The organism is Patulibacter minatonensis DSM 18081 (assembly GCF_000519325.1).
In the GTDB taxonomy this organism is placed as follows: Bacteria; Actinomycetota; Thermoleophilia; order Solirubrobacterales; family Solirubrobacteraceae; genus Patulibacter; species Patulibacter minatonensis.
Window position 1 is genome coordinate 3,796,178 of record NZ_KI912613.1, and the last position, 56,944, is coordinate 3,853,121.

The 56,944-nt window shown below is 73.1% G+C and carries 52 protein-coding genes and 2 riboswitches (2 of these 54 cut by a window edge); of the genes, 38 read left to right on the plus strand and 14 right to left on the minus strand.

Annotated elements, in window-relative coordinates:
• The 8 genes from PATMI_RS0117670 to PATMI_RS0117710 all read left to right on the plus strand — a co-directional run.
• Positions 1-1,406: the 3' portion of a GspE/PulE family protein gene (locus tag PATMI_RS0117670; protein ID WP_157260830.1), read on the plus strand. It extends 388 nt beyond the left edge of the window; only the last 1,406 of its 1,794 coding nucleotides appear in the window; the start codon falls outside the window, past its left edge; the stop codon is at positions 1,404-1,406.
• A 167-nt stretch (positions 1,407-1,573) separates the two neighbouring features.
• Entirely contained in the window at positions 1,574-2,710 is a 1,137-nt protein-coding gene (locus tag PATMI_RS31260; protein WP_084270042.1) for a type IV pilus twitching motility protein PilT, read from the plus strand.
• Between the two features lie 21 nt (positions 2,711-2,731).
• Complete coding sequence (locus PATMI_RS0117680; protein ID WP_026911833.1) at positions 2,732-3,940, plus strand: type II secretion system F family protein; 1,209 nt, start codon at positions 2,732-2,734, stop codon at positions 3,938-3,940.
• A 195-nt stretch (positions 3,941-4,135) separates the two neighbouring features.
• Positions 4,136-5,191, plus strand: coding sequence for an Atu2307/SP_0267 family LLM class monooxygenase (locus PATMI_RS0117685; RefSeq protein WP_026911834.1), 1,056 nt, complete (start codon positions 4,136-4,138; stop codon positions 5,189-5,191).
• Between the two features lie 409 nt (positions 5,192-5,600).
• Positions 5,601-6,503 carry an ABC transporter substrate-binding protein gene (locus PATMI_RS0117695; RefSeq protein WP_026911835.1) on the plus strand — a complete coding sequence of 301 codons (903 nt, stop codon included), beginning with the start codon at positions 5,601-5,603 and terminating at the stop codon, positions 6,501-6,503.
• A 5-nt stretch (positions 6,504-6,508) separates the two neighbouring features.
• Positions 6,509-7,450 carry an amino acid ABC transporter permease gene (locus PATMI_RS31265; RefSeq protein WP_036726067.1) on the plus strand — a complete coding sequence of 314 codons (942 nt, stop codon included), beginning with the start codon at positions 6,509-6,511 and terminating at the stop codon, positions 7,448-7,450.
• Positions 7,447-8,223: an ATP-binding cassette domain-containing protein gene (locus tag PATMI_RS0117705; RefSeq protein ID WP_026911836.1), complete on the plus strand. Its 777-nt coding sequence runs from the start codon at positions 7,447-7,449 to the stop codon at positions 8,221-8,223. The genes PATMI_RS31265 and PATMI_RS0117705 overlap by 4 nt, the downstream gene beginning before the upstream one ends.
• A gap of 177 nt (positions 8,224-8,400) precedes the next feature.
• Positions 8,401-9,606: a hypothetical protein gene (locus PATMI_RS0117710; protein ID WP_026911837.1), complete on the plus strand. Its 1,206-nt coding sequence runs from the start codon at positions 8,401-8,403 to the stop codon at positions 9,604-9,606.
• 24 nt (positions 9,607-9,630) lie between these two features.
• Here the strand turns inward: PATMI_RS0117710 and PATMI_RS0117715 are convergent, their stop codons facing one another.
• From PATMI_RS0117715 to gluQRS, 3 genes are all read right to left on the minus strand, one after another.
• Positions 9,631-10,800: a ribonuclease D gene (locus tag PATMI_RS0117715; protein ID WP_036726070.1), complete on the minus strand. Its 1,170-nt coding sequence runs from the start codon at positions 10,798-10,800 to the stop codon at positions 9,631-9,633.
• 55 nt (positions 10,801-10,855) lie between these two features.
• Complete coding sequence (locus PATMI_RS0117720) at positions 10,856-11,371, minus strand: hypothetical protein (protein WP_026911839.1); 516 nt, start codon at positions 11,369-11,371, stop codon at positions 10,856-10,858.
• Positions 11,372-11,456: 85 nt separating this feature from the next.
• Entirely contained in the window at positions 11,457-12,386 is a 930-nt protein-coding gene (gluQRS, locus tag PATMI_RS0117725; RefSeq protein ID WP_026911840.1) for a tRNA glutamyl-Q(34) synthetase GluQRS, read from the minus strand.
• Positions 12,387-12,519: 133 nt separating this feature from the next.
• Here gluQRS and PATMI_RS34950 point away from each other — a divergent pair, with 133 nt between their 5' ends.
• The gene (locus tag PATMI_RS34950) at positions 12,520-13,008 is read left to right on the plus strand and encodes a hypothetical protein (protein ID WP_051471969.1); all 489 of its coding nucleotides are present in this window, start codon (positions 12,520-12,522) and stop codon (positions 13,006-13,008) included.
• A 45-nt stretch (positions 13,009-13,053) separates the two neighbouring features.
• Here the strand turns inward: PATMI_RS34950 and PATMI_RS0117740 are convergent, their stop codons facing one another.
• Genes PATMI_RS0117740 through PATMI_RS36070 form a run of 4 tightly spaced genes read right to left on the minus strand, consistent with a single transcriptional unit; the run spans position 13,054 to position 17,453 of the window.
• Positions 13,054-13,548 (minus strand): hypothetical protein, encoded by a 495-nt coding sequence (locus tag PATMI_RS0117740; protein ID WP_026911842.1) that lies wholly within the window; start codon positions 13,546-13,548, stop codon positions 13,054-13,056.
• 55 nt (positions 13,549-13,603) lie between these two features.
• Positions 13,604-15,775, minus strand: a complete 2,172-nt coding sequence (locus PATMI_RS0117745) for a hypothetical protein (RefSeq protein WP_026911843.1) — start codon at positions 15,773-15,775, stop codon at positions 13,604-13,606.
• Positions 15,776-15,789: 14 nt separating this feature from the next.
• Entirely contained in the window at positions 15,790-16,458 is a 669-nt protein-coding gene (locus tag PATMI_RS37630; RefSeq protein WP_026911844.1) for a PulJ/GspJ family protein, read from the minus strand.
• The gene (locus tag PATMI_RS36070) at positions 16,455-17,453 is read right to left on the minus strand and encodes a type IV pilus modification PilV family protein (protein WP_026911845.1); all 999 of its coding nucleotides are present in this window, start codon (positions 17,451-17,453) and stop codon (positions 16,455-16,457) included. The genes PATMI_RS37630 and PATMI_RS36070 overlap by 4 nt, the downstream gene beginning before the upstream one ends.
• A 269-nt stretch (positions 17,454-17,722) precedes the next feature.
• A riboswitch (cyclic di-GMP riboswitch) is annotated at positions 17,723-17,802 on the plus strand.
• 86 nt (positions 17,803-17,888) lie between these two features.
• Here PATMI_RS36070 and PATMI_RS38570 point away from each other — a divergent pair.
• Together PATMI_RS38570 and PATMI_RS38575 are read left to right on the plus strand one after the other, a co-directional pair.
• Positions 17,889-18,365, plus strand: a complete 477-nt coding sequence (locus PATMI_RS38570) for a type IV pilin protein (protein WP_084270044.1) — start codon at positions 17,889-17,891, stop codon at positions 18,363-18,365.
• Positions 18,366-18,604: 239 nt separating this feature from the next.
• A riboswitch (cyclic di-GMP riboswitch) is annotated at positions 18,605-18,684 on the plus strand.
• A gap of 86 nt (positions 18,685-18,770) precedes the next feature.
• Positions 18,771-19,235 carry a type IV pilin protein gene (locus PATMI_RS38575; protein WP_084270045.1) on the plus strand — a complete coding sequence of 155 codons (465 nt, stop codon included), beginning with the start codon at positions 18,771-18,773 and terminating at the stop codon, positions 19,233-19,235.
• Positions 19,236-19,451: 216 nt separating this feature from the next.
• On the opposite strand, the gene PATMI_RS34960 is transcribed toward PATMI_RS38575, so the two are convergent.
• Entirely contained in the window at positions 19,452-19,952 is a 501-nt protein-coding gene (locus tag PATMI_RS34960) for a NucA/NucB deoxyribonuclease domain-containing protein (protein ID WP_051471973.1), read from the minus strand.
• Positions 19,953-20,093: 141 nt separating this feature from the next.
• Between PATMI_RS34960 and PATMI_RS0117775 the strand changes: the two genes are divergently transcribed.
• The 3 genes from PATMI_RS0117775 (at position 20,094) to PATMI_RS0117785 (ending at position 21,806) form a co-directional block, all read left to right on the plus strand.
• Positions 20,094-20,549: a hypothetical protein gene (locus PATMI_RS0117775; protein WP_026911846.1), complete on the plus strand. Its 456-nt coding sequence runs from the start codon at positions 20,094-20,096 to the stop codon at positions 20,547-20,549.
• A gap of 169 nt (positions 20,550-20,718) precedes the next feature.
• Positions 20,719-21,174 carry a Cif family virulence factor gene (locus PATMI_RS0117780; RefSeq protein WP_026911847.1) on the plus strand — a complete coding sequence of 152 codons (456 nt, stop codon included), beginning with the start codon at positions 20,719-20,721 and terminating at the stop codon, positions 21,172-21,174.
• A 92-nt stretch (positions 21,175-21,266) separates the two neighbouring features.
• Complete coding sequence (locus tag PATMI_RS0117785; protein ID WP_026911848.1) at positions 21,267-21,806, plus strand: hypothetical protein; 540 nt, start codon at positions 21,267-21,269, stop codon at positions 21,804-21,806.
• Positions 21,807-21,858: 52 nt separating this feature from the next.
• Here the strand turns inward: PATMI_RS0117785 and PATMI_RS0117790 are convergent, their stop codons facing one another.
• Complete coding sequence (locus tag PATMI_RS0117790) at positions 21,859-23,310, minus strand: hypothetical protein (protein ID WP_026911849.1); 1,452 nt, start codon at positions 23,308-23,310, stop codon at positions 21,859-21,861.
• An 83-nt stretch (positions 23,311-23,393) separates the two neighbouring features.
• Positions 23,394-25,094 carry a sensor domain-containing diguanylate cyclase gene (locus PATMI_RS34965; RefSeq protein ID WP_051471974.1) on the minus strand — a complete coding sequence of 567 codons (1,701 nt, stop codon included), beginning with the start codon at positions 25,092-25,094 and terminating at the stop codon, positions 23,394-23,396.
• Positions 25,095-25,325: 231 nt separating this feature from the next.
• Between PATMI_RS34965 and PATMI_RS31295 the strand changes: the two genes are divergently transcribed.
• The 9 genes from PATMI_RS31295 (at position 25,326) to PATMI_RS0117840 (ending at position 37,447) form a co-directional block, all read left to right on the plus strand.
• Entirely contained in the window at positions 25,326-27,962 is a 2,637-nt protein-coding gene (locus PATMI_RS31295; RefSeq protein WP_051471976.1) for a penicillin acylase family protein, read from the plus strand.
• A 157-nt stretch (positions 27,963-28,119) separates the two neighbouring features.
• Complete coding sequence (locus tag PATMI_RS0117805) at positions 28,120-28,875, plus strand: prepilin peptidase (protein WP_051471978.1); 756 nt, start codon at positions 28,120-28,122, stop codon at positions 28,873-28,875.
• Positions 28,876-29,008: 133 nt separating this feature from the next.
• Positions 29,009-30,052, plus strand: coding sequence for a pilus assembly protein PilM (gene pilM / locus PATMI_RS0117810; RefSeq protein ID WP_026911851.1), 1,044 nt, complete (start codon positions 29,009-29,011; stop codon positions 30,050-30,052).
• Positions 30,052-30,846, plus strand: coding sequence for a hypothetical protein (locus PATMI_RS0117815; RefSeq protein WP_026911852.1), 795 nt, complete (start codon positions 30,052-30,054; stop codon positions 30,844-30,846). Before pilM ends, PATMI_RS0117815 begins: the two co-directional genes overlap by 1 nt.
• Positions 30,843-31,634: a type II secretion system protein GspM gene (locus tag PATMI_RS0117820; RefSeq protein WP_026911853.1), complete on the plus strand. Its 792-nt coding sequence runs from the start codon at positions 30,843-30,845 to the stop codon at positions 31,632-31,634. Before PATMI_RS0117815 ends, PATMI_RS0117820 begins: the two co-directional genes overlap by 4 nt.
• Complete coding sequence (locus PATMI_RS0117825) at positions 31,631-32,572, plus strand: hypothetical protein (RefSeq protein WP_026911854.1); 942 nt, start codon at positions 31,631-31,633, stop codon at positions 32,570-32,572. Before PATMI_RS0117820 ends, PATMI_RS0117825 begins: the two co-directional genes overlap by 4 nt.
• Before the next feature lie 126 nt (positions 32,573-32,698).
• Positions 32,699-33,889, plus strand: a complete 1,191-nt coding sequence (gene aroC / locus PATMI_RS0117830) for a chorismate synthase (protein WP_026911855.1) — start codon at positions 32,699-32,701, stop codon at positions 33,887-33,889.
• Between the two features lie 5 nt (positions 33,890-33,894).
• The gene (locus PATMI_RS0117835; protein WP_245604189.1) at positions 33,895-35,433 is read left to right on the plus strand and encodes a bifunctional shikimate kinase/3-dehydroquinate synthase; all 1,539 of its coding nucleotides are present in this window, start codon (positions 33,895-33,897) and stop codon (positions 35,431-35,433) included.
• A gap of 199 nt (positions 35,434-35,632) precedes the next feature.
• A complete protein-coding gene (locus tag PATMI_RS0117840) occupies positions 35,633-37,447 on the plus strand; it encodes an outer membrane protein assembly factor BamB family protein (protein ID WP_169738390.1) in 1,815 nt (604 codons plus the stop codon).
• A 214-nt stretch (positions 37,448-37,661) separates the two neighbouring features.
• Here PATMI_RS0117840 and PATMI_RS31300 read toward each other — a convergent pair whose 3' ends face one another.
• On the minus strand, positions 37,662-39,638 hold the full coding sequence (locus tag PATMI_RS31300; RefSeq protein WP_157260832.1) for a CocE/NonD family hydrolase: 1,977 nt from the start codon (positions 39,636-39,638) through the stop codon (positions 37,662-37,664).
• A gap of 167 nt (positions 39,639-39,805) precedes the next feature.
• Here PATMI_RS31300 and PATMI_RS36080 point away from each other — a divergent pair, with 167 nt between their 5' ends.
• Positions 39,806-40,456, plus strand: a complete 651-nt coding sequence (locus tag PATMI_RS36080; RefSeq protein WP_084270378.1) for a type II 3-dehydroquinate dehydratase — start codon at positions 39,806-39,808, stop codon at positions 40,454-40,456.
• Entirely contained in the window at positions 40,453-41,556 is a 1,104-nt protein-coding gene (locus tag PATMI_RS0117860; protein ID WP_026911858.1) for a M24 family metallopeptidase, read from the plus strand. Before PATMI_RS36080 ends, PATMI_RS0117860 begins: the two co-directional genes overlap by 4 nt.
• Positions 41,557-41,665: 109 nt before the next feature.
• Here the strand turns inward: PATMI_RS0117860 and PATMI_RS31310 are convergent, their stop codons facing one another.
• The gene (locus PATMI_RS31310; protein ID WP_084270379.1) at positions 41,666-42,940 is read right to left on the minus strand and encodes an MFS transporter; all 1,275 of its coding nucleotides are present in this window, start codon (positions 42,938-42,940) and stop codon (positions 41,666-41,668) included.
• Positions 42,941-43,001: 61 nt separating this feature from the next.
• On the opposite strand from PATMI_RS31310, the gene PATMI_RS38340 reads away from it, so the two are divergent.
• The 9 genes from PATMI_RS38340 to PATMI_RS0117910 all read left to right on the plus strand — a co-directional run bounded on the left by PATMI_RS38340 (position 43,002) and on the right by PATMI_RS0117910 (position 50,955).
• Positions 43,002-43,442 carry an ArsR/SmtB family transcription factor gene (locus PATMI_RS38340; protein ID WP_245604190.1) on the plus strand — a complete coding sequence of 147 codons (441 nt, stop codon included), beginning with the start codon at positions 43,002-43,004 and terminating at the stop codon, positions 43,440-43,442.
• Between the two features lie 97 nt (positions 43,443-43,539).
• Positions 43,540-44,100, plus strand: a complete 561-nt coding sequence (efp, locus tag PATMI_RS0117875; RefSeq protein ID WP_026911860.1) for an elongation factor P — start codon at positions 43,540-43,542, stop codon at positions 44,098-44,100.
• A gap of 516 nt (positions 44,101-44,616) precedes the next feature.
• Positions 44,617-45,762, plus strand: a complete 1,146-nt coding sequence (locus tag PATMI_RS0117880; protein WP_157260833.1) for a type IV toxin-antitoxin system AbiEi family antitoxin domain-containing protein — start codon at positions 44,617-44,619, stop codon at positions 45,760-45,762.
• Between the two features lie 237 nt (positions 45,763-45,999).
• Positions 46,000-46,527, plus strand: coding sequence for a YceI family protein (locus PATMI_RS0117885; RefSeq protein WP_026911862.1), 528 nt, complete (start codon positions 46,000-46,002; stop codon positions 46,525-46,527).
• 228 nt (positions 46,528-46,755) lie between these two features.
• On the plus strand, positions 46,756-47,160 hold the full coding sequence (gene nusB, locus PATMI_RS0117890; RefSeq protein ID WP_026911863.1) for a transcription antitermination protein NusB: 405 nt from the start codon (positions 46,756-46,758) through the stop codon (positions 47,158-47,160).
• Between the two features lie 114 nt (positions 47,161-47,274).
• On the plus strand, positions 47,275-47,463 hold the full coding sequence (locus PATMI_RS0117895; RefSeq protein ID WP_026911864.1) for a hypothetical protein: 189 nt from the start codon (positions 47,275-47,277) through the stop codon (positions 47,461-47,463).
• A complete protein-coding gene (locus PATMI_RS0117900; RefSeq protein ID WP_026911865.1) occupies positions 47,460-48,392 on the plus strand; it encodes a polyprenyl synthetase family protein in 933 nt (310 codons plus the stop codon). Before PATMI_RS0117895 ends, PATMI_RS0117900 begins: the two co-directional genes overlap by 4 nt.
• A 3-nt stretch (positions 48,393-48,395) precedes the next feature.
• Positions 48,396-50,366: a 1-deoxy-D-xylulose-5-phosphate synthase gene (dxs, locus tag PATMI_RS0117905; protein ID WP_026911866.1), complete on the plus strand. Its 1,971-nt coding sequence runs from the start codon at positions 48,396-48,398 to the stop codon at positions 50,364-50,366.
• 52 nt (positions 50,367-50,418) lie between these two features.
• Positions 50,419-50,955, plus strand: a complete 537-nt coding sequence (locus PATMI_RS0117910; protein ID WP_157260834.1) for a DUF4333 domain-containing protein — start codon at positions 50,419-50,421, stop codon at positions 50,953-50,955.
• Positions 50,956-50,976: 21 nt separating this feature from the next.
• Here the strand turns inward: PATMI_RS0117910 and PATMI_RS0117915 are convergent, their stop codons facing one another.
• Positions 50,977-51,330, minus strand: coding sequence for a hypothetical protein (locus tag PATMI_RS0117915; RefSeq protein ID WP_026911868.1), 354 nt, complete (start codon positions 51,328-51,330; stop codon positions 50,977-50,979).
• 117 nt (positions 51,331-51,447) lie between these two features.
• Between PATMI_RS0117915 and PATMI_RS0117920 the strand changes: the two genes are divergently transcribed.
• The 3 genes from PATMI_RS0117920 to PATMI_RS0117930 all read left to right on the plus strand — a co-directional run bounded on the left by PATMI_RS0117920 (position 51,448) and on the right by PATMI_RS0117930 (position 54,948).
• Positions 51,448-52,260 carry a TlyA family RNA methyltransferase gene (locus PATMI_RS0117920; protein ID WP_026911869.1) on the plus strand — a complete coding sequence of 271 codons (813 nt, stop codon included), beginning with the start codon at positions 51,448-51,450 and terminating at the stop codon, positions 52,258-52,260.
• Complete coding sequence (locus PATMI_RS0117925; RefSeq protein ID WP_026911870.1) at positions 52,257-53,123, plus strand: NAD(+)/NADH kinase; 867 nt, start codon at positions 52,257-52,259, stop codon at positions 53,121-53,123. The genes PATMI_RS0117920 and PATMI_RS0117925 overlap by 4 nt, the downstream gene beginning before the upstream one ends.
• Before the next feature lie 88 nt (positions 53,124-53,211).
• Positions 53,212-54,948: a DNA repair protein RecN gene (locus PATMI_RS0117930; RefSeq protein ID WP_026911871.1), complete on the plus strand. Its 1,737-nt coding sequence runs from the start codon at positions 53,212-53,214 to the stop codon at positions 54,946-54,948.
• Between the two features lie 87 nt (positions 54,949-55,035).
• Here PATMI_RS0117930 and msrB read toward each other — a convergent pair whose 3' ends face one another.
• On the minus strand, positions 55,036-55,449 hold the full coding sequence (gene msrB, locus PATMI_RS0117935; RefSeq protein WP_026911872.1) for a peptide-methionine (R)-S-oxide reductase MsrB: 414 nt from the start codon (positions 55,447-55,449) through the stop codon (positions 55,036-55,038).
• 326 nt (positions 55,450-55,775) lie between these two features.
• On the opposite strand from msrB, the gene PATMI_RS0117940 reads away from it, so the two are divergent.
• Positions 55,776-56,944, plus strand: partial view of a CTP synthase gene (locus PATMI_RS0117940; protein ID WP_026911873.1) — the 5' portion only. The gene runs 496 nt beyond the window's last position; 1,169 of the gene's 1,665 nt are visible here — the first part of the coding sequence; its start codon is at positions 55,776-55,778; the stop codon falls past the right edge of the window.

The window sequence follows — 56,944 nt, forward strand, 5'->3', positions numbered from 1 at the left end:
TCCCGGTCGCCCGTCTCGGCCACGAGCTCGTCATCGCGATCGCCGACCCCAGCAACATGCTGATCGCCGAGGACCTCGCGATGCTGACGCGCGGGGCCGTGCGGCTGGCGGTCGCCGCGCGCGAGGACGTGCAGGTGCGCCTCGCGTCGCTGACGCACCTCGACGAGGCCGTCAAGCGCGCCACGCCGGACGCGCCGACCGACACCGGCGGCCAGGACGACGCGATCGACGTCCGCTCCGGCACGGAGGACGCGCCGGTCATCAACCTCGTCAACACGGTGCTCGCCCAGGCGATCGAGCGGCGCGCCTCCGACGTCCACTTCTCGCCGCTCGAGCACGGGATGCGGGTCCGCTTCCGCATCGACGGCGTCCTGACGGAGACCGCCACGGTCCCCAAGGCGCTCGTCCCGGGGCTCGTCAGCCGCCTGAAGGTCATGGCGGACCTCGACATCGCCGAGCGCCGGCGCTCGCAGGACGGCCGCGTCAGCATCACCATCGACGGCCGCGGCGTCGACCTGCGCGCCGTGACCCTGCCGTCGGTGCACGGCGAGGCCGTGATCCTCCGCATCCTCGACCGCGCCGACGGCGTGATCACGCTCGACCGCCTCGGCATGGGGATCGAGGACCGCAGCCGCTTCGAGGCCGCGTTCACGAAGCCCTACGGCGCGATCCTCGCGACCGGGCCGACCGGCTCGGGCAAGAGCACGTCGCTCTACGCCGCCCTGCAGCGGCTGAACACCGCCGACCGCCACATCGTCACGATCGAGGACCCGGTCGAGCGCCAGCTCGACGGCGTCACCCAGGTCCAGGTCAACACCCGGGCCGGCGTGTCGTTCGCCAACGGCCTGCGCTCGATGATGCGTGCCGACCCCGACGTGATCATGGTCGGCGAGATCCGCGACGCCGAGACCGCGAAGATCGCCGTCGAGTCCGCGCTCACCGGCCACCTCGTCCTCTCGACGCTCCACACGAACGACGCCCCGACGGCCGTCACCCGCCTGCTCGAGATGGGCGTCGAGCCGTTCCTCGTCGCCTCCGCGATCGACTGCGTCGTCGCCCAGCGCCTCGCGCGGTCGCTCTGCGAGACCTGCAAGCGCCCCGTCCGGATGCCGGCCGAGCTCGTGCGGCAGCAGGGCTTCGTGGTCGACGACGACGTCGACGTCTTCGAGGCCGTCGGGTGCGGCCGCTGCGGCGACACCGGCTACCGCGGCCGCATCGGGCTCTACGAGGTGATGGTCGTCGACGAGGAGATGCGCTCGATGATCGTCGAGCGCGCCCCGATCGATCGCATCACCGCCCGCGCGGTCGCGACCGGGATGGCCCGGCTGCGCGACGACGGCCTGCGCAAGGTCCTGAGCGGCCGGACCTCGTTCGCCGAGGTCACGCGCGTCACCGGCGACGCGTAGCCGGGACCGGGGCCCGCCCCGAGCGTCCGGGTCCGAAGTCCGCGGGACCCGGAGCGCGAAGGGTGCGAGCACGGTCCACGCGCGCCGTCCATCGCGGTCCACCGTTCGTCCACCGGACGGCGTCCACCTCACCGCGGAGCGCCGCGCGGGCCGATCGGTGGAGGGACATGGCCCCCCAGTTCCACGATCTCGTCCAGGCGATGATCGCCCACGAAGCATCCGACCTCCACCTGACGGCGGAGAGCCCCCCGATGATCCGGGTGCGTGGTTCGCTGATGCCGGTCCCGAAGTCCGAGGTCCTGGACACGGTCGCCTGCCGGGAGCTGGTGTACGGCCTGTTGAGCACGCCGCAGCGGCAGAAGCTGGAGACCGACCGCCAGGTCGACTTCGCCTACCCGATCCCGGGCGTGGCCCGCTTCCGCGTCAACGCGTTCCAGCAGCGCGGCGCGACCGGCGCGGCACTGCGCCTGATCCCCGACCGCATCCGGACGCTCGCCGAGCTCGGGCTGCCCGAGGTCATCGGCGGCCTCACCGAGAAGCCCCGCGGACTCGTCCTCGTCACGGGCCCGACGGGCTCGGGCAAGTCGACGACGCTCGCCGCGATGATCGACAAGATCAACCTCGAGCGCCACGACCACATCCTCACCATCGAGGACCCGATCGAGGTGCTGCACCCGCACAAGGGCTGCATCGTCAACCAGCGCGAGCTGGGCACCGACGCGCAGAGCTTCGCCATGGCCCTGAAGGCCGCGCTGCGTCAGGACCCGGACGTGATCCTCGTCGGCGAGATGCGCGACATCGAGACGATGGGCACCGCCCTGACCGCCGCGGAGACCGGCCACCTCGTCTTCGCGACCCTGCACACGCAGGACGCCCCGCAGACGGTCGACCGCATCATCGACTCGTTCCCGGCCGGCCAGCAGAACCAGGTCCGCATGCAACTGGCCTCCGCGCTCCAGGGGGTGCTCTGCCAGCAGATCCTCCCGACCGCCGACGGCACCGGCCGGCTCTGCGCGATGGAGATCATGATCCCGACCGCCGCGATCCGGAACCTGATCCGCGAGGGCAAGACCCACCAGATCCGCTCGTCGATCCAGACCGGGCAGCGCTACGGCATGCAGACGCTCGAGACCTCGCTCGTCGAGCTCGTCCAGAGCGGCCGGCTGGACCGCTCCGTCGCCGAGCAGCGGGCCAACGAGGTCGGCGACCTGCGCCGCCTGCTGGACAACGCGGGGGAGACGCCGCGCCCGATGTCGCCCGCCCTCGACCCCGCCCAGCAGCAGCCGCAGCTGGCGGCGATGTAGCCCCCGGAGGACCCCCGCCTCATGAGCACCTACTCCTACCTCGCCCTCGAGCCCGCCGGGACGCGCGCCAAGGGCGAGCTCGACGGCGACAACGCCGACGCCGTCTCCGACCTGCTGCGCCAGCGGGGCATGATCCCGCTCTCGGTCGACCTCAAGCGTGCGGCCTGGAACTTCGAGATCAAGATCATGGAGCGCGTCAAGGCGCGCGACATGGTCGTCTTCTCGCGCCAGTTCTCGACGATGATCTCGTCCGGCATGACGGTGCTCCGCGCGCTGTCGGTGCTCGAGCTGCAGACCGAGAACGACAAGTTCAAGGAGGTGCTGGCCCAGGTCCGCACCGACGTCGAGGGGGGCGCGTCCCTCTCCGAGGCGATGGAGCAGCACCCGCGCGTCTTCAGCCGCCTGTTCGTCGCCCTGGTCCACGCCGGCGAGATCGGCGGCATCCTCGAGGACGCGCTCGAGCGCGCCGCGGACCAGCTCGAGAAGGACGACAAGCTCCGCCGCGCCGTCAGGAGCGCGATGGTCTACCCGAGCGTCGTGATCTCGTTCGCGCTGATCGTCGTCCTCGCCCTCGTCGCCTTCCTCGTGCCGGTCTTCGTCGGCGTCCTGAACGACTTCAACGGCAAGCTGCCGGCGATCACGAAGATCACGGTGGCGATGAGCGACGCCGTCACCGGCTACTGGTGGGCGGGGATCCTGATCGTCGCGGCCACGGTCTTCTCCGTCCGGCGCTACGTGCGGACGGAGCAGGGCCGCCGCAACAAGGACAAGCTGTTCCTCAAGCTCCCCGTGAAGATCGGCACGATCGTCCAGAAGGTCGCGATCGCCCGCTGGTCCCGCACCTTCGGCACGCTCGCCGCGGCCGGCGTGCCGCTGCTCCACGCCGTCGAGATCACGGGTCGCACCTCGGGCAACACCGTCATCGAGGACGCCATGACCGAGGTCGCCGAGAGCATCCGGCGGGGCGGCACGATCGCGGCGCCGCTGCGCGAGGCGCCGGTGTTCCCGCCGATGGTGTCCCACATGGTCGGCGTCGGCGAGGAGACCGGCGACCTCGACGCGATGCTGTCGAAGGTCGCCGACTTCTACGAGGACGAGGTCGACGCCGCGGTCAAGGCCCTGATGTCGATCCTCGAGCCGCTCCTGATCGTCGTCATCGGCGGCGCGGTCGGCTTCATCGTGATCTCCATGTACCTGCCGCTGTTCGCGGTCTACGACTCCATCAAGTAGCCACGGGCCGGGGGACCGGCCACGCGGGGATGGGCACCGACGGGGCCGCGCGACGCGCGGCCCCGCTCGTCGTCGGGCCGGCCCTCCGTCGACGCCCGCAATAAGCGGACCACGGTCCGAATAGCGCGCTGATGTGCCATGATGACCGCAGGCGCCGGGCACCAGCCCCGGCCTCGCATCCCGCAGGAGCTCGTCATGGAACTCGGAATCGCCACCTTCGCCGACGTCGGGCGCGACCCGTCCACCGGGCAGCTGGTGACCCCGGAGCAGCGCCTGGCCGATCTCCTGGAGGAGGCCGAGCTGGCCGAGCAGGTCGGGCTCGACGTGTTCGGCCTCGGCGAGCACCACCGGCCCGACTACGCGGTCTCCGCTCCCGCCGTGGCGCTCGCGGCCATCGCCGCCCGCACCGAGCGGATCCGGCTCACCAGCGCGGTCACGGTCCTGTCGTCCGACGATCCGGTGCGGGTGTTCCAGCAGTTCGCCACCGTCGACCTGCTGTCGCACGGGCGGGCGGAGATCATGGCCGGCCGTGGCAGCTTCACCGAGTCGTTCCCGCTCTTCGGCCAGGACCTGAAGGACTACGACGACCTCTACGAGGAGAAGCTCGGCCTGCTGCTGGAGCTGCGGGGGAGCGAGAAGGTGACCTGGTCGGGCACGCATCGCGCGCCGCTGAACGATGCCGGCGTCTACCCGCGCCCGGTCCAGGATCCGCTGCCCGTCTGGGTCGCCGTCGGCGGCACGCCGCAGTCGGTCGCCCGGGCGGGACTCCTCGACCTCCCGCTGACGATCGCGATCCTCTCCGGGACCTTCGAGCGCTACGTGCCGCTGGTCGACCTGTACAAGCGGGCGCGGGACCACGCCGGTCTGGACCCCGAGGGTGGCCGGGTCGCGATCAACACCCACACGTGGGTCGCGCCGGACTCGAAGCAGGCGGCCGACGAGTTCTGGCCCGCCTACGCGCCGATGATGAACCGGGTCGGACGGGAGCGCGGCTGGCCGCCGATGACCCGCGAGGCGTTCGACCAGCAGCGGTCCGGACTCAACGCGCTGGGCGTGGGCTCGACGGAGGAGCTCACCGCCAAGATCCTGCACGCGCACGAGCTCTTCGGCAACGACCGCTACATGGGTCAGTTCGCCCTCGGTGCGATGACCCATCGGAAGGTCCTCGAGGCGATCGAGCTCTTCGGCACCGAGGTCGCCCCGGCGGTCCGGGCCGAGGTCGCACGGCGCGAGGCGCCGGCCGCGGTCTGAGGCCCCCTGGCGATCGCTCCGCGCGTCCGGCCGCCCGCCATCGGCCCGCGGCGGGGCGTCCAGAGGGCCGTTCGGACGGACATTCGATGGGTGTTCACGGCGCCGTCGGGCGGGTATCGCTGTACACCCGGAATCGCTGTCCCAGCGGGCGATTCCGGCGCATCGGGTGGACGACCTGACGGAGGTTGCGGATCTGCACCAGACGGGTTGCCGGGTGTCGTGGGCGGGCTCCGGCCGCCGGTCGTGGACGGTGCTCCAGAGGGAGCACGCTGGGCACGCGACGATCGCCGAGATGGATGCCAACGGCGTGTGAACGTCGCCTACGATCCACCCGATCGGCGGGGCGACGGTCGCCGGACGAGATGTCCGCGGCCTTCCTCAGCGGCCCGCCCGAACCCAAGGAGATCCGGTGCGCACACCGACACTCGGGGCCCTCGCCTCGACCGCCGTCCTAGCCCTCGCCATGACGGGCTGTGGGAGCAGCGACGACGACACGACGACGAGCACGAGCGAGCCCGCGAAGACCGAGACGAAGGTCAACACCGAGGCCGTGGCGCTGCTGCCGGCCGAGGTCAAGTCCAAGGGCACGCTGACGGTCGCGGCCGACGCGTCGTACGCCCCCAACGAGTTCTTCGACAAGGACGGGAAGACCATCATCGGTCTCGACCCCGACCTCGCGAAGGGCCTCGGCGAGGCCCTCGGCCTGAAGCTGGAGGTCAAGAACGCCGGCTTCGACGGCATCATCGCGGGCCTCCAGTCGGGCAAGTACGACCTCGGCATGTCGTCCTTCACCGACACGAAGGAGCGCGAGAAGGTCGTCAACTTCGTCACCTACCTGCGTGCCGGCACGTCGTTCTTCACGAAGGCCCAGGGCGGCCCGGAGGTCACCGACCTCGCGAGCCTCTGCGGCCTGAAGGTCGCCGTCGAGAAGGGCACCACGCAGGAGACCGACGCGCAGGCGCAGGCGAAGAAGTGCGGCGGGAAGAAGCTCGAGCTGTCGTCGCTGCCCGACCAGAGCGCCGCGAACCTCGCGCTCTCCAGCGGCCGCGCCCAGGTCAGCATGGCCGACTCTCCGGTCGCCGACTACCAGGTGAAGATCGCGGGCGGGCAGTTCAAGATCGCCGGTCAGCCCTACGGCACCGCCCCGTACGGCATCGCCGTGCCGAAGAAGCTCGGTGACCTGACCAAGGCGCTGCAGGCGGCGCTGAAGGGCATGATCGCCGACGGCTCGTACCAGAAGATCCTCGACAAGTGGGGTCTCGAGAAGAGCGCGGCGATCACCGATCCGGTCATCAACGGCGCCGAGAGCTAGGCCCGGTGGCCACGAGCCCCACGTCCCCCGCGTCCGACGCGGGGGACATCAAGGCGGTCCCGGTCCGGCACTACGGCCGGTGGCTGTTCGCGCTGATCGTCCTGGTCTTCGTCGCGTCCCTGCTGTCGTCCGCGATCCGCAACGACAACTTCAAGTGGGACGTCGTCGGCGACTACCTGTTCGCCGACCGCGTGCTGCGCGGTCTCTGGCTGACGATCTGGCTCTCGACGGTGGCGGTGGTCCTGGGCATCGCGCTGGGGACGCTCCTCGCGGTCATGCGGCTGTCGGACAACCCGGTGCTGCGCTGGGTCTCGCTGGCCTACATCTGGTTCTTCCGCGGGACCCCGGTCTACGTGCAGCTCCTGGGGTGGAGCTTCATCGGGGCGCTGTACTCGACGATCAGCTTCGGCGTGCCCTTCGGCGGTCCGGTGCTGGTCAGCGCGAACGGCAACGACCTGATCACCCCGATCACGGCCGCGATCCTCGGTCTCGGCCTGAACCTCGCGGCCTACCAGGCGGAGATCGTCCGAGCCGGGTTGCTGTCCGTCGACGAGGGGCAGGTCGAGTCGGCCAAGGCCCTCGGCATGACCGGGGCGCAGTCGATGCGGCGGATCGTCCTGCCACAGGCGATGCGGGTGATCATCCCGCCGACGGGGAACCAGGCGATCGACATGCTGAAGACCAGCTCGCTGGTCGCCACGATCGGCGTCGCCGACCTCCTCTACAGCGTCCAGCTGATCTACGCGCAGAACTACCAGCAGGTGCCGCTGCTGGTGGCGGCATGCATCTGGTACCTCCTCATGACCTCCATCCTGTCGATCGGCCAGTACTACCTCGAGCGGCACTACGCGGCCGGCAACGTGCGCGAGCTCCCGCCGACGCCGCTCCAGCGGGCGAGGGCACGAGCTGCGTCCGTGCGCTTCGGCGGACCGGGGAACCCGGGATGAACGCCGCGAGCGGCACGCCGATGGTCGAGGCGTTGAACGTGCACAAGCGCTTCGGCCTCAACGAGGTGCTGAAGGGCATCGACATGACGGTGCAGCCCGGCGAGGTCGTCTGCCTGCTGGGGCCGTCCGGCTCCGGCAAGTCGACGTTCCTGCGCTGCATCAACCACCTCGAGACGATCCACCGGGGGCGCATCTCCGTCGACGGCGCGCTCGTCGGCTACCGCGAGAAGAACGGCCGGCTGCACGAGCTGCCGGAGAAGGACGCCGTCCGGCAGCGCGCCGAGATCGGGATGGTCTTCCAGCGGTTCAACCTGTTCGCGCACAAGACCGCGCTGCAGAACATCGTCGAGGCGCCGGTGCTCGTGAAGGGCGTCGCGAAGAAGGACGCCGAGGCGCGCGCGGGCGAGCTGCTCACGCGGGTCGGCCTGGGCGACCGCGGCGGGGCGTACCCGTCGCAGCTGTCGGGCGGCCAGCAGCAGCGCGTGGCGATCGCCCGCGCACTGGCGATGGATCCGAAGCTCATGCTGTTCGACGAGCCGACGTCCGCGCTGGACCCCGAGCTCGTGGGCGACGTCCTCGACGTCATGCGCGACCTCGCGAAGGCCGGCATGACGATGGTCGTGGTCACGCACGAGATCGGGTTCGCCCGCGAGGTGGGGGACCGCGTCGTCTTCATGGACGGCGGGGTGGTCGTCGAGGAGGGCCCGCCCTCGCAGGTGCTCGACGCCCCGCGCGAGGAGCGCACGAAGGCCTTCCTCTCGAAGGTCCTCTGAGCAGCGGCCGGGTCCCGCCCCGGGCGTCTCGGGGGCCGGGCGCGTCGGACCGCGGCCGGGACCGGGGCACCCGGGAGGGACGGTCGGGCGGTCGGTGACGACCGCCCGACCGTCTACGCTGCTGGCAGTGCTCGCGCACGCGGGCACGTAGGTCGTTCGGTCCCTCCGGGAGGTCCCATGCGTCACGACCCGATCAACGCCACCAGCGGCTCCGCGCCGCCGAGGGGCAAGAGCGACCGGCGCCCGCGCCGTGCGGCCACGCGCCCGCCGACGCCGCTGGATCTCGGGATCCCGGTGGCGGCCACGGAGGACCAGGGCGAGCTCCTCGCCGCTGAGGTCATGGATCCGGAGCGCACCGAGCCGATCGTCTGCCTGTCGACCCGCGCGGGGGAGGACCGTCCCGCGTTCGACCACCACCGCGTGCGCAAGGAGGTCGGCCGCGACGCGATCATCCGCGCGGTCCGCACCGGTCCTGCCAGCCGCTTCCTCTCTGCCCTCCTGCCCACGCAGCTCGGCGTGTTCGGCGGCGCGGCGCGGATCTGGTGGCCCGGCGTCGACGACGACTCCGACCCGCGCGATCACCCGCTGGTCCTCGACCGCATGGGCCGCTACGGCCCGCGGGCGCTCGAGGTCCTGGGGGAGCGCTTCAACGAGGGCCCGCCGACCGGCCCGTCCAAGCGGCCCCCGATCGCGCCGAAGCACGGCGGCAAGCTCGTCGCGCTCCCCGGCGGGGCGGAGCGCGAGCGCCGGGCGGAGTCCCAGCACTGGACCCCACCGGCGTCGCCGGACCGCGATCAGCAGCTCCTCCTCGGGGCCCTCGACACGGCCCGCGACGAGATCCGGACGCTACGCGAGAAGCTGGCCGAGCTCCGCCTGGACGCGATGACCCCGGGCGACCGCAACGCCGCGATCGCGCGTCGCAGGGCGACGGAGGTCCCCGAGCAGGCGACGCCCCCGTCCGTCCGCGTCGACCAGCTGGCCCAGCTCGCGATCCCGGAGGCCGTGCACCGGGACCGCGTGCGCGCCCACCACCTGGAGATCGTCGCCGCGTGGCTCGCCCGCGACCACGACGCCGGCCGTCGCGACCGCCCGCTCGGGCCGTTCGCGATCGGTGCCGACTACCTGGAGTCCGTCGACCGCAACCGCGGTCGCGTGTCGCCGGAGGCCCTGGCCGCCGTCGCGGCGCGCATCGCGTCGGGCAAGCAGGGGGAGGCCGACGACCTCGACGTCGGCGCATGGACGACGGACGCCGGCGATCAGGAGCTCCGCGCCGAGGACGGGTCGCCCTGCTGGTCCTGTGCGGTCCCCGGGGTCGACGGCGGGCTGCGGCTGCGCTGGTGGACCCGCGAGGACGGCGCGGTCGAGCTGCGCGACCTGGTCTGAGGGGCCGGGGTCGGCCGCCGGGCGTCAGCGCTCGGCGGTCACCGTCCGGTCCGGGCCGACCCGCAGCGTCAGCTCGCCGTTGAGCAGCGCGAAGATGTCCTTGCCGACGACGTCGCCGCGCCAGCCGGTGAGCGTCCGGATCTGGGGCTGGTCGGTGCCGTCGCGCCACGCGGCGATGATGCGCTGGAGGTCGGAGCGGTTGGCGAGCAGCTCGTAGGCGAGCTCCTCCTGCTTCGCGCGCGTCCGGACCAGCGTCTCCGTCAGCGCGACGAGCTCGGGGTCGACCGGGTCCTGGCGGACCGGGCGCTCCCGCTCGACGGGGATCGGCTCGTAGTCGCGGCCCTCGGCGATCGCGCGCAGCAGGCGGTCGCCGCGGCGGTGCAGCGTCGCCTCGGTGACGCCGCGGATCTGCTGGAGCCGCTCGCGGTCCCGCGGGCGGCGCTTGGCGAGCTCCACGAGCGTCTGGTCCTGGAGCACGGTGGAGGGCGGACGGTCGGCCTTCGACGCCTCCTCCTCGCGCCACTCCAGGAGCCGGAAGGCGACGGCGCGCTGGGCGGGGTCGAGGCCGTCGATCCGCGGCAGCCGGGGGAACAGGAGCTCCGGCTCGCGGCTGTCGCTGACGTCCTCGAGGACGCGGCACTCCTCCAGCGCCCAGTCGAGGCGGCCGAGGTCGACCAGGCGGTTCTGGATCGCGACCGAGAGCTGGAGGATGTGCTGGACGTCCTCCGCGGCGTACCGCTTCTGCTCGTCGCTCAGCGGCCGCTGCTCCCACCGCGTGAAGCTGGCGGACTTCTCGAGCTTGACCTTCAGGACCTCGCGCAGCAGGGCGTCGTAGCCCATCTGCGACCGCAGGCCCGCGAAGCCGGCGGCGAGCTGGGTGTCGAAGACCCCGCGGACCTCGGTCTCCCACGTGCGCTTGAGCAGCGCGACGTCCTGCCGGCCCGCGTGGAAGACGATCTCGATCGCCGGATCGGCCAGGACCTCGGCCAGCGGCGCGGGATCGAACTCGTCGGCGATCGGGTCGAGCAGCTCGATCCGGATGCCGCCGCTGGGGGTGTCGACGGCCACCTGCGCCAGGCAGAGCAGCGGGCGGTAGCGGCCCTCGCCGACGAACTCGGTGTCGATGCCCAGCCGTCCGTACTGGCGAGCGGCCTCGGCGAGTTCGCGGACGACGGTGTCGGTGGAGCGCGGCACAGGTGGGAGGGAGCCTATCCCCGTGGGGCGACGGTCCGCCCGCCGTCCGGGGGACTCAGCGCCTCCGCGGCCGGCGGGACCCGGGCCGCCCTGCGCGGCGAGCGCCCGAATGTGGATGGGCTCCCGGCTCCGGCGCGGGCTTCCGGGGGGCGTGGGGGTCTTCCCGGGCCGCGGGAGACGGCGTGGCAGGCGCGGACGTGGCCGATGCGGCGTGCGCCGGGGCCGGTCCGATCGGGGCGGGCCCCGCGGCGACGGACCCGGGGAGCGGCCCGCGCGGCAGGATGTCGCCCGCCCGCTCGGCCTCGTCGAGCAGGTCCTCGGACGCCTCGTCGGGCCACACGCCGTACTTCTGCATGAAGGTCCGGGCGCCGAGCTCGTCGTCGCGGTCCCGCTCGCCGCGCAGGCCCATGCGGTGGATCTTGTTCGACACGACCACGCCGAGCCCGCCGCCGAGCATCAGCGCCGCGCCCTCGAGCCCGATGATGTCGGGGCTGATCACGACCATCGCCAGGCCGACGGCGAAGATCAGCGCCGGCAGCCAGAAGCGGACGATCTTGACCGGCGTGAACACGTACCCGAGTGTCCCACGCGGACGGTCCGGGCCGACCACGCGGGCGGCGGGGGGCAGGCGAGCGGCCCGGCGACCGGGTCCCGGGTCAGACGAGCGGCCCGGCGACCGGGTCCCAGCGCAGCGGCACGACACCGCGGAGGTGGTCCACCTCGAACCGCGCGACGAGCTCCTCGGGGGACGGACGGTCGCCGGGCCCGCACAGCCCGAGACTCGCGGCGAGCTGGGACCGCACGGCGACCGCGTCCTCGCCGAGCGCGGCCCGGTCGGCCAGCGTGACCGCCCCGTCGCGCTTGGCCAGTCGTCGGCCGTCGGGGCCGAGCACGAGCGGGACGTGCAGGTACGTCGGGGGCGCGTGCCCGAGTGCCTCGGCCAGCCAGGCCTGCCGCGGGGCGCTCGTGGCCAGGTCGTCCCCGCGGACGACCTCCCCGACGTCCTGCCAGGCGTCGTCGACGACGACCGCCAGGTTGTAGGCGAAGCCTCCGTCCCCCCGGCGCACGACGAAGTCGTCGACGACGGCCGAGAGCTCGCCCAGGACCGCGTCATGGGCGGACTGACGGACACCCTCGGCGCGCACCCGCAGCGCGGCGGGTCGGCCGCGCTCCTCGTGCGCCGCGCGTGCGGCGGCGTCGAGGTGGGCGCAGGTCCCCGGGTACGCGCCCTCCGGTGCGTCGGCGTGTGGCGCCCCGGCGGCCTCGCGGATCTCGGCGCGGGTGCACCAGCACGGGTAGACGAGGCCGAGGTCCGCGAGGCGCCGGACGGCGTCCGCGTAGGCGTCGTCGCGGTCGGACTGCCGGACGATCTCGCCGTCCGAGTCGATCCCGAGGGCCGCCAGGTCCCGGAGCTGCGACGCCTCGTGCTCCGGCCGGCTGCGCCCGCGGTCGAGGTCCTCGACCCGCATGAGGAACCGGCCACCGGTGCTGCGCGCGCGGAGCCACGCGACGAGCGCGGTGCGGAGGTTCCCGAGGTGCAGCGGCCCGCTCGGACTCGGGGCGAACCGGCCGTCGTGGTGGGCCATGCGGGCAGGGTAGCGACGGTCGCCCGGCGGCCGTGCGGCCGGTGCGACGGGCGGTGCCTGCGCGGCGACCATCCGTCCGCCGGTACCACGGCGCTACGCAGAGCCCTTCCGCGCGTGCGTATCCTCGGCCCCGATGGAGTCCAGCCAGTTCAGCAAGCGCGGGGCGAAGGCCCGCGGTCTCGACGAGGGGTCGGCGGACGCCCCTGCGGTCGACGAGGCGCACCGCGAGTGCTGGGTCTGCCGCAGCACCGGCAAGCTGATCTCCGGCGCCGACGGCGAGCCGCACGAGGTCGTCTGTCCCTGGTGCGAGGGCACCAAGCTCACGATCCCGGCGCACGACGCCCAGCTGAAGCCGTCCGAGACCCCCCGCGAGAAGACCCCGGAAGAGGTCGAGGCCGCGAAGGAGCGCGCGAAGGCGATGCTCGCCAAGCGCGGGGCGGCGAAGAAGTCGGCCGACGCCAAGGCCGCGGGCACGAAGCCCGCCGCGAAGAAGCGCGCGCCCGCCAAGAAGGCCGGCGCGAAGAAGTCGACGCGCAAGCCGGCGGCGAAGAAGGACGTCCCGCCGGCGAACGCGCCGATCCCGCGTCCGATGACGCGCAAGACCGTCAAGTCCGACGGCTGACGGGCCGACCGGCGGCCCGGGGGGCCGACCGCCGCCCCGGCTCCCTCAGAACGCGGCGCCGACCGCGGGCCCCTGCGCCGCGGTCGCGGGCGCCGTCTCCGGCGTCGACGGCTTCTCGGGCGCGGGCTCGGCCGGCTGCTCCCCGGCGGGCAGCGCGGGCTTGACGACGAGCTCGCCGATGCTCGTGCCGGAGTCCTCGAGCTTGAGCGGGAAGCGCCCCGCGGTGATCGCGGTGACGATGACCGGCGTGGGCACGTTCGCGGCGATCGACTCGTCGAGCCCGAACGCCTCGAGCGTCAGGGTGTCGAGCTCGGGGATCGTCACGTTCAGCGTCACGGTGTCGCCGACACGCATCTCGATCGGCTTCTTCGCGGGCACGTCCGCTTCCAGCTCCTTCGACGGCGCCGTCGAAGGCGGGGTGGCCCGCGTCGTCGTCGTACGACCCCGCTCGACCCGGTCGTTGGTGGCCGCGAGGCCGGCGACGAGCGCGAGCAGCGCGACCATCGCGGTGGCGACGACGAGGAGACGGAGGGGCTGCATCACCCTGCATCATGGCGCACCGCCACCCGAGCGGGTGGCGGTGCGGCCGGTGGACTCAGGTGCCGGGAACCCCGGTCGGCGGCACGGACCGGAACGTGCCGCTGACGACCGTCGTGCTGTCGCTGACCGGCGCCTTGGCCTTCGCGATCTCCGTCGCGTCGCGGATCACCAACGGCGGGCTGTTGCTCAACGTCGCCCCGAGGGCGTTGACGACGGCGTTGAGGGTCCCCGTGGTGCCGAGCAGCTGCGAGATCAGCGATTGGTCGTTGGCCGGGTTGACGAGTGACAGGACCGTCGTGCTCGACACCTTCGTCCAGGCGCTGCAGATGAACAGGAGGCACGAGCGGGTGTACTTCTCGTAGCCCACGGGCGTCGTGCCACCGACGCCGAGGAAGCTGGTGAGCGATGACGGCGCGAGCGCCTTAAGCGTCCCCTGGAAGAGGCCGCAGGCCTGCGTCGTCGAGGTCGGCGGTGCGCCGGAGGGGACCGCACTGCCGGTCGGGACCAGCTGTTCTTGGTTGCCGGTGCCGACAGCGTTCAGGACGCCGGTCAACAGGTTCCCGACGAGGTTGGCCAGGGACGCCACGAGCCCGTTCGCCGCGCCGCTGCTGCAGAGCGTCGAGTCGAGATTCTGCAGCAGCGCTCCGGTGACCGACGAGTTGGTGCTGAGCGCGGTGGGGTAGAGCCCGACCTGGCCACCGGCACCGTCGGCCCAGACGGCCCCACGCACCTGCCCGCCGGCCTCCACGCGGACCACTTCGTGCCTCGAGTTCTTGGTGCCGTCGGTCGTCGAGCTGGTGGCCGCGCTCCGCGCGGTCGAGGAGCAGGAGTCGATCGACGCGTCACTCGCGGCCCCGGACGGGTCGCACTCCTCGAGGTTCGCGCCGTAGACGACGCCCTTGAACGTGCCGGTGACGCGCACGCCGCCGCGTGCGACCACGATGATCTTCGCCTGGTGGGTGCCGGAGAGCGTGCAGTACTGGCTCCCGGCGTTGGAATCGGTGTTCTTCCCGACGCGGTCGATGTAGATGATGGAGTTCGTACCGAGAGTGGACCACTCGGTGTCAGTCACGCAGGGCTGATCGGTGCCGGTGACGTTCTTCGTCCGGTTGTCGCCGTATCCGGGAGTCTGGCCGGCGGTCTTCAGCAGGTTCGCGGCGTCCCGGTAGGCCTGGACGGTGCGCGACGAGGTCATGCTCCAGGAATCGAGCGACGCGAAGCGGTCGAGGCCGAGCAGGCCGCTGACCGCGCCGAGACCGAGGCTCGACGTCGCCGAGCTGGCCCCGCCGAGCGTGCCGCCGAGGCAGAGGTCGAGGTTCGTCTGGTTCAGGTTGACGCTCTGACCGGACCCGAGCTTCACCCCGGTGAGGAGGCCGCACCGCAGGCCGATCTTGGCCGCGGACGGGCTGTTCGGCGCGACCGGATCGTCCGGCGAGTTCGTGACGACCGGCTTGGTCCCGAGGATCGTCGAGAGCAGGCTGCCGACGGACCCTGAGGTCGTGAGCCCGGACAGCGTGGTCGAGAGATCGGTCGACATCGATGCGGCACCGATCGCGTAGTCGGTCGGAGGCGTGTTGTCGCCGCCGCTCTGGCGGATCTTCTCGGCGGCAGCGCGGGACTTGGACACCGTTGCCGTGCCGCCGGCGTTCGTGCTGGACCGCAGGTTTCCCTGGGCGCGGAGCCACAGCGTCCGGAGCCCGGCCTGCTTGCCGGTCACCCCGGTCCGGGTCAGCATCGTGTCGGACCACCGGGTCTCGCCCCCGGTCAGGGTCGACGTGTTGTCGGTCGTGGGGCAGACGTTGACGGTGAACGTCGCGCGCTTGCCGCCCTTGACGATGTACTCGGTCGCCTGCGTCGTGTCGTCGCTCTGGCGGTCGCGGAACGACGCACGGACGGCGTTCTCGACCGCGACGGCCACGGGGTCGGTGCCCGCGGCGGACGCGCCGGTCAGGGAGCCGTTGTAGGTGCTGCACCCTGCGGTACGCCAGCGTGCGTTCCCGCTGTCGGACGCCAGGACGTTCGCCGTCGCGCTGAGTGCGCCTTCGGCGAGGGCCTCGGTCGCATCCGCCTCGCGGTTCTCCTGCGCGCCGGCGGTCTGCCGGTCGACGAGAGCGAGCGCGACGAACGCGAGGGCGAGCCCGAGGGCGAGCATCGCCATGACGGGCACCATCACGAAGCCGGCGTCGTTCGCGGGGCGCCGGCGGGGGCTGGACGTGCGGGAGATCATGGGGAGATGGCCTCTCATGCGGGGACGTTGCGCAGCGTCACGGCGCTTCGGGTGGTCAGGCTGCGGGCGTCCGACGAGCTGCTCTCTCGGACGCTGAGCTGGATGCCGACGGCGCGGATCGCCGCGGCGGTGCGGGTGCACGCGACGGTGTAGGTCGTGCAGGTCGTCGTCGTGTAGTCGAAGAGCTGCGATCCGGCGGACAGGCGGCCGGAGACGAGGGCGGCGTAGCGCCATCCGCCGGAAGTCTCGCTCGTGGCGCAGGTCCCGGGGGCCGGAGGCGCCGTGGCGGTGCCGGTGGCGTCGGTGACCTGGCCGCGCAGCAGCGACTGCCCGTCGCTCGTGACGCAGTACCGCACCCAGCCGGTCGAGCCGTCGGGGAGGTAGACCGAGGCGATCAGGTCGCTGCGGGAGGCGGCGTCGGTGGACGCGACCGGGCTGATGTTCGTGGCCGGTCCGCGGGCCTGCCGGAGCTCGGTGGTCATCGTCCGCATCACCGCGCGGGACTGCTCCTGCGCGTCGGTCAGGCGGCTCGACTTCTGCTGTCCCGTCCGCAGGAGGTCGCCGGCCTGGAGGGTGGCGAGCAGCACGACGATCCCGAGGGTCATCGCGACGAGGAGCTCGACGAGCGTGAAGCCGTCCTCCGACGTCCGTTCGTCGGACGCGGTCTCGTGGATCGCGGTCATGCGGCGGCCCGCCTCACGAGCGCGGACTGCACGACGCGCACAGGTGCGGTCCGTCCCGGCGGGGTCCAGGTCACGGTCACCTCGACGTCCGTGGAGGATCCGATGTGGTACGGCAGGTTGCTCGACGTGTTGCCCGGCGTCGACGGGCAGACGCTGAGCTGGGCCTGCGACCCGAGCGACCCGAGCACGCCGTTCAGCAGGCCGTTGACGCTGCTGAGCGCGTTCGTGCCGTTGCCGAGGAGCTGGCAGACCGGGTTCATCAGGTTCCCGAGCCCGACGGCGTTGAGGATCCCGCCGACGCAGGCGTTGACCCCGAGCACGCCGAGCAGCTGGACGCGCGCGACGACGTTGGCCGCGGGGACGCCGCTCTGGATCTGCGTGGCGATGTCGGACGGCGACGTCAGGAGCGCCGACGCGCAGGCGGTCGGGTTGCCGCCTCCGCCGCCTCCACCACCGCCCCCTCCGCCACCGCCACCGGACGTGGCGACGCGGTCGCAGTCGTAGGCGCCGAGGATCTGGACGTGGTCCACGACGTCCGAGTGGGTGCACGCCTTGTAGCTGACGGTGTAGGTGGTCCCGCCCCGCCGCAGCTGCCAGGTGCTGGTGCGCCGGCCGATGTAGGTGGCGTCGACGGTCTCGGTCGGCGCTGTGGCGGATGCGGCGTCCGGGGACATCGCCTGCTGGATGCGCCGGCCGGGCGTGTCCCCGGTCGTCGCGTCCGGCTCGACCATCTGGTTGACGAGCGGTGAATAGGTCATGCCCTGGGCGCGCTCGACGAGCTCCTCGGCGATGGCCGTGGCGCGATCCTTCTGCAACGACGTGGCCGTGGCACTCGCGCCGCGGTCCATCAGCGCGAGGGTGGCGAGGACCCCGATCACCAGCAGGGCGGCGGCGACGACGACCTCGATCATCGTGAACCCCTCGTCGCCGGCGAGCCGGCGGCCGGACGAGGCTCGTCCCGCGCGGAGCGATCGGTGCTGGGGAAGGGGGAGCATGGTTCTCCTTCGACCACCTCACTGGGACGCCCCGCGACGGTTTGAGGCATCTCGGCGGATGTTTGAGTCCCATGTCGTGGAGAGTGGACGCCGGGCCGGTCGGTGGCAGGGGCGGCGAGCGAGCCTAGGACGATCGTCGCTCGAAGGGCCTCGGCCTCCCGCGTGGGGCGGCTCGTCGTCTCGAAGGTGTATGACGTCGAACGAACGTCTAGTCCGATCAAGGTCGAGGGATCTCGCCCCGATGGGTTGGGTGCAAGCAGCCAGCACCGAGGTGCCAAGGGCAAACCGTCTGTGAGGGCGGGACGCAAAGCCACGGGCCTCTCTTCGGGGAGGGAGCCGGGTCGCCACCGGGGTGCGTGATTGACCCCGCGGCTAGGTCGCGGAGCTGGGTCTTGCAACCCATCCCAATCACCGAATTCTCAGGAGAGAATCCGCATGCTGCAGAAGGCAATTCGCAACTTGAAGAACCAGGAGGGTGAGGGCGAGGGCGGCTTCACGCTCATCGAGCTCCTCGTCGTCATCCTGATCATCGGCATCCTGGCCGCGATCGCGCTGCCGACGTTCCTCGGTCAGTCCGACAAGGCCAAGGACGCCTCGGCGAAGTCGGATGCTCGAAACCTCGTGTCGCAGGTCGAATCCTGCTACGCGACCGAGCAGACCTACGTGAACTGCCACACTGCCGCGCAGATCGGCGACCCGTCGGGCCTCCCGGTTGTCGACGCGGCAACGGCGGCAGCGGTGGCGGCCGGCAAGGTCTCCGTGACGTCGGCGGCCGCCAACACGTACACGATCGTCGCGAAGTCGAAGTCGAGCGACGGAACGGCCTTCACGATCACGAAGTCGACCTCGGGTATTGCCCGCTCCTGCGACAAGCCGGGCAAGGGCGCCTGCTCGTCTAACAGCGACTGGTAGACCCGCCGACATAGCGAAAGGTCCTGCGGGGCGGTCTTATGACCGCCCCGCTTCGCGTTGTGGCGCGATCGACTGCCGTAGTGCGCTGATCCACGTCGATGTCAGGCAACGGGAGAGCATCTCGGTTGGCCGGCACGGCAAACTGATACGCGATTGGTACAGACGTCCATTTCCAACTCGTGTTGCTTCAGGCGGCAGGGATCTCGCCCCGATGGGTTGGGTGCAAGCAGCCAGCACCGAGGTGCCAAGGGCAAACCGTCTGTGAGGGCGGGACGCAAAGCCACGGGCCTCTCTTCGGGGAGGGAGCCGGGTCGCCACCGGGGTGCGTGATTGACCCCGCGGCTAGGTCGCGGAGCTGGGTCTTGCAACCCATCCCAATCACCGAATTCTCAGGAGAGAATCCGCATGCTGCAGAAGGCAATTCGCAACTTGAAGAACCAGGAGGGTGAGGGCGAGGGCGGCTTCACGCTCATCGAGCTCCTCGTCGTCATCCTGATCATCGGCATCCTGGCCGCGATCGCGCTGCCGACGTTCCTCGGTCAGTCCGACAAGGCCAAGGACGCCTCGGCGAAGTCGGATGCTCGAAACCTCGTGTCGCAGGTCGAATCCTGCTACGCGACCGAGCAGACCTACGTGAACTGCGACACGGTCGCGGAGCTCAACGCCTCGGGTCTGCCCCTGGTCGACTCCGCGGACCTCGCCAAGGGCAAGGTCACGGTGAGCGCGGCCGCCGCGAACACCTACACGATCGTTGCCGAGTCCAAGTCGAGCGACGACACGAAGTTCACCATCACGAAGTCGTCCTCGGGTATCGCCCGATCCTGCGACCAGCCGGGCAAGGGCGCCTGCTCCTCGAACAGCGACTGGTAGACCCTTCGGCTCACGCCGCTGGAAGACGCGGGGCGGTCGTTCGACCGCCCCGCGTTTCTGCGTTGTATGACGCGTCCTGCTGGCGGCCGGTCCTACAAGCGCCAGCAAACTGGATCGGGTTTTTGCTGCCCCGACGACTGGTGTGCAGGTCCAGATTCTCACCGCTGGTTCGCGAAAGCCCACGTAGTTGTTCAACGGTTTCTGGGCTCTGACCCCTCAGTACCAGACCACCCGGAACCGCTGCCCCGAGCACCACTTCCGCAGCTTGATCCCCTGGACCGAGCCGGCGCCGCGGTTCTGGGCGGAGTCCACGTAGGCCACGTCTGCGTCCGGCGTCGTCCTCGCCATCGCCGGTGGGTACTCGTCGCGGTCGTCTCCCGGGCGGGTGGGGATGCCGCGCAGGAGGATGCGGCGGCGGTCCGCCGCGCCGGCGCGGTTGATGGTCAGGATTCGCGGGCGTCCCGCGCGGACGGCGCGCTCCCAGTGGGCGCGGACCTCGGGATAGCGCGTGCCGGAGATGCCGAGGTCGACCACCCCCGAGGTCCGGCGACAGCCCTCAGGGTCCTCCGCCGTCCGCGGGTCCGTCCCGGCGCGGGGGGCCGTGGTGTTCGGCGCGCGATCGCCGGGGTCCTCCGCGCCGTCCCCGAGGATCAGGACGCCTCCGCCGCCGAGGGCGACGAGCAGGACCATCACGACCGTGAGCAGGCTGCGGGACACGACGGCGGAGGGTAGGGGGCGGGTCGGACCGGACGACGGTGGGCCTGCTCCGGGCGGCCGGCCCTACGCGGGATCGCCGTCGACCCCGCCCATTCGTCGACCCCGCTCGTCGTCGGCGACGGCCCGCGCCACCATCGAGGGATGCGCACGACCTCGGGAGCCATCGCCACGCGGCTCGCGGTCGTCGGCGGTGCGGTGGCCGGGGCGATCGCCGGCACGCGGCACGTGACCGGCCGGCCGCTCGACGCCCTCACCAGCGCCGCGTGCGTGGCGCACCTCCCGGGCACGGCCGCCCGCTGCGACACCGACCGCTTCCTCGCGGAGAAGGGCCCGTTCATCGGGCCCGCCGTCGTCGGGGGACTGGCCGGCCTGGTGCTGGCGATCGTGCTCGTCGTCCTGGTGTCCGGGGCGCTCCGGGCGCTCACGTCGACGAGACGGACCACGGCCGTCCCGGCGGCCGCGCCCGCATGGGTGCTGTCGTCGTCCGTGTCCGCTCCCGCGCAGCGGTGCTCCTCGTGCGGGCGTGCACTCGATCCGGTCGCCGCGCGGTACGCGGGGGCGCGGTGCGGCACCTGCCGCGACGGCGCGGGCGGCTGACTCGCGCGGGTGCTGGTCGCGGGCCGTTTCACAAGAAGCCGAGGTGTAGGTCTCCGGGGCGGCGGATCCCGCCGGTTGCCCCGGTCGTCCGGCAGGGGCCCCGGGGCGCAGGCTTCAGGGGCGGCGGATCCCGTCGATCGGCACGCGCCGCGTCGGTCACGATGCCCGGGTGCGCCGCCTCGTGGTCCCCGTCCTCTGCTGCTCGGTCGTCGCCCTCGCCGGGTGCGGTGGGGGAGGCGACGGTCCATCGACGTCGGGCTCGGACGAGGATCAGATCCGTGCCGTGGCCGAGGACTTCTTCGCCGCCTACGACGCCAAGGACTGGGACCGTGCGTGCGACCTGCTGTCGCCGAAGGCCAAGAAGCAGATCGCGCAGGCCGCGGTGTTCGTCGGCGCCGACCCGGGCGACTGCCCGAAGACGCTCGAGAAGGCCGTCGCGGCGTCGCGCCAGTCGAAGTCGACGCTCGCGCTGAAGACGGTCCGAATCACCGGCGACACCGCGATCGCACCGGACGGGTCGATCGAGGACGGCAAGCCGACGGACCTCTCGTTCGAGCGGGTCGACGGCAGGTGGTACGCGGGACCGGACCCGGAGGAGCGGACAGGGTCCGACGAGACGCCGTGACGAGCGCTCGAGAGCGTCCTGGAGCTGGCCGCGCTGCTGCCGACCGTCCACGCGCCCCAGCTCCGATTCCCCCGTCTGCCGGTACGGACGCGGTGACCCTCGCCGAGCGTCTGATCGCCATCCACCGGGCGCTCGACGCCGCGGAGGTCCCGCACGCCTTCGGCGGCGCCATCGCCTACTGGACGCTCGACCCGCGCGGGACGAGCGACATCGACGTCAACATCTTCGTCCCGGCCGAGGACAACGGTCCGGCGCTCTCCGCGCTACCCGATGGCATCGACTTGCCGGACGGGGCCTCGGCCACGATCGCGGACGACGGCCAGATGCGCCTGTGGTGGGACGGCACGCCCGTCGATGTCTTCTTCGACTACGCGCCGGTGCACGCCGAGGCGGGCCGGTACCGGAGGATCGTGCCCTTCGCGGGGGGCGAGACCCCGGTCCTCGGGCCCGAGGAGCTCGTCGTGTTCAAGGTGGTCGGGGACCGCACGAAGGACTGGGCGGACATCGAGGCCGTCGTCGCGGCGGGGACCGTCGACCTGTCGATCGTCCGGACGCTGCTCCACGAGATGGTCGGTGACGACGACCCGCGCCTCGACCGCCTCGTCGAGGCGGAGCGCCGGGGCCGCGGCTGACGTCGCCTCGAACGCCGCTCGCCAGCAGCACCGCCCGTCCCGCCGTGATCGCTCAGTACGGATTCGGCTGCAGCGTCGCGACCGCTGCCTGCTCGCCCGGGGCCGGACGCACCGGGTCGGTGCGCGGGTCGGCGCCGTCGGTCCAGGTCAGGGCATCGCCCATGAAGGACGGGGTCGTGGTCGTCGTGCCCACGTCGCGGCGGCCGGCCGCGTCGACGAGCGTGAGCGTCGAGCGGGCCGGATCCGATGTCGGGGAGATCGGCGTCGTCCACGCGACCGCGCCCGGACGGACGACCGCGCCGACCGGGAACTCGACGCGCCCCGTCCGACCCGGATAGGTCGGCGGTCCGGGGATCCCCGGACCTGCGAGGCCACCCGGCACCGTGGTCGTCGAACGGTCCCCGAGGCGCAGGATCTCGGTCGAGTACGAGAAGGAGACGGAGCTGTACGACCGGGCCAGGAGGGTGCGCTCGACGAGGAGCCACGACCCGGTCCGCGCCACGCGGACGACCCTTCGCGTGTGCCCGGCGACGCCGTCGCCCCGCGTCACGACGACCCGGCGGAGAGCGCCCGACGACGGATCGCAGACCAGGAGGAACGCCCACTCGGTGGGCTTGCGGGCCTCGGGCGCGTCGGTCGCGCCGCCGATGTCGGCGACGCGCAGCCCCGCCAGCGGCGACCACCGGGTCGCGTCGACCCGCGGGCACCGGCCCTTCACGGCGGGTGCGAACCTCAGCAGCGTCGCGCTGCCGTCGAGCGCGACGTGCTGGTCGTCGGCGACCCGGACGACGTGCGGGTCAGCGACGCCGGACGGCCGGCGCAACGCCTTCACGGATCCTCCGCGCGACCAGGCCCAGACGTTGCGACGGGCGTCACCGGACCGGCGGGTGAGCGCCCACGCGACGTCCCCGTGGGCGGAGACCTGGAGACGACCGTCGACCGCCCGGCCCGCCCGTGTCGGCACCGTCGACGTCTGCCGCACGCCTTTCACGCGGCCGCCGACGATCCTGCCGACGTGGACCGACCCGCGGGCGCCCCGGGTCGTGCGCCACGCGACGAAGGCCCCGCCGACGCTCACGCCTGCGAGGCGGGTTCCACGGGCCGGGGAGGGCAGGACGGCCAAGCGCCCACGCTCGACGCACAGCGTCACGTGGCGACGCCCCCGTCGGTCGCGATCGTCGCGGACGAACGGCTGCTTGCTGTCGCCGTCCCCGTACAGCCGGTCCTCGTCGAGGCCGAACTGCAGGGTGGTCTGCCGGAAGTCGACGGGGTAGTCCGAGCGCGGGCGTCCCTGCCGGGTCAAGGTCGTGCGGCGGTCGTCGACGCCCTGCGTCACGAGGATGTCCGTCGTGGTGGCGGTCGCGGCCGGACAGGCGGCGGCCCCCGCCGTGGCGGGCATCACCGCGATGGCGGCGGCTGCGGACACGGCGACGAGGAGTGGGCCGAGGCGCCCGCGGGTCGTGCGGGGCGGACGGGAGAACGGGAAGAACGATCGAGCGAGCACGGCTCATCCTGGGACGACGACGGGACGATGCCATCATCCACGACCGCCTGACCCGGACGGGCGTTCGTCGATCTCGTCCCGGCTCAGCCGACGACGACGCGGTCGCGCCCCGCGACCTTCGCGGCGTAGAGCGCGGCGTCCGCACGGGCCACGAGCGTCGTCGCACCCTCGACGCGGTCCCAGGTGGCGACGCCGAACGAGCACGTGACCTCGGTGGGCATGGAGGACCGCAGGCGCTCGATGACGCTGCCGGCGATCTGGCCGTCGACGCCGGGGAGGAGCAGCAGGAACTCCTCGCCGCCGAAGCGCCCGACGATGTCGTCGCCGCGCAGCTCGGCACGCCAGGCCCCGGCGATCTCCGCCAGGATCCGGTCGCCCTCGGGGTGGCCGTAGGTGTCGTTGAACGCCTTGAAGCGGTCGACGTCGACCATCGCGACGGTGAAGGGCTGTCCGGAGCGGTCGGCGCGCTTGACGCCCTGGTCGAGCGCCATGTCGAGCGCGCGGCGGTTCGGCAGGCCCGTGAGGCCGTCCACCAGCGCCTGCTCGCGGAGCCGGGCGACGAGGTCGGCCCGCTCGATCGCGACCGCGGACTCGGCGGCCAGGAGGGCGGAGATCGCGAGCCGTCGCTCGCCCGGGGCCGAGATCCGGCTCGTCCAGCCGCAGAGGAGCACGCCGATCGACCGCTCGTCGAGGAGCACCGGCTCGATCACGACGGAGACGACGCCGGTCCGCTCGATGACGGCGCGGTCGGTCCCCGCGATCACCTGCATGTCGGGGATGAACCGACGGCGGGCGGTGCGCAGGACGTCCCCGGCGATCGACCGGCCCTCGGCCACGTCGACCTGGATCGGGCCGGCGTCGCCCGACCACGCACGCGCCACGAGGCGTCCGTCCCCGTCGGGCTCGAAGAGCATCGCGACGTCGCAGCCGATGAGCTCCTGGGCGGCGACGCAGATGGTGGTCCGGGCGTCGCCCCGCCGGCCGATGTCGCGGGAGACGCGCGCGAAGATCGCCAGGTCGCCCGCCATCTCGGCGCGGCGCTTGTGGCGGCTGCCGTCGATCGTCACGACCAGCAGGAGGACCGACGCGCCGAGCCCGAGGATGGTGGCGAGCGCCGAGGACCCCAGATCCAGGCCCGTCCCGGTGCTCCCGGGCGGTGCCGGCCCGAAGGTCACGGCCGCCATGCCCGTGTAGTGGAGCCCCGCGACCGCGATCCCGAGGCTCGTCGCCGCCCCGAGGCGCCCGAGCGGGCTCCACTCGGTGTTCTCGCCCTGCATCGACGCGACCGACCCGAGGGCGAGGAGCGACGCGGCGTACGCGATCACCATCGAGACGACGACCAGCGTGACGTCCCATGTCATGCTGGCGTCCGACCGGATCCCGGCCATGCTCGTGTAGTGCATCGCCGACACCGCGAGCCCCATGAAGGACGCGGAGAGGAACACCCGGCTGCGCGTGACGCGCGGCTGCGCGACGAGCGACAGGGAGATCGTCGACCCGGCCGCGGCGAAGACGACCGACAGCAGGACGAGGTCGATCCGGAACGAGAAGCCGTGGCTGTCCTCGAGCCCGAGCATCGCCAGGAAGTGCATGCCCCAGATGCCGCACCCCATGGTGAGGCCCGACACGATCAGCAGGCGGCGGCGCTGCGGCGCGTCGGCGCGGAGCGCCCGGGCGGCGATCTCGAGGGCGACGAAGGCGGTGGCGACGGCGGCGACGAACGACACGATCGCCAGGCCGGGGTCGACGTCGGTGAGCAGATGCCGCGTCGCGCCTCCTTCCATGCCGACCATGCTCCCCGAAGTCGACGGTTGCGCAAGGGATCTTGAGCGTTCGGTACGAATTGATACGCGCCCGACACGCGAACGACACCCCCGCGGCGTACACGTGCGGGAATCGGTGGGTCGGCCGGTGTGGATCGGGTGGTGCGAGCTCAGGTCAACCGCCGCCCGGGCCGGGCCATCTGCGGACGACACCGTTCCCAAACGATCGGCGGGCCTGCGTAGTCTGCGCAGATGACGCAGGCGTCACGATTCCGCACCGTCCTCCTCGCCCTGGCCCTCGCGGTCCCGGCGACGTTGGGCGCCCGACCAGCGTCGGCCGCCGACCGGTACGACGTGACGGTCGCCCGCACCGCGTACGGGATCCCGCACATCAAGGCCAAGGACTTCGCGTCCCTGGGCTACGGATACGCGCAGGCGCTGGCCGAGGACGACGCCTGCACCGTCGCGGAGACGTACGTCACGGTGGCCGGTGAACGGTCGCGGTGGTTCGGGCCCGACAAGAGCTACGAGATCCGGGGCAACGGGTCGCGCGCGAAGAACCTCAACAGCGACTTCTTCTACCAGCGGATCAAGGACCGCGGCACCGTCGAGCGGCTCGTCGCCGTCCCGCCGCCGGTCGGCCCGAAGCCGGAGATCATCCAGGCCGTCCGCGGGTACGTCGCCGGCTGGAACGCCTGGCTGAAGCGCATCGGCGGGCCCGCCGGCATCACGAACCCCGCGTGTCGCGGGAAGGCCTGGGTGCGGCCGATCACCGCGATCGACGTCTACCGACGGTTCCACCAGCTCGCGATCCTCGCGTCCGGCGGCGTCGCCATCGACGGCATCGCGGAGGCCCAGCCGCTGACGGGCCCGGTCGACGCGCAGGCCGCGGCGCGCACCGTCGCGCCCGGCGAGCTCGACCGCCGGCTCGGTGGACTCGGGTCCAACGCCTACGCGATCGGGAGGACGGGCTCGCGCGACGGCCACGGCCTGCTCTACGGCAACCCGCACTTCCCGTGGCAGGGTTCCGAGCGCTTCTACCAAGCGCACCTCACGGTCCCCGGGAAGCTCGACGTCACCGGCGGATCGCTGCTGGGCGTCCCGATCGTGCTGATCGGCGCCACGCATGGCGTCGCCTGGAGCCACACCGTGTCGACCGCGCGGCGGTTCGTGCCGTACCAGCTGCAGCTCGTGCCGGGTGTGCCGACGAAGTACGTCGAGGACGGCGTCGTCAAGGACATGCGCGGCGATCGCGTCACGGTCCAGGTGCCCGGGAGCGGGGGGAAGCTCGTCCCACGGACGCGGACGCTGTGGTCGTCGGACCACGGCCCCATCTTCACCTCGCTCCTCGGGCTCTCGCTGTTCCCGTGGTCGCCCGTGAACGCCTACGCGCTGTACGACGGCAACGCCGAGAACTTCGGCCGACTGATGAACCACTTCTTCGACATGGACCAGGCCCAGTCCACGCAGGACGTGGAGTCGATCCTGAAGAAGTACGAGGGCATCCCGTGGGTCAACACGATCGCGGCCGACACCGCCGGGAACGCCTACTACGCGGACATCGGCAACGTGCCGAACATCGACGCGAAGAAGTACGACGCGTGCGAGACCGTGCTCGGGCGGACGACCGACACCCTGCAGCGGCTGCCGATCCTCGACGGCTCCCGGACCGCGTGCCGGCCCGGGACCGACGCCGACGCCGCGGTGCCCGGGATCCTCGGGCCCAAGGCGCTGCCGTCGTTGCGCCGGGACGACCACGTCTCGAACATGAACGACTCGTACTGGCTGACGAACCCGGCGAAGCCGCTCGAGGGCTTCAGCCGGATCATCGGCGACGAGCGCACGGCCCGGACGCTCCGGACCCGCCTCGGGATCACGCAGCTGCAGGAGCGCCTGGCGGGCACCGACGGGCTCCCCGGCAAGGGCTTCGACCTGGAGAACCTCATGCAGGTCGGGATGGGCAACCGGGTCCTCAGCGGCGAGCTCTGGCGCGACCAGCTCGTCGCCGGGTGCACGTCGGAGGCCTGCCGGGTCCTGCGGGGCTGGGACCTCCACAACGACCTCGACTCGAAGGGCGCCGTCCTGTGGCAGCGCTTCGTCGAGCGGCTCGGGACCGTGATCCCGAGCATCGTCACCGGGCTGCCGGTCGCGTCGTCGGTCGTCGGGCCGTTCCGGACGCCGTTCGACCCCGCCGACCCCGTGAACACCCCCGGCGGGCTCAACGCGCTCACGCCGACCGTCCCGGTCGCGCTGAACCAGGCGGTCGACGACCTCGCGAAGGCCGGCCTGCCGATCGACGCGACGCTCCGCCAGGGGCAGACGGTGACGCGACGCGGCGAGCGGATCCCGATCCCCGGCGGTCCCGGCCCGAGCGGCATCTTCAACGTGATCACCCCCGTCTGGAACCCCGCGAAGGGGTACACCGAGGTCGTCCACGGCTCGTCGTTCGTGCAGGCGGTGCACCTGACCCCGGGCTGCCCCGAGATCCGCACGATCCTGACCTACGGGGAGTCCGACGACCCGACGTCGGAGCGCTCGAGCGACCAGACGAAGCTCTTCAGCCAGAAGAAGTGGGTCACCGCGCCGTTCTGCGCGAAGGACCTCGAGGCCGACCGCTCCGCGGTGCGGGTCCACGCCGCCGACGACGGCTCGGTCGTCGCACGGGTGGAGGAGGCACGGGGGAAGTCACGCCCGCGCGTGACGGTGACCCGGACCTCCGGTCGCGCCGGCAAGGTCGTCGTCCGCGTCCGCCGCGGGAAGCGCGTGCTGCGCACCGTCCGGCGGCGCGGGGTCGAGGTCACGACGTCCCCGACCGTGAAGCGCGGGACCTACCGGATCGACGTGATCGTCGGGAAGCGGGTGCTGCGGATCCCGGCGAAGCAACGCTGAGCGGCACCGAGCAGCGTCCAGATTCGTCTGGACGCGGTCAAGGACGATCGGCGGAGCGCCGATGGGTGAGGGACTCGCCACAGACTCGGCACGGTTCGCCGGTCACACGGCGGGATTCGCTCCGTAGGTTCGGCACTCCGACCCCCAGCTCCTCGTCATGCTCCCGATGCTCATCGCCTTCGCCGCCGCCTTCGGGCTCCTGATCGGCTCGTTCCTCAACGTCGTCGTCTACCGGATGCCCAACGGCATCTCGGTGGTCTCCGGCCGGTCGGAGTGCCCGGACTGCCACCACCAGATCCGCGCGTACGACAACGTGCCCGTGTTCTCGTGGCTCCTGCTGCGCGGCCACTGCCGCGACTGCCGCGCGCCGATCTCCGCGCGCTACCCGCTCGTCGAGGCCGTCACCGCGGTGCTCTGGGCGCTCGTCGCCGCGGTCGCCGACAGCACCGTGGACGCGGTCCTCGGGATCGTCCTCGTCACCGCCCTGGTGCCGGTGACGCTGATCGACCTCGAGCACTTCCGGATCCCGAACAAGATCACGTACCCGGCCGCGGTGATCGCGCTGGTCGCCGGGCTCGCGCTCGACCCGTCGGGCGAGCCGGACCGCCTGATCGCCGCCGCTGCGGCCGCCGCGTTCCTGCTCGTCCCCGCCGCCCTCATCAGCGGCGGGATGGGCCTGGGCGACGTCAAGCTGATCGCCGTCCTCGGTCTCTGCCTCGGGCCGCCCGTCGCGGTCGCCCTGCTGGTCGCGCTCGTCGCCGGCAGCGTCGTGGGCGTCGTCCTCGCCGCTCGCAAGGGCGTCCAGGAGGCCCGCAAGACGAAGATCCCGTTCGGCCCCTACATCGCCTTCGGCGGGGTCGTCGCGATCGCCGTCGGCCAGCCGCTGATCGACGCGTACCTCAAGGCGTTCTGAACGTCAAACCCGGCCACCGCGACCGCTCGTCGCGCCTCGGACGAACGTCCAGCGCGTCGACGAACGGTCACCCGCCCCCGAGCCCGGCGTCGATACGACGAGCGACCCCTCGGACAACCCGCGGTCCCCACCTATGCCCAGCCGCCAGCTCACCCTTCCCCGACTGCCGAAGAGCCTCCCGACGCGGCGCCCGCAGAACGCGGCACCCGTCGCCGGGATCCGCATCGGCGCCACCCACGTCTCCGTCGCGGTCGCCGCTCCGGCCTCCGGGCCGCTCGCCCCGCGCATCGCGGCGTCGGCCCCGCTGCCGGCCGGCGCGGTGAAGAACGGCGAGGTCGTCGACGCCGTCGCCGTCGCCCAAGCGCTCCGCCAGGCCGTCGCCGGGCACAGCGGCCTCGGCAAGCAGGCGCGCATCGGCGTCGGCTGCCAGAAGGTCGCCGTCCGCGTGATCGACCTGCCGCCGGTGCAGCGCGAGGAGGACGTCGTCGCCGCGGTCCGGATGCTCGCCAAGGAGCGGATCCCGACCGCCGCGGACAACGCGCTGATCGACTACCGGCTGCTGCCCGACGGCGTGACGGAGAACGGCCAGCCGCAGAAGCGGGCCCTCGTCGTCGCCGCCCGCCGCGAGCTCGTCGACGGCCACGTCGCCGCCGTCCGCGCCGCCGGCCTCGATCCGGTCGGCGTCGATCTCCTGGCGTTCGGGCTGTCCCGGACGGTCCGTCCGTCGGCCGCCACGCTGCTGCTCGACCTGGACGGCGTGACGACGCTCGCGATCAGCGGGCGGGACGACTGCCGTTTCGTGCGGACCATCCCCGCTGGCATCGGCACCGTCGCCGAGGACCTGGCACAGCGCACGGGAGGCGACGTCGCGGCCGTCGAGGCCGCCCTGCTCGGCGACCGCAGCGGCGTCGACTACGAGCAGGACGAGGAGGGGCCCGCGATCGCCCGCACGATCCGCGCGATCGCGTCCACCGTCCGCACGTCGATCGACTTCCACGTCGAGCAGGAGGACGGCACCGCGCCCGAGACCTGCGTGATCAGCGGCCCCCTGGCCGCGCTGCCCGGCGTCGCCGCGCTGCTGCACGAGACGCTGGGCCTGCCCGTGGAGTCCGCCGGAGCGTTGTCCGGCGGTGCCGACCCCGTTGCGCTCGGTCTGAGCGTCGAGGAGGTGCGCTGATGCGCGCGATGAACCTGCTGCCGGTCGAGGAGCGCGGGGGAGCCCGCGCCGCCGGCGCCCCCAGCCGCCTGAACGCCGTCCATGGCATCGCCGGTGTCGGCGCGCTCGTGACGATCGGGATGCTCGGCACCTGGGCGATGGCCAAGCAGGACACGTCCGACGCCAAGCAGTCCGAGGCCGCCGCGATCGCCCAGAGCGCCGCGTCGCAGGCCCAGGTCACGCGCCTGGCACCGGTCGTCGCGTTCGACGCCCGGCGGGCGTCGCGCGAGGCCGCCGTGCTGCAGCTCGCCGCCGGTCGCACCGACTGGGCGGGCGTGCTCCGCGCGACCGCCGGCTCCCTGCCGTCGAACGTCACGGTGAGCACCCTGAAGCTCGCCGCCGCGGACGCCTCGGCCGCCGGCGCCACGACGACGTCCGCCGCGACGCCGGCCGGTCTCGGCGGGTCGGGCTCGGTCACCCTCTCCGTCTGCGCCGACACGCAACCGCGCGTCGCCACCACGCTGCGCCGCTTCCGGGCGCTGCCGCAGGTCGCGGACGTCGCGCTCAGCCAGACCAGCCGCGCCGGCAAGAGCGCCGACGGCGGGTCCGGCACGGCCGGGGCCCAGACCTGCACCGGCGTCCAGGCCGACGCCGCGCTCGGCCTGTCCGCGGAGACGGTCATCGACGGCGCGTCCACCGCGACGCCCGCGTCCACCACCGGCACCGCCACGCCGGGGGCGACCCCGACGGCCACGACGACCACCCCCGGGGCCGCCACGCCCGCGGCGTCCACCACTACCGGAGCGAGCCGATGACCGCCAACATGCAGAAGGTGCTGATGGTCCTCGGGATCATCGTCGTCGGCGCGCTGCTCTGGGTCGGGCTCGTCGGGCCCGCCCGCGACGACGCCGACGCCGCGAAGAGCGCCCAGACCCAGGCCGAGACCGCGGCCGCCGCGGTCGCCGGCCAGCTCGCGACCGCCAAGCAGGCGGCCGAGCGGACCCCCGAGAACGCCCGCACGCTCCGCCGGCTCGCCGTCGCGGTGCCGGAGAAGGTCGAGGCCCCCGCGCTGATCGACCAGCTCGACTCGACCGCCCGGCGCTACGGCGTCAGCTTCGACGTCCTGAAGGTCAGCAACGGCGCGGCCTCGGCCGCCCCGACGGCGACCCCGACCGCGACCACGGCGGCGACCCCGGCGGGGACCGCCGCGGACGGCAGCGCCGTCCCCGGCACCCCGGGGACGCCCACCGCACCGGCGGGCAGCCTCCCGGTCGAGCTCAACGTCGAGCTCGCCGGCACCTACGTCGCGGTGACGAAGTTCGTCAAGGCGGTCCAGGCCGACGTCCGCACGAAGGGCGGCACCAAGGTCAGCGCCAGGGGCCGGCTGCTGCGCATCGAGTCCGTCGACCTCTCCGCCGACGGCGAGGGTGGCGGGAAGACGCTGAAGGGCACGCTCTCGGTCGTCGCCTACCTGCTGCCGAAGGACTCGGCCGCGGCGCCCACGGCGACCACGGGCACCGCCACCACACCCGGCGCACCGGCGGCCACCACGGGCACCGCCACCACACCCGGCACCCCGACCACCACCGGGAGCACGAAGTGAGCCGCCTGCCGAACCCCAGCTTCGACGTCAACGTCGATCCGGTCCTCGGCGCCATCGTCGGGGCCGTCATCGTCCTCGGCGGCGGCGCCGCGGCCTACGGCGCGACCCGCGACACCGAGCCCGACCCCGCACCGCCGGCGACCGCACAGGCCGCCGACCCGGTGGTCGAGCGCGCACTCGCGATCGTCCAGCGCGTCGACGGCACCACCGCCGCCGACGGCACGACGCCGGAGCAGCAGGCCGCGCGCGCCCGGGCCGCGAAGGCCGCGAGCGCGAAGGGCCGCAGCGTCGACCCGTTCCCCGCCGTGAAGGACCCGGAGGCCGCGTCCACCGCCGCCGCCGGCGGCGGCCCGACGACGGCGACCACCACCGCCTCGGCGGCCACGGGCTCGAGCAGCCCCTCGGCGGTCGCGCAGGCCACGGGCGCCGCCGCGAAGTCCGACGCCGCCAACGCCGCCGTCCAGAAGGCGACGGGCGGGTCGACCGCGACCACGACCACGAGCGCGAAGCCCGCGACCGGCGGGGGCTCGGCCAAGGACTCCAAGGCGGTCGCCCGCCGCCTCGCCGCGTCGAAGCCCGCCAAGGTCACGCTCCGCATCGCCACCCAGAAGCGCCGGACGACCGTCAACAAGCGGTCGCTCGGACTCCTCGTCCCGACCACCACGACGTCGGTCGCCCGGGTCGTGGAGGTGTCGTCCTCCAACAGGGTCGTCACCCTGCGCCTGCGGTCCGGCGCGTACCTCACGGGCAAGCAGTCCAAGGGCACCATGTGCGTCCAGCGGCTGAGGACCGGCTCGAAGGACTGCCGGCTGATCCGCGTCCGCACGGGGCGCACCGCCGTCATCCGGGCGCCGAGGACGGCGAAGGGCAAGAACGGCGCGGTCACCGCGCTGCGGGTCCTGAGCGTCTGGCGCGGCGGCTTCAAGCTCGCGGAGTAGGCGGACGGGCCCGGGGCCCGGCCGCGCGGCGACGGCGGACGGCGCGGCGACCCCGCGCGACGGCCGTCCGCGCGCCACCCCGGGGCGGACCGCCGCCCCGGCGGGCCGCCCGTAGAATCCGCCGCCATGTCCCTGACCCTCTCCACTGCAGGCGAATCGCACGGTCCAGGGCTCACGGCGCTCGTCGAGGGACTTCCTGCGGGCCTCGAGCTCGACCGGGACGCGATGAACCGCGACATGGCCCGCCGCCAGCTCGGCTTCGGTCGCGGCGGCCGCATGAAGATCGAGACGGACACCGCCGAGGTCCGCTCGGGCGTCCGGCACGGCCGCACGCTCGGCGGCCCCGTCGCCCTCTGGGTCGTCAACCGCGACTACCAGAACTGGGAGGAGCGGATGAACCCGTGGCCGGTGGACGCCGAGACCCCGCCCGTCCACATGCCGCGCCCCGGCCACGCCGACATGGTGGGCGTCTGGAAGTACGGGCACGACGACGTCCGCAACGTCCTCGAGCGCGCCTCCGCCCGAGAGACCGCGGCCCGCGTCGCCGGCGGCACGCTCGCCAAGGCGTTCCTCCGCGCGCTCGGCGTCGAGATCCGCTCCCACGTCACCCAGATCGGCCCGGTCCACGCGCCGGTGGCCGACCGCCCGCTGACGGTCGCCGACTTCGAGGGCATCGATGACGACCCGGTCCGCACGCTCGACGCCGACACGTCGAAGGCGATGGTCAAGCACATCACCGTCGAGCGGAAGGCGAACGAGTCGATCGGCGGCGCCTACGAGGTCCTGACCTTCGGCCTGCATCCCGGCATCGGGTCGCACGTCTCCTGGCAGGAGCGCCTCGACGGCCGCCTGGCCCAGGCGATCTGCTCGATCCAGGCGCACAAGGGCGTCGAGTTCGGCGACGGCTTCACGCTGGCCGAGACCCCCGGCTCGCGGGCCCAGGACGAGATCTTCGGCGCCGACGACGCGGAGGACGGCGACGTCCACACCGGCGCGGTCCGCCGCCGCACGAACCACGCGGGTGGCCTCGAGGGCGGCATGACGAACGGCAACGTGCTCGTCGTCCGCGCCGCCGTCAAGCCGATCCCGACGATCACGAAGCCGCTGCGCTCCGTCGACCTGTCGACCGGCGAGCCCGCCAAGGCCCTGCGCGAGCGCACCGACAACTGCGTCGTCCCCGCCGCCGGCGTCGTCGGCGAGGCCATGATCGCCATCGTCCTGGCGGCCGCCTACCGCGAGAAGTTCGGCGGCGACCACATCGACGACGTCAAGGCCGCCGTCGCCGCCTACGAGGCGCGCATCGGCTGGACGCGCTGAGCGTCGTGCCCGAGAAGCGCCCCGCCATCGTCCTCATCGGCTTCATGGGGGCCGGCAAGACGACCGGTGCCCGGATGGTCGCCGGCGCCCTGCGCGCCCGGATGGTCGACACCGACAAGCGGATCGAGAAGCACGTCGGGATGACGATCCCGCAGTACTTCGGGCGGCACGGCGAGGCGTCGTTCCGCGAGGTCGAGGAGCACATCACGCTCGAGGTCCTCGACCGCGCCGACGGCGACGTCGTGTCGCTCGGCGGCGGGACGCTGCAGTCCGCGAAGGTCCGCGAGGCCCTGCGCGCCCACATCGTCGTCCTGCTGCAGGTCAGCCTGCCGACGGCCTGGCGCCGGGCCAAGCGCTCGAGCCGCCCGCTCGCCAAGGACAAGGGCGCGTTCGAAGCCCGGTACCACGAGCGCCAGGCGACCTACGAGGCCGTCGCCGACGTGATCCTCCCCGAGGTCGACCGCCAGCTCCTGCGCCCGGCGATCCCGGTGATCCAGTCGGTCAAGGAGGCCAAGGGCGCGCAGCTCCTGTGGGCGCACACGGACTCCGGCGGCTACCCGGTGTGGCTCCGTCCCGGCCTGCTGCGCGACCTCCCGCCGTGGCCGCTGCCCGAGACCTCGCGCCGGATCGCCGTCACCGACGAGAACGTCGCCGAGCACCACGCCGGTCGGGTGCCCGGCCTCGCGGGACTGATCGAGTTCCCCGCGGGAGAGGCCCACAAGACGCTCGCCACCTGCGAGGCCGTCTGGGGGGCGATGATCCAGCAGGGCGCCACCCGCAGCGACCACGTCGTCGCGATCGGCGGCGGCGTCGTCGGCGACCTTGCGGGCTTCGTCGCCGCGACGTTCCAGCGCGGCCTCCCCGTCGTCCAGGTCCCGACGACGCTCGTCGCCCAGGTCGACTCGGCCTACGGCGGCAAGACCGGCGTCGACCTCCCGGCGGCCAAGAACTACGTCGGCGCGTACCACCAGCCCGCCGCGGTGATGGTCGACCCCGACGCGCTGGAGACCCTGCCGCGCGAGGAGCTCGCCGCCGGGTACGCCGAGGTCGTCAAGACCGCGCTGATCGCCGGCGGCGCCCTCTGGGAGCAGGTGTCCTCCGGCGCGCCGGTCGACCCGCTGACGGTCATGCGCTGCGCCCGGACGAAGCTCCAGGTCGTCGCCGACGACGAGCGCGACGGCGGACGCCGACAGGTCCTGAACCTCGGCCACACCATCGGCCACGCGATCGAGACCGTCACCGACTACCGGCGCTACCGCCACGGCGAGGCCGTCGGCCTCGGGCTCCTCGCGGCGCTCCGGCTCTCCGGCCAGGACGCGCTGCGCGACCAGGTCTCGGGCCTCCTCGCGAACGCGGGCCTGCCGACCACGATGGACGCCGCGGTCGACGTCGACGAGGTCCACGAGGCCACGGCCAAGGACAAGAAGCGCCTCGGCTCCGCGCCGGTGCCGTTCGTCGTCGTCCGCGAGCCCGGCGATGTCCGCTTCGGGCAGCAGCTCGCGGCGAAGGACGTGCGGCGCGCGGTCGCCGAGCTGGCCGGCTGACCGCGTCGGCCCGCCGGACACCCGTTTCCGCGTCGTCGCTCAGCCGTCGGCCGACCGCGTCGCCGCGGCGAGCCCGGCGTCTCGCGGGTCTGTGGTTCCGGCCGGGCGTCCTCCTGCCGGGGCCGTCCACCCGCCGGTCGCCCCGGGGGTGGACGATGGATTCATGCCGCTCCGGAGGCCGCCGTGGAACGATCCGGCGATGCGCGTGCGTGTGGCGGACAGCCGACCGGTGACGTGGTGGGGGCGGGTACCCGGACGGGGACGATCAGCCGACACCTGCCGCCGGTCCACGGCCGCCGGGGTCGTCGTCGCCGCGCTCCTGACGGGCGGGCTCGTCGTGACCCCCGCCCACGCCCAGACGGCCGGTGCGCCGGCCGGGATCGAGACGACGCAGCCGGGCAGCGACACCACCCGCCGCAACTGGGTCGCCGACAGCGGGCTCCGGGCGCCGCTCCGGCAGCGCTGGCGGGTGAACTTCGACAAGAAGGTCGGCCCGCCCGTCGTCGGGGACGGCCGCGTCTACGTGCCGCTGCCCGACGCGGTCGTCGCCCTCGACCTCGCGACCGGCAAGCAGCTCTGGGTGTCGCCGGGCGCCGCGGCGACGGTCAGCTACGCCCGCGGCCGCGTCGTCGCCGCCGGGAGCGGGATCCGCGCGATCGACGCCGCATCGGGGGCCGCGGCGTGGAGCGCGGTCCTGGACCCGGGCGAAAGCGGTGGCGACCACGTCCTCGTGACGGACGGCCTCGTCGTGGCGCAGGGTCAGCGGCTCCGGGCCTACGACCTGGGCAGCGGAGCCCTCCGGTGGACGGGCGGGGTGGAGGACGGGACCGACGGCGAGCCCGCCGCGGCCGGCGACAAGATCTTCGAGCTGGCGGCCTGCACCGTCGCCGCCGTCTCGCGCAGCACCGGCGCCGTGCTCTGGAAGGTCAACGGTGGGTGCTCCGGCGGTGGCGGGGGACGGGTCCTCCTCGACGGCGAGCGGGTGCTCGGCGGGCCACGACTCCCGCCGCTGCGCACCTCCGACGGGGCCGGGCTGCCCGGCACCGCGGAGCCCCGCGTCCTGGCCGGCGGCGTCGGACTACGCACCGCCGACCATGGCCTCCAGGCCTTCGACGCGCTGACCGGTGCAGTGCGCTGGACGGCCCCCGAGCCCGACCTCTTCGAGACGTTCGACGAGCCGCTCGTGATCGGCGACACCGTCGTGCGCGCGCACATCTCGGGCGACCTGCGCCTCCGGCGGCTCTCGGACGGCCTCGAGACGTGGGCAGGGAACATCGGTAAGCCGACAGACGTGTTCACCGGCTCCCAGGACCAGGACGCCGACCTCGCGGCCGGCACGGGGACCGTTGTCGTCGGGCGCAACGGGACGGTCCAGGCACTCGAGTCGGCACCGGCGGGCAGCGCCGGGCGGGTCCCCGTGACCCGGAGGACCCGCGCCACGCTGTCCGAGTCCGGGACACGCGAGCGCTTCGCCGGGCGCATCCGGAGCACGATCGTCTCGCCGCTGCGGCTCGAGATCGACGAGCACCCGTTCGGCGGAGGCTTCCGCCCGACGGGCCGGAGCGTGGTGCCCGACGCGAAGGGCCGATTCTCGCTGCCGACCACCGTCCGCGGCAACGTCCGTGTGCGGGTGGTCGAGAGCGGCGGGCTGCACGGCCCATCGTCGACGACCACGGTGTACGTGCAGCCCCGTATCCGGTTCTCGGCGCGGAACGTGAACAACCGCGTCACGGCGCGCCTCACCGTGAGCGGCTCGCCCCGTGTCCGCTTCCGCGGGCGCCGGGTCGCGGTCTACCACGTGCGCGTCAGGTCGAAGACGCTCGTGCGCATCGCGACCGCGCGCATCAGCGGCCCACGGTTCCGCACGGGCCGCGCGACTGTGCGCTTCGCGGCGCTGCGCGCGTTCGGCCGGCGCGACTCCGTGATCGCGTGCGTGGTCGGCGGCACGCGCCTGGGCCAGGGGCCGCCCGTCGGCTATCTGGCGCGTTGCGGCCGTTCGCGGATCGGCTACTGAGCCTTGCTCCTCGCGACCCGCTGTGAGGACGGCGGCGGTCATCCGGCCGACCACCTCCTGCTCAAGGGCGACGACAGTGCCCTCGGGCAGCTCGTGTTCCAGCGGGCGGGCTGAGCGAGCGGCGCGGTGCGATCTCCGCGGACCCCTGGGTCGGCCGAGGGCCGAGCCGACCGGATCTCGGGCCGCCCGACCGAAGCGGTCGCCGGCCCGGCGCCTACCGCCGGACGACCACCTTCGCCGTGCGGCTCGTCCCGGCGGAGACCCTGACCGTCGCCGTGACGGACGCCCGGCGGCGCAGCGTCGTCGCGACCTTCGCGGTCGGCCGCAGGCGCACCGACCACGCGCGCTTCCCGGTCGTCCGCTTCGTGGCGATCGTCCGCGACCCGAGCTTCAGGCGCTTCGCCGTCGTGGCCGACACGACGAGCGACACACGGACCCGCCTGGCCTTCGCGGCGTCGCCACGGAGGACGACGCCCGTCGCGCGGAGTGTCTTCAGGCGGATCCGCTTCGTGCCGGGCCTCCGCGGCCTGGTCGTCGCCGCGGGCGCGGCGGCCGTCGTCCCCGCGACCCCGTTCACGAACGTCGGATCGGCCGTGGTCCCGGCGGCGTCGCCGACCGGCAGCGCGATCCGAACGTCCTTCAGGTCGACCGCTCCGACCCCGGTGGTCAGGCCGTAGACGTTGGAGCCGTCGCTGACCTGCAGCCGGTACCGGCTGCCCGGCGTCACGCGCATCGCGACGCCCTCGAGTGGCCGCTCGACGGTGTGCTCCCGGCCGTCCAGGACGACCGGGATCGGCGTCACCTGGTTGCCGACGACGACGCCGCGGGTCTCGTCGACGATCTGCGCGAACAGGTGCGACTGCACGTCGGTCGACGTCCCCGAGTAGCGGAGGCGCAGCGTGGGCACGCCGACGACGTCCCTCGTGCCGGTCTGCGCGGGGATCGGCGCCTCGACGGCGTTCAGCGCGCGCGTCGCGGCGACGACCAGGCCCGACGCGGTGCCCAGCGGCGTGATCGTGAGCTTCCCGGACCCCTGGGCGGTGATCTCGCCCGCGGGCTTCAGCGGCAGGTCGGCGGCACTGCGGAGCTTCCCGTCGTCGGCGACCCATTCGAACGCCGGTCCGACCTGGGCCTTCGCGTCGCCCTTCAGCCAACGATCCATCCAGGCCAGCACGCGCGGCCGCACGACGTCCTCGCCGCCGGTGCCGGTCAGGCAGAGGCCATGGCCGCCACAGAACCAGAGGACCTTCGTCGGCGTGCCGGCCTGCCGCAGCAGGCGGCGCATCTCGATCGACTGGTCCAGGCCGATGACCGTGTCGGGGGTGCCCTGGATGATCAGCGCGGGAGCCTCGACCTTCGCGATCGCCTCGCCGGTCGAGCGCGCCCGGATGTACTCGGTGAACTCCGGGCCGGCCTTGCCGGTGAGCACCGCCTGGGCGGAGAGCCGGATCAGTTCCGGCGGGAGAGCGCCGAGCTCCGGGCCCTGCGGGGCGATCGCGCCGAACGCCAGGCCACTGAGCTCACCACCGCCGACGAGCGGCAGCCACCAACCGAGCTTGAGTCGCCGGTCGCGACCGATCGCCTGCACGAGCGACGTCCACGAGAGCGAGGGGGTCAGCGCGTCGATCCGGCGGTCGCGCGACGCGGCCGCCCACTGCACCCCGCCACCGTAGGACGCGCCGCTCATGCCGACGCGCGGGTCGCCGGGACCGTCGAGCCGCGCCTCCGGACGGGTCGCGACGTAGCTGACGACGGCCGACGCGTCGCGTCCCTCGAAGTCCGGCGAATCGAGCTCGATCTCACCGCCCGAGCGCCCGAACCCGCGCGAGTCGTACGTGACCGTGTTGTACCCGGCCTTCCGGAACGCGCCGGCGGGCACCTGACCGAGCAACCCCAGCAGCCCGCTCTCGGTGCTCTCGCGGGTGAAGAGGAACCCGTGCGTCATGACGACCGTCGGCGCCTTCTCCCCCGCCTTCAGCCCCTCGGCGGGCAGGAAGTCCGCGTCCAGCTTCGTCCCGTCGAAGGACGTGATCGTGACCTGCTCGGCCGACGCGACGGCCGGGACGGCGGCGAGAGCGCCGATAGCGGCGAGGGTCGCAGCGGCGGCGGCACGGGTGGTGCCGGCGCGGGCACGAGTGGCCGGACGGCGAGTCGTCGAAGCGGGGACGCGGCGGAAGCGAGAACGTGACACGACGCACACACCAGCGACGCTAACAGCCTCGGTGGGGTCGGTAGGGGCCGTAGCCGCGCTCTCCCCCCGTCCCGGCGACCGCTCCGACTCGTCACGGGCGACCGTGTCGGGCTGCCCGATCCGGCACGGAACGCGGGTGGTGCGCTGACCGTGCGAGGATCACGCCCATGCGTCGCTTCCGTGTCGCCGTGGTCCACGGCGTCAACCTCGATCAGCTCGGCCGGCGGGACCCGAAGCACTACGGTCCGCTGACCTTCCGCGAGCTCGAGCGGCAGATCGACGAGTGGGCGGGAGATCTCGAGCTGATCCCGCGGTTCTTCCAGACGAACCACGAGGGCGCGCTCGTCGAGTACCTGCACCGTGCCGAGGGCCTGGTCGACGGCATCATCCTGAACGCCGGCGCCTGGACCCACTACTCGTGGGCGCTCCGTGACGCGCTCGAGCTCGCCGACGTCCCGGCCGTCGAGGTGCATCTCTCCGACGTCGAGGCGCGCGACGAATGGCGCCGCACGTCGGTCTTCGACGGCGTCGTGGTGAAGAAGATCTCCGGCAAGGGCCCGGAGGGCTACCGCGAGGCCCTGACGTTCCTGCACGAGCACCTCGTCGAGGTCGCGCCGGAGCGCGTCCCGCCGTCCGGCACGCCGACGGAGGAGCACCTCTCGAGCTCCACGACCCCGCAGATCACCGACACCGACGACCACGCCGGACCGGGGCTGCACGACGACAACGAGGCCGACCCGGCCGCCGCACCGCCGATGCCCGCACAGGACCCGTCGCCGCCGACCTCCCAGGCCTCGCCGGACGGAGCGGCCTCGTGAGCGCCCCGGAGTCGCGTGGCGACCGCCTGGACGCCCTGGCGAAGAAGAAGGGCCTCGACGCCCTCGTCGTCACGAACCTGCACGACATCCGCTGGCTCACCGGGTTCACCGGCTCCAACGCCGTCGTCGTCGTCGGCCGGGACTCCGAGGGCGATCCGGTCCGCCGCTTCATCACCGACTTCCGGTACGTCGCCCAGGCCGAGGACCAGGTCCCGGAGCCGTGGCAGCGGATCGACGGCGGCCGCGACCTCGGCGGCGCCGGCCTCGCCGCCCATCTGCCCCACGGGGTGAAGAAGGTCGGCTTCGACGACGCGCAGCTGACCGTCGCGGCGCACCGGCGGCTGAAGAACGCGGTCGAGATCGGCCAGGAGCTCGTGCCTGCCCAGGGCCTCGTCTCCGGTCTCCGTGCCGTCAAGGACCCGTCGGAGCTGTCGGCGATCCGCGCGGCCTCCGAGCTCGCTGACGCCGCGTTCGTCGAGGTCGTGCTCGAGGGCGGCGTCGTCGGACGCACCGAGCGCGAGCTCGGCCTGCGCCTCGAGACCCGCCTGCGCGAGCTCGGCGCATCGGGCAACAGCTTCGATCCGATCGTCGCCTTCGGCGCCCACGGCGCCCTGCCGCACGCGTCGCCGAGGGACGAGGTCATCCCGAAGGACGTCCTGCTCACGGTCGACTGGGGCTGCATCCTCGACGGCTACTGCTCCGACTGCACCCGCACCGTCGCGACCGGCACCGTCGGCGACGAGGCCCGCGGCGTCTACGAGCTCGTGCTCGACGCCCAGAAGCAGTCGCTGGCCGCCGTGAAGGCCGGCGCGGACGCTCGCGCGATCGACAAGGTCGCCCGCGAGATCATCGCCGCCGGCGGTCACGGCGACCACTTCGGCCACGGTCTCGGCCACGGCGTCGGTCTCGAGGTCCACGAGGCCCCGACCCTGAGCCCTCGCGGTCAGGGAGCCCTCGTCGCCGGCCAGATCGTCACCGTCGAGCCCGGCGTCTACGTGCCGGGCCACCACGGCGTCCGCATCGAGGACCTCGTCGCGGTCACCGACGACGGCTCCGACGTCTTCACCACGGTCAGCAAGGACCTCATCGAGGTCTCCTGAGCGCGGGCCCGGGCCGCGCCGCGGCCGGGACCCGACGCGACGCTCGGTCGGGCCCGGGTGGTCCGCCGTGCGTCGGCCGACCGCGCGAGGACCCGCACCCGCCCGCGGCTCAGTCCACGACCGGGACGACGCCGGAGATCGCCGTCCGCTCCGTGGCGATCGTCCGCGCAGGCCGCGTCCGGTACGCCGCGACGGCGACCAGGAGGGCGAGCACCGCGACGATCGCGCCGAACACGCGGAACGTCGGCAGGAGGCCCCAGGACGACACCATCAGGCCGGCCGCGAGCGCGGGGATCGAGAGCGACGCGTACGCCACGAGGTAGAACGCGGACATCGTCCGGGCGCGCGTGGCGGCGGGGATCACCGCGGTCAGGGACCGCAGGGCGCCGAGGAACGCGAGGCCCCAGCCGACGCCGGTGAGGACGGAGGCCGCGAGGAACAGCGCGGCGGAGTCGAGCGAGAGCGACCCCACGACGCTCGCCAGGCCGACGGCGAGGACGACCGCGCCGCCGCTGGTCAGGCGCCATGGCGCGACGCGCTGGAAGACGAGCTGGGCGACCGCGCCCGACCCGGTGAGCGCGAGGATCGCCACGCCGCCGGCGAGGTGGTTGTCGGTGTGGAGCTCGATCGCGGCGAGCTGCGGCCCGAGCGACATGAACAGCCCGCCGATCGACCACGAGGCCAGCACGCCGAGACCCGACAGCAGGAAGGCGCCGCGGATGGTCGCCGGCACGTGCGGGGCCTCGAAGCGGAGGTTCAGCCGGCGACGCTCCGCGACGGGCTCCGGCATCAGGATCGAGCCCACCAGGAGCACGGCGAAGATCACGAGCAGCACGAGGTACGGGGTGCGCATCGGCAGCGGCGCGTACTGGACGAGGATCGCGGCGACGAACGCTCCCAGGCCCATGCCGGCGGTGCTGAAGACGCCGTTGGCGAGCCCCGCGCTGTGGCTGTCGCGGCGGGGGTGGAGGTCCAGCAGCGCGGCGCCGGCGGATCCGAGCGCGACGCCGGTGGCGAGCCCCTGGAGCGCCCGGCCGGCGAACAGCCAGACGACCGAGTCCGCGACGACGAACATCCCCGTCGAGACGAGCAGCACCGCCAGCGACCCGATCAGCACCGGCCTGCGGCCGACGTCGTCGGAGATCCGGCCGGCGACCAGGAGGGCACCGAGGACGCCGATCGCGTACACGGCGAAGATCGCGGTCAGGACGAAGGGCGAGAAGCCCCACTCGGCGCGGTACGTCGCGTACAGGGGGGACGGCGTCGCGGACGCGAACAGCGCGAGGCCGATGATCGCGGCCATCAGCCAGTACGCGACGGTCGGCGGGAGGGTCGGGCGGTCGCGGCGCGGCGCGGGGGAGGCGGTGGTCGGTGGAGTGGGCATGGCGTTCACCTCGATCAGAAGTTCCAAATGTTTGGAACTTCGGATGTTGTAGCATAGCCCCGTGTCCGCATCCGTGACTCCCCCGGCAGAAGGCACCGCGACGGCGGAGGGCACCCGGGCGGCGGGTGCGAGCCCGGCGTCCCCGGGCGTCGCCCCGGAGCCGCCCGCCGCGTCCCGCGACACGATCCGGCATCCGGAGACGTCGACGCTCGACCTGGCGCACGTGCTGCGCACCGTCGGCGATCCGCTCCGTCTCTCGATGGTCCGGGTCCTCGCGGCCGAGGGCGAGCTCCTCTGCGGCGCGCTCGGCGAGCACACGGGTCTGCCGAAGTCGACGACCTCGTACCACACGCGTCTGCTGCGGGAGGCCGGTCTGACCCGGACCCGGCAGGACGGCACGCTGCGGTACATCTCGCTGCGGTCCGACGATCTCGAGTCGCGGTTCCCGGGCCTCGTAGACGTGCTCGTGACGGGCGGCGAAGGCGCCGGGACGACGGGCTGAGCGCCGCGGGTCGCCGTCCGCGGGACCGCCCGGCGCGGCGCCCCCGATCGGCGGGCACGCCCCGCCCGGCCACGCGTGTCTAGACTCGTCCGCGGCCATGATCAGCACGAACCAACTGAAGAACGGCAATCACATCGAGGTCGACGGTGTCGTCTTCAAGGTGCTCGAGACGCAGCACGTGAAGCCCGGCAAGGGCGCGGCGTTCGTGCGCTCGAAGCTCCGCCGCACCAGCGACGGCAACGTCATCGACAAGACGTTCCGGGCCGGCGAGAAGTTCCGCGCGGTCCACACGGAGGCCCGCAACATGCAGTACCTCTACGATGACGGCACCGACGCGCACTTCATGGACACCGCGTCCTACGAGCAGCTCGCGATCCCGGTCTCGAACGTCAAGTCGGCCCTGCGCTTCGTCCGTGCCAACGACGAGGTCCAGATCCTCTTCATCGACGAGCAGCCCTCCGACGTCCAGCTCCCGCCGTCGGTCGAGCTCGAGGTCACCTTCACCGAGCCGGGCCTCCGCGGCGACACGGCCTCCGGCGGCGGCGACAAGCCGGCCACCCTGGAGACCGGCGCCGAGATCCGCGTCCCCCTCTTCGTCAACATCGGCGACCGCGTGAAGGTCCAGACGGAGACCGGCGACTACATGTCTCGGGCCTGACCGTGTCGCGGGCCTGACCGGCCCGGGCAGGTGCCGTCGCAGCCTTGACCTTCCGGCAGGCGCTCCGTGCCCCCGGACGATGTGATGCGGAGGGCGCCCGAAGGGGCGCCCTCGCTGCGATCCGGGGGCGGGAATGGGCGCCCCACGCGTACGACGGGGTGCCGGTCGGGGCCTGACCTGCGGTCCAGCGGCGTACGGTGGTCCCGGGCTGTCGGGCGGAGCGAGTTCTGCGTTGTCGTCGGCATGCGACGCCAACGCAGAACCGGTGGTGGGTGGCGGTGGCCTAACGATGGACGTCGTGCGCGACTTCTGCGTTGTCGTCGGCATGCGACGCGAACGCAGAACCGGTGGTGGGTGGCGTCGGCCTATCGACGTACGACGTGCGCCACTTTTGCGTTGTCGTCGGCATGCGACGCGAACGCGGAACCGGGCTCCACCCGCCGCCGCCCCCGCTATCCCTGTTGCCCCCGCTGCCCGCCGCTGCCCCCCGCGCACCTCCGGTACCTCGTGCAGCTCATGTCGGGGACGGCCGGTGCCTCCGGGAGCGCCGACCCGGTGAGCGTTTCGGCGGCCGGCCCGTGCGGGCGACGTTCGATTCGTGTCGGAGGTGCGCCGAGATCGGTTCGACATCGCAGCACCGCGGGCGAAGCGCGGGCACGGGTGCACGATCGGGTCGTGGAACGGCCAGCGTCGATCGATCGGATCATCGCGGGACTCGCTGCATCCCAGGACGGCGTGTTCTCACGCTCCCAGCTCCGGGCGCGCGGAGTCTCGGACCAGGTGATCGACCGCCGGCTCCGATCCGGACTGCTGGCGTCCCGTCATCGCGGGGTGCTCGTGCTCAACGGGGCACCGCTCTCCCAGGACGGTCGCCATCGAGCGGCACTGCTCGCGGGTGGGGCGGCCGCGGCGCTCAGCTACTCCTCGTCCGCGGTGCACTGGGCGCTGCTTCCGCCGTCTCGTGGCCCCGTCCACATCACGGTGCCGACGAGTCGGCGCCGGCAGACCGGGTTGGCACATCACGTCGCCGGTCTGCCCGGTCGCTCGATCACCGTCCATCGCGGCCTGCGGTGCACGACGGTCGCCCGCACGATCGTCGACGTCGCGGCGAATCACGGCCCGGCCGCAGCGCGGAGAGCGTGGACGACCGCCGCGGCCCGGCGGCTGATCCGGAGGGCGGACGTCGCGTTCGAGCTCGGACGCGCCGCCGGCCGCCCCGGCGCGCGGTTCGTGGCGGAGCTCGCTGCGGCACAGGACGAGTACGCCACGCCCGGGACGCGGAGCGCTCTGGAGCGACGCGCACTCCAGATGCTTCGCGACGCGGGGATCCGACCACCAGCGGTCAACGTGCTGGTCGTCGTCGACGGGCGCGTCTTCGAGGTGGACCTGACCTGGGGGCCGGACCGCGTGGCCGTCGAGATCGACACGCGGGGCACGCACGGGCACGGCGTGGCGTTCGACGACGATCGAGAACGGGACGCCGTCCTCGGCCTCGCCGGCTGGCGCACGGCACGATGGACCGAACGGGACATCGACGTCCATCCACGACGAACCATCGCCCGGATCCGCGCGATGCTCGCGCAGGCGCCGCTCGAGCGCGCTCCCAGCACGTTCGAGGCACGAGTGGTCGGGCCGGACGGCAGCCTCGACGGCGTCCCCTGAGCTGGGCTCGCCCACCGCGTCCGGGTCGCGGCCGCCGCTGCGGTCGCCGCCGGAGACGACCGGTTCTGCGCTGTCGTCGATATGCGAGGCGAATGCAGAACCGACGGCCGCTGCAGCGGGCGCCCCCGTTCACCGAACCGTTACGGACCGCGGTCCACTTAAGTCGTTGACTCGTGTAGTATCTGTCCCGACCGAACTACCGATACCGGATCCGAGATCCGGGAACTGGAGCATCCCATGGCCCTCCCCGCCGGCACCTGGACCACCGACACCGTCCATTCGAGCGTCACGTACGCGATCAAGCACAACAAGCTGACGCTCTTCCGCTCGGGCTTCTCCGAGTACGAGGTCACGCTGGAGGTCGGCGAGGACGGCGCCGCGTCGCTCAACGGTGACGTGACGGTGGAGTCGTTCACGATCAGCAACGAGCAGTTCGTGCAGCACCTGAAGAGCGAGGAGTTCTTCGACACCGCGAAGTTCCCGAAGATCACCTTCGCGTCGACCGAGGTCGGGCAGCACGACGACCACCTCCACATCACGGGCGACCTCACGATCCACGGCGTGACCAAGTCGGTCTCCGGCACCGCCGCGTTCACCGGCCCGGTCGAGGGCGCGTTCGGCGGCACCCGCGTCGGCGTCCAGGTCACGTACACGGTCGACCGCCGCGACTTCGGCATCACGTGGCAGGTGCCGCTCGCCGGTGGTGGCGACTACCTCGGCAACGACGTCGAGCTGGCGCTGCAGCTGGAGCTCGTCAAGGCCTGAGCGGCCTCTGCGGCCCTGGTCGGTCCGTTCCTCGCCACCTGCACGGCGGCGGGGACGCCGCGGCCGACCACCGCGGTGGAGGCCGCGACTCCGGGCACCCGTTCTTCGGACGGGTCGCCCGGGCGGGCCTCGGCCCTGACACCCGGCCGGGGCTCCCGCTCTCCCGCGGCCCCCGCCCTTCGCCACCGCCCGCCGGTCCCGCGGCCGGTGGCGTAGCCTTCCGCCCGCATGTCACGTCGGAGCGACCAGCGGCGCGAAGCCGTCTTCACCGTCTATCAGCACGATCTGACGGGGCGCCCGCTCCACGACCTGTTCGACCAGGACGCGGCGATGTTCACCCGGTCGCTCGCCCACGCGACGACCGACCTCCAGGACGAGTTCGACGTCCTCATCGGCAAGCACGCCAAGGGGTGGAGCGTCGAGCGCATCAACCCGCTGGAGCGCTCGATCATGCGGGTGGCGCTGCTCGAGATGCTGCACCCCGAGATGGTGCCCGCCGACAGCCCGATCCCCGCCGAGGGCGCGATCTCCGAGGCCGTCGACACGGCCAAGAAGTTCTGCGACGCCGAGGCCCCTGGCTTCGTCAACGGGATCCTGTCGGCGATCCTCAAGGACGCCCCGCCGCGCTCCTGAGCGCCGACCGCCGCGCTCCTGAGCGCCGACCGCCGCGGGCCGCCGCAGGCCGCCTGCACAGGACCCGCGCACCCTCCGCACACGACCTTCCGGCCGATCCTTCACACTGTCGGGGTGAGCGATCCGGCGGCCGACCAGGACCTGCAGATCCAGATCGCGCGTCTGGAGCACGCGCTCGGCCGGGTCGCCGACGACACCGCGGACCCCGACCAGCAGGTGACCGCCGCCGAGCAGGTCGCCCAGTCGGCCACCGACGCGGGAGCGGCGTTCGACCGGCTCGTGCGCGAGGCCGGCCAGCGATGAGCGGTCCGTACCCCGACGACCTGCGGGCCGCGGTCGACGCCTACCTCGCCGAGCTCCGCTTCCCGGCCCGCGCGGCCGCGGTCGGCGGGCTCGAGGAGGCCATGCGCTACTCGCTGCTCGCCGGCGGCAAGCGGATCCGGCCCGTGCTGGCGCTCGCGACGGCGCGGGCGCTCGGGATCGAGCAGGCCGCCGCGATGCCCCTGGCCGCCGCGATCGAGCTCATCCACACGTACTCGCTGATCCACGACGACCTGCCGGCGATGGACGACGACGACCTCCGCCGCGGCCGTCCGACGTGCCACGTGGCGTACGGCGAGGACGTCGCGATCCTCGCGGGCGACGCGCTCTACGCCGAGGCCTTCAAGCACCTCCTGACCGCGGGCCTCGCCGCCGGCGTCCCGGCGGAGCACCTGCTGGTCGCCGCGGCCGAGCTCGCGGACGCGACCGGCGTCGACGGGATGGTCGGCGGCCAGTACCTCGACGTCACGGCCGAGAAGGCGCTCGCGGCGCCCGCGACGGGTGCCGCCGTCCCCGGCCTCGCCACCGCAGAGGACCTCCGGGTCCTGCACGAGCTGAAGACCGGCCGCCTGATCGGCGCGTCCGTCGGCTGCGTGCTCCGGATCGCCGGCGTCGATGACGAGCGCGCCGTCGCCCTGCGGAGCTTCGCGGCCGACCTCGGCGTGCTGTTCCAGGTCGTCGACGACATCCTCGACGTGACCGGCACCGACCAGGATCTCGGCAAGCCGCGGGGCAGCGACGAACGTCACGGGAAGCGGACCTACGTGACCGAGTACGGTTTGGAGGGAGCACGCACGATGGCGGCGGAGCTCCACGACGCCGCATCCACGGCCCTGCGCTCCGTCGTACCCTCCGTACGAGCGCAGGACCTGCACACCCTCACCGCGTTCATCCACACGAGGACCAACTGACCCGTGACCCGACTGCTGGACCGCATCGATCGCCCGCAGGACCTGCACGCCCTCAGCGAGGAGCAGCTGCAGCAGGTCGCGCAGGAGGTCCGCGAGCACATCATCGACACGGTCGGTGAGATCGGCGGCCACTTCGGCGCGAACCTCGGGACCTGCGAGATCGCGGTGGCCCTGCACTCGCTGCTGGACAGCCCGAGGGACAAGATCCTCTGGGACGTCGGGCACCAGTCGTACCCGCACAAGATCCTCACGGGCCGACGCGACCAGCTGCCGACGATCCGCAAGTACGACGGCCTCGCCCCGTTCTGCGCGATCCACGAGTCCGAGCACGACATCATGGGCGCCGGCCACGCGTCGACGTCGATCGGCTACGGCGTCGGGCTCCGCGAGGGCATGAAGCTCCGCGAGGCGAACTCGAACGGCGCCGAGACCCCGGGCCGCGTCGTCTCGGTCATCGGCGACGGCGCGATGACCGGCGGCGTCGCGTTCGAGGCCGCGCACCAGGCCGGCGGCCTCGGCACCCCGCTCGTCGTGATCCTCAACGACAACGGCATGTCGATCTCGCCGAACGTCGGCGCGCTCTCGCGGTACTTCCAGGGCGTCCGGCTGCACCCGAAGCTCTGGCACGGACGCGAGCGGGTCGAGGAGAAGCTGACCGACCTCCCCGGCGTCGGCGGGCTCGTCGAGCACGTCGGGCCGAAGCTCAAGGGCTCGATGAAGCTCCTGAACGCCCAGGGCGAGCTGTGGGAGTCCCTGGACTGGGCGTACGTCGGCGTCGTCGACGGCCACGACGTCTCCGCCCTGCGCACCGCGCTGCGGCAGGCGTTCAAGGCCGATCGCCCGGTCGTCGTCCACGTCAAGACCGTCAAGGGCAAGGGCTTCGCGCCGGCCGAGGACGGCGGCCTGGAGGGGATGGAGCAGTGGCACGCCGCCAAGCCCGGCTCCATCGTCGCCGGCGCGCCCGCCCCGAAGAAGGCGGTCGACCCCGACGCGCCCCCGAAGCCGCCGACGTACACGCAGGTGTTCGGCGAGCGGATGATCGAGGAGGTCCGCGCGGACCGTCGGGTCGTCGGCATCACCGCCGCGATGAACACGGGCACCGGGCTGAACCTGCTCCAGGTCGCCGAGCCGGAGCACTACTTCGACGTCGGCATCGCCGAGCAGCAGGCGCTGCTGTTCGCGTCCGGCCTGGCGCTCGAGGGCCTCAAGCCGGTCGCCGCGATCTACTCGACGTTCCTGCAGCGCGCGTACGACCAGATCGTCCACGACGTCGCCCTCCAGGAGCTCGACGTCGTCCTCGCCATGGACCGCGCCGGCCTCGTCGGCGACGACGGCCCCACGCACCACGGCGTCTTCGACATCGCCTACCTGCGGCACCTGCCGAACATCGTGCTCGCCGCCCCGCGCGACGAGTCGCAGCTCGTCCACCTGCTGCACACGGGCATCGACCACCCCGGCACGTTCGCGCTGCGCTACCCGCGCGGCGAGGGGACCGGCGTCCCGCTCCCGAGCGACGAGTCCGGCGTCCACGTCCTGCCGATCGGCAAGGGCGAGATCCTCCGCCAGGGCGACCGCGTCGCGATCCTCGGCTACGGCTCGGGCGTCGGCATCGGCCTCGAGGCCGCGGCGATCCTGCACGAGTCCGGCATCGAGGCCACCGTCGCCGACGCCCGCTACGCCAAGCCGATCGACGTCGAGCTCGTCCGCGACCTCGCGGCGCACCACGAGGTCCTCGTCACGATCGAGGAGGGCGTCCTCCAGGGCGGCTTCGGCTCGGCCGTCTGGGAGGCCGGCGACGAGCACGGCGTCGACTGGGGCTCCTGCCGGATCGTGCGCATCGGCCTGCCCGACCGCTACGTCACGCACGGGACCCCCGCGCTCCTGCACGCCGAGGTCGGGTTCACCGGCCGCGACGTCGCGAGCCGGATCGGCGTCGCGCTCGGGGTCCCCGTCGGGGCGTCGTCGGCGGACTGAACGGTTCCGCCCGTCGTCACCGTCGCCGCGCCGTCCGCGTAAAGTGCCGCTGATGCCGACGCGTCCAGTCGATCGCACACAGACGACGTCCCTCATCGTGGTGGGCCTCGCGGTCGCGGCGGGACTGACCGGATGCGGGGACGCGAAGGTGAAGACGGTCCAGTTCGAGCGCCCCGTCACCGAGCAGTTCGCCGCCCAGGGCATCCAGCTCCGGGACGTCTCGTGCATGGACGACACCAAGGCGAAGCCGGGGGCGAAGATCTCCTGCACGGCCAAGAACGCGGTCGACACGAAGATGTACATCGAGGGCCGGGTCACGGCGATCGAGGACAAGCGCGCCATGTTCCGCGTCGTCGGTCTCCGCGGTGAGGCCAAGGGCACGGTCATCGCGGCGGACGTCGTCCGCATCGCGCGCGCCCAGGGCCTTCGCGACGCTCGGTCCGCCTCGTGCCCGTCGACGGTGCCCGTGCCGACCGCAGGGACCGTCACGTGCGGCCTCACGAGGGCGGGCGGGAAGGTCTACGACGCGAAGGTGTCGCTCGACACCCGGAGCCGCGCGACGGTCGTGGTGGCGAAGCGGCCGCGGTAGCACCGCCGGGCCGCAGCGCCGTCAGCGTCCCGTGTAGCGGGTCGCCAGGCTGAGCCCGAGAAGGGCGAGGGACCCGACCAGTACGGCGACGGCGACCGGCAGCTCGCCGACGACCGCCAGCGCGACCGCCCCGCCCGCGCCGCCGAGGGCGAGGGCCAGGTCGTAGGACTCGTGGGTGGAGAGCGGGATCGCGCTGCCGGACGCGCCGCCGACGGAGGTCAGGGCGACGCCGGCGATCAGCACGCCGAGCGTGACGGCGACCACGGTGCCGGCGGGGTCGGCGCCGAGGACGAACGGCGCGGCCATCAGGGCCAGGCCGAGCGGGAACTCGGCGGCGCCGTGGGCGGCGAACGGGATGCGTCGGGGGAAGGTCATCGTCGGTGGATGGTCCTCCGGCCCGCGCGCCGACGGTGTGGTCGGAGTCACGGAAGCTACCGAGGGTCGCAAACGCGCCGGGGGCGCCGGGCGGCCGACCGGTACCGTTGCAGCCGCATGCCCAAGGTCCGCCTCGACTCGCTCCTGCACCAGCGGGGGCTCTATCCCTCGCGCTCGGCGGCCGCGGCCGCGGTGCTCGCGGGGGCGGTGCGCCTGGGCGGCCCCGGGGCCAACCCGCACGCGCGGCCGCTGAAGCCGGGGCTCCAGGTGACCGAGGACGTCGAGGTCGAGACGGCCGAGGCCGCGCGGTACGTGTCCCGGGGCGGCACGAAGCTCGAGAACGCCCTCGACGCCCTGGGGATCGACGTCGCCGGGCGCCACGCGCTCGACGTCGGCGCCTCCACCGGCGGGTTCACCGACTGCCTGCTCCAGCGCGGCACCACCGCCGTGGCGGCCGTCGACGTCGCCTACGGCGAGCTCGCCTGGTCGATCCGGGAGGACGAGCGCGTCACCGTCATCGAGCGCCAGAACGCTCGGGAGCTGACGCGGGAGCAGCTGCCGTTCGCCCCGGACCTCGTCGTCGCGGACGTGTCGTTCATCTCGCTCACCAAGCTGCTGCCCGCGCTCAGCGGCGTCGTCGCCGACCGCTTCGACGCGCTGCTGATGGTCAAGCCCCAGTTCGAGCTCGGTCGCGGACGGGTGGGGCGCGGCGGCGTCGTGCGGGAGCCCGAGCTCCGCCGCGAGGCGATCCGCACGGTCGCGGGGGCCGCGGCGGCCGCGGGCTGGGCGGTGCTGGCGGCCGCCCCGTCCGGGCTGCCGGGCCCGAAGGGCAACCGCGAGACCTTCCTGCACCTCGCCGAGACCGGGCGCGGTGGCGTCGACGACCTCGACGCGCTGGCGCTGCGGGCCGAACCGGAGCCGACCCCGTGAGCGGGGGGACGCCCGTGCGCAGCGCGTCGGTGCTGACCCACGGGCGCCCGGCGCAGTCGGCCGGCGCCCTCGAGATCCTCCGGGCCCTGGCGGCCGACGTCGGCACGGAGCTGCGGTTCGACGACCAGGAGGCCGAGAAGCACGGCCTGACCGCCGCGCCGGGCCTGGTCGTCGGCGGTCCGTACCGGAGCGACTCGGACCTCTGCGTCGTGCTGGGCGGCGACGGCACCATCCTGAAGGGCCTGCGCCGTCAGATCTGGACCGGCGTTCCCGTCTACGCGGTGAACCTGGGCGAGATCGGGTTCCTGGCGACGATCGACCCGGTCGACCAGGACGCCGGGCTCCGCCGGGCGCTGGCGGGAGACTTCGCGGTCCTCGGCCTGCCGGCGCTCGAGGCGACGCTGCCCGACGGCTCGTCGTACTCGGCGATGAACGACGTCAGCGTCAACCGGCGGTCCGGCGATCGCGTCGCCGAGCTCCGCTACGGCATCGACGGCGAGGACGTCGGCGAGGTCCGGTGCGACGGCCTCGTGGTCGCCACCCCGGCGGGATCGACCGGTTACAACCTCGCCAACGGCGGGCCGGTGCTCGCCTGGGGCGTCGAGGGGTACGCCGTGTCGTTCATCGCCCCGCACACGCTCTCGGCCCGCGCCCTGGTCGTCGCCCCGGACGGCGAGCTGGAGCTGCACAACGACTCCTCGTCGCCGGTCGAGCTCGGCGTCGACGGCCGGCCGCGCGGCCTGATCGGCGCCGGAGAGGTGCTGCGGATCCACTTCCGGCGCGAGGCGGCGGTGCTCGCCCAGACCGAGGGCACGAGCTTCTACGGGCGCCTGCGCGAGAAGTTCGGGCGGCTCGCCGGGTAGCACCCGGGTCCGTTGCGATCCTGCGCCGGAACCGCGCCGACACGACATCGTCACGCGATCCGTCCGCCCGCGATGCGAACCTGTGTTCGTGTTGCTCGAGCTGCGCGTCGAGAACCTGCTCCTGATCGAGCGGGCGGAGCTGGACCTCGTCCCGGGACTGAACGTCGTGACGGGGGAGACCGGCGCGGGCAAGACCGTGCTGGCCCACGCGCTCGACCTGCTCCTGGGCGCGAAGCCCCGCAGCGGGATCGTGCGCCCCGGTGCGTCGGAGGCGTGGGTCGAGGGCGTGTTCGCCCTGAACGGCCGGACGGACGTCCTGCCGCCCGAGATCGCCGAGCGCCTGCCCGAGGGCGAGGACGAGGTCGTGCTCGCCCGTCGCGTCACGGCCGAGGGGCGGTCCCGCGCGTTCATCGGCGGGCGCTCGGCGACCGCGGCCGACCTGCGCGAGGTCGGTGGCGCGCTGCTCGCCTTCCACGGGCAGCACGAGGCCCGGCGCCTCCTGTCGCCCGCGGCGCAGCTCGACCTGCTCGACGCGTTCTGCGAGCGCGCGGCGAAGGGCGCCGGCGGGGCGAAGCGGACGGGGTCGCGGGCCACGAAGGCGAAGGCCGGCGTCGGATCGACGGGGCACCTCGCACGTCGCGACGCCCACGCGGCCGCCCACGCGCAGGAGCGGGACGCCCGGCGACGGCTGGCGGAGCTCCACGACGCCGCCGGCGCGCGCGAGCGCGAGCTCGACCTGCTGCGGTTCGAGCTGCAGGAGATCGACGACGTCGCGCCGGTGGAGGGCGAGCAGGAGGAGCTCGCCGCCGTGCGCGAGCGGCTGCGGCACGTCGAGGCCCTGCGCGGCGCCGCGTACGTGGCTTCGCAGGCCCTGGGCTCGGAGGAGGGCAGCGCCGGTGCCGGGCTGGCGGCGGGCGAGTCCGCGCTGGACGGCGTGGCCGGGGTCGACCCCGAGCTCGACGTGCTGGCCGCGCGGCTCAGCTCGCTGCGGATCGAGGCCGACGACCTCGCCGCCGAGCTCGCCCGCCATCTCGAACGGCTCGACGCCGATCCCGCCGAGCTCGAGCGCGTGGAGGAGCGCCTGCAGGCCCTCTCGCGGCTCGAGCGCAAGCACGGCGGCAGCATCGCCGCGGTGCTGGACCACGCCGAGCGCTGCCGTCAGCGGATCGCGGAGTACGAGGACGTCGAGGGCGCGACGGAGACCGCGGAGGCCGATCTGGCCGAGGCCCGCGCCCGCAGGGAGATCCTGGCCGACGAGCTGACGGCGGCCCGGGCGGCCGGCGGTCCGCTCCTCGCGGCCGCGGTGGTCGAGCGCCTCGTCGACCTGGCGATGCCGTCGGCGACCCTCGAGGTCCGGCTGGAGCCCCGCGAGCCCGGGCCCACCGGTGCCGATCAGTGCGAGCTGCTCCTGGCACCGAACCCCGGGGTCCCCGCGGCCCCGGTGCGCGACTCCGCATCGGGCGGCGAGCTCTCACGCGTGATGCTGGCGCTGCTCGCCGTCGCGGGGGCGGGCACCGACGCCACGCAGGTCTTCGACGAGATCGACGCCGGGGTCGGCGGGCAGACGGGCCGCGCGGTCGGTGAGCAGCTGCGGGCGCTCGGCCGGGAGGGCCAGGTGCTCTGCATCACCCACCTGCCGCAGATCGCCGCGCTGGCGGACCGCCACTTCGCGATCGAGAAGGACACCTCGCAGGACACCGCGGTGACGGCCGTCCGTCGGCTGGACGACCCCGAGGTCGTCGGCGAGCTCGTGCGGATGCTCGGCGGCGAGTCCGGTGACGAGGGCGCGCGCCGCCACGCCGAGGAGCTCCGCAGCGCCGCCTGACACCGGCGGGCGCGCCGGGCACCGCGGCGTCGGGCGGCCGGCGTCGGCGCGCTCCGGCCCTCGGGCCGGCACGCGCCGTCCGGGTGCTCAGCCCTTGGGGGCGAGGTCCAGCGACGCAGAGTTGATGCACCAGCGCTGGCCGCTGGTGCCCGGACCGTCCGGGAAGACGTGGCCGAGGTGGCCGCCGCAGTTCGCGCACTTGCACTCGATGCGGACCATCCCGTAGGCGCGGTCCTCGTGGAGGGTCACGGCCTCGGCGACGACCGGGTCCGTGAAGCTCGGCCAGCCGGTGCCGGAGTCGAACTTCGTGTCGCTCGCGAAGAGCTCCGTGCCGCAGGCCGCGCAGCAGTAGGTGCCGTCGTCCTTCGTGTCCCAGTACTTGCCCGAGAACGCGGGCTCGGTGCCGCACTGGCGGAGCACCTGGTACTGCTCGGGCGTGAGCTCCTCGTCCGGCTTCACGTTCACGCCGGCGGGCTTGGTGGTGGGGGTGGAGTCGGACATTCCTGGGGTCTCCCGGGTTGCGGAGGGCGGACCGGCGCCGCGGAGCTGGTCCGTGACGTCCTCTCCATCGTCTCATGCCCGGTGCTCGGCGTTCCAACCCTCCTGCACAGGGCGGGAATGCGTCGATCGGGGGGCCCGGCGCGCGTCGAGGCGCACAGGGCGCGTCCGGGACACCCGGTACCGTCACCGACGGCTCACGAGGTCGCGGCACCCGGGTGATCCGGGCACCGGGACCACCGTCACGACGCTGTCCCGGCCCCGCCCGGAGCACCGCCGTGCCGCGCGCGGGCCCGCCGTCCAGCAGCTCTCAGGTGAGGATCCATCCCGTGCCAGACCGTTCCCCGACCAAGTACGTGTTCGTCACGGGAGGCGTCGTCTCGTCGCTCGGCAAGGGCATCGCCGCCGCCTCGATCGGCCGTCTCCTCGTCGCCCGCGGGCTGACCGTCTCGCTGCAGAAGCTCGATCCGTACATCAACGTCGATCCGGGCACGATGTCGCCGTACCAGCACGGCGAGGTCTTCGTCACGGAGGACGGTGCCGAGACCGACCTCGACCTCGGGCACTACGAGCGGTTCACGAACACGAACACCTCGAAGGCGTCGAACGTCACGACCGGTGGCATCTACGACACCGTCATCCGGCGCGAGCGCCGCGGCGACTACCTCGGCGGCACGGTCCAGGTCGTCCCGCACATCACCAACGAGATCAAGAACCGGATCAAGCTCGCGGGCGAGAGCTCCGACGTCGACGTCGTCATCTGCGAGATCGGCGGCACGGTCGGCGACATCGAGTCGCTGCCGTTCCTCGAGGCGATCCGCCAGTTCCCGGTCGACGTCGGCCGGCGCAACTGCATGTACGTGCACCTGACCCTCGTGCCGTACATCAAGCACGCGGGCGAGCTGAAGACGAAGCCCACGCAGCACTCGGTGAACGAGCTGCGCCGCATCGGCCTGCAGCCGGACATGCTGATCTGCCGCTCCGAGGCCGTCCTCAGCCGCGAGATCCGCTCGAAGATCGCCCTCGGCACCGCGCTGCCGGAGGACATGGTCATCTCCGGCAAGGACGTCTCGGACGTCTACGAGATCCCGCTCTGGTACCGCCAGGAGAACGTCGACCAGCGGGTGCTCGACCACTTCCAGCTCGACGCCCCGACGCCCGACATCAGCGCGTGGGAGGAGGTCGTCCGCCGCGTGCACGCCGCCGACGGCGTCACGCGGATCGCGATCGTCGGCAAGTACGTGAAGCTCGAGGACGCCTACAAGTCCGTCGTCGAGGCCCTGAAGCACGCCGGGGCGTGGGACGGCACCGCGATCGAGATCGACTGGGTCGACTCCGAGCACCTCGAGACCGAGCAGGCCGCCCTGGACCGCCTCTCCGGCGTCGACGGCATCCTCGTCCCCGGCGGCTTCGGCGGTCGCGGCATCGAGGGCAAGATCCTCGCCTGCAAGGTCGCCCGCGAGCAGCGCATCCCGTATCTCGGCATCTGCCTGGGCAT

Bases quoted from the DNA above. Each gene is read 5' to 3' on its own strand.
- PATMI_RS34965 (WP_051471974.1), bottom strand. From the start codon at position 25,094: ATGGAAGGAGGCGCGACGCGGCATCTGCTCACCGACGTCGACCCCGGC.
- PATMI_RS0117885 (WP_026911862.1), top strand. From the start codon at position 46,000: ATGGCCCTCCCCGCCGGCACCTGGACCACCGACACCGTCCATTCGAGC.
- PATMI_RS0117775 (WP_026911846.1), top strand. From the start codon at position 20,094: ATGCGCACGACCTCGGGAGCCATCGCCACGCGGCTCGCGGTCGTCGGC.
- PATMI_RS0117840 (WP_169738390.1), top strand. From the start codon at position 35,633: ATGCGCGTGCGTGTGGCGGACAGCCGACCGGTGACGTGGTGGGGGCGG.
- PATMI_RS0117705 (WP_026911836.1), top strand. From the start codon at position 7,447: ATGAACGCCGCGAGCGGCACGCCGATGGTCGAGGCGTTGAACGTGCAC.
- PATMI_RS38575 (WP_084270045.1), top strand. From the start codon at position 18,771: ATGCTGCAGAAGGCAATTCGCAACTTGAAGAACCAGGAGGGTGAGGGC.
- PATMI_RS0117910 (WP_157260834.1), top strand. From the start codon at position 50,419: ATGCCGACGCGTCCAGTCGATCGCACACAGACGACGTCCCTCATCGTG.
- PATMI_RS31295 (WP_051471976.1), top strand. From the start codon at position 25,326: ATGACGCAGGCGTCACGATTCCGCACCGTCCTCCTCGCCCTGGCCCTC.
- PATMI_RS0117805 (WP_051471978.1), top strand. From the start codon at position 28,120: ATGCTCCCGATGCTCATCGCCTTCGCCGCCGCCTTCGGGCTCCTGATC.
- PATMI_RS0117920 (WP_026911869.1), top strand. From the start codon at position 51,448: ATGCCCAAGGTCCGCCTCGACTCGCTCCTGCACCAGCGGGGGCTCTAT.
- PATMI_RS38570 (WP_084270044.1), top strand. From the start codon at position 17,889: ATGCTGCAGAAGGCAATTCGCAACTTGAAGAACCAGGAGGGTGAGGGC.
- PATMI_RS0117880 (WP_157260833.1), top strand. From the start codon at position 44,617: ATGTCGGGGACGGCCGGTGCCTCCGGGAGCGCCGACCCGGTGAGCGTT.
- PATMI_RS0117900 (WP_026911865.1), top strand. From the start codon at position 47,460: ATGAGCGGTCCGTACCCCGACGACCTGCGGGCCGCGGTCGACGCCTAC.
- PATMI_RS37630 (WP_026911844.1), bottom strand. From the start codon at position 16,458: ATGACCGCGATCCACGAGACCGCGTCCGACGAACGGACGTCGGAGGAC.
- msrB (WP_026911872.1), bottom strand. From the start codon at position 55,449: ATGTCCGACTCCACCCCCACCACCAAGCCCGCCGGCGTGAACGTGAAG.
- efp (WP_026911860.1), top strand. From the start codon at position 43,540: ATGATCAGCACGAACCAACTGAAGAACGGCAATCACATCGAGGTCGAC.
- PATMI_RS31310 (WP_084270379.1), bottom strand. From the start codon at position 42,940: ATGCCCACTCCACCGACCACCGCCTCCCCCGCGCCGCGCCGCGACCGC.
- PATMI_RS0117685 (WP_026911834.1), top strand. From the start codon at position 4,136: ATGGAACTCGGAATCGCCACCTTCGCCGACGTCGGGCGCGACCCGTCC.
- PATMI_RS36080 (WP_084270378.1), top strand. From the start codon at position 39,806: ATGCGTCGCTTCCGTGTCGCCGTGGTCCACGGCGTCAACCTCGATCAG.
- PATMI_RS36070 (WP_026911845.1), bottom strand. From the start codon at position 17,453: ATGCTCCCCCTTCCCCAGCACCGATCGCTCCGCGCGGGACGAGCCTCG.
- PATMI_RS0117680 (WP_026911833.1), top strand. From the start codon at position 2,732: ATGAGCACCTACTCCTACCTCGCCCTCGAGCCCGCCGGGACGCGCGCC.
- PATMI_RS34950 (WP_051471969.1), top strand. From the start codon at position 12,520: ATGGAGTCCAGCCAGTTCAGCAAGCGCGGGGCGAAGGCCCGCGGTCTC.
- PATMI_RS0117820 (WP_026911853.1), top strand. From the start codon at position 30,843: ATGACCGCCAACATGCAGAAGGTGCTGATGGTCCTCGGGATCATCGTC.
- pilM (WP_026911851.1), top strand. From the start codon at position 29,009: ATGCCCAGCCGCCAGCTCACCCTTCCCCGACTGCCGAAGAGCCTCCCG.
- PATMI_RS0117710 (WP_026911837.1), top strand. From the start codon at position 8,401: ATGCGTCACGACCCGATCAACGCCACCAGCGGCTCCGCGCCGCCGAGG.
- gluQRS (WP_026911840.1), bottom strand. From the start codon at position 12,386: ATGGCCCACCACGACGGCCGGTTCGCCCCGAGTCCGAGCGGGCCGCTG.
- PATMI_RS0117815 (WP_026911852.1), top strand. From the start codon at position 30,052: ATGCGCGCGATGAACCTGCTGCCGGTCGAGGAGCGCGGGGGAGCCCGC.
- nusB (WP_026911863.1), top strand. From the start codon at position 46,756: ATGTCACGTCGGAGCGACCAGCGGCGCGAAGCCGTCTTCACCGTCTAT.
- PATMI_RS0117745 (WP_026911843.1), bottom strand. From the start codon at position 15,775: ATGATCTCCCGCACGTCCAGCCCCCGCCGGCGCCCCGCGAACGACGCC.
- PATMI_RS0117740 (WP_026911842.1), bottom strand. From the start codon at position 13,548: ATGCAGCCCCTCCGTCTCCTCGTCGTCGCCACCGCGATGGTCGCGCTG.
- PATMI_RS31260 (WP_084270042.1), top strand. From the start codon at position 1,574: ATGGCCCCCCAGTTCCACGATCTCGTCCAGGCGATGATCGCCCACGAA.
- PATMI_RS0117915 (WP_026911868.1), bottom strand. From the start codon at position 51,330: ATGACCTTCCCCCGACGCATCCCGTTCGCCGCCCACGGCGCCGCCGAG.
- aroC (WP_026911855.1), top strand. From the start codon at position 32,699: ATGTCCCTGACCCTCTCCACTGCAGGCGAATCGCACGGTCCAGGGCTC.